The following is a 57,671-nucleotide window of genomic DNA, read 5'->3' as shown; positions in this document are numbered from 1 at the left end:
GAACTGTTTTGGTAACGTCGCCAAGGTGGCCAGTCATGCGCTTACCTGGAAAAACACGACCCGGATCTTGCGCCATACCAATAGAACCTGGTACGTTATGTGAGCGTGAGTTACCGTGAGATGCGCGACCAGAAGCGAAGTGATAGCGCTTGATGGTACCGGCATAACCTTTACCAATAGAAACGCCTTGCACATCGACTTTTTGGCCAGCAGCGAAAGCAGCTTCAGCAGGAATAACTTGTCCTGGTGTCATTTCTGCAATTTTTGCTGCATCTAGTTTGAATTCATTAAGACCGTTACCAGCCATCACTCCTGCTTTAGCGAAGTGACCAGCCATTGCTTTGGTAACACGAGTTGCTCTACGTGTGCCATGTGCCAACTGGATAGCATCATAGCCATCAGTTGCCTGGGTCTTGATTTGAGCGACTCTGTTATCGCTCACGTCAATTACGGTTACAGGGATTGAATCCCCTTCGTCCGTAAATAGACGGGTCATGCCGACCTTGCGGCCGATTAAGCCTAAGCTCATATTCATGCTCCACGCCGACTTCGATTGGTCGGCAAAATTAATTTAAGTGATTTACAAGTAAAAGTACTTCTAAATCAATAACTTACAACGTTTTTAATGCTGATAAAGCCTAAAAATTCACCCAATTAATTGAGCGAAGCCTTTGATTCTATCCCGAAAACCCTGTCTTGACAAGCAAAAAGACTGGGAACAACAAATTATTGCAACTTAATTTCGACATCCACACCTGCAGGGAGGTCTAATTTCATCAAAGCATCTACAGTTTTCTCTGTAGGATCAACAATATCCATCAAACGAAGATGGGTACGGATCTCTAATTGATCACGAGATGTCTTGTTCACGTGTGGTGAACGCAAGATATCAAAACGCTCAATACGCGTTGGCAAAGGTACTGGACCCTTAACAACCGCACCAGTACGCTTAGCTGTATCAACGATTTCAGCCGCAGATTGGTCGATCAAACGGTAATCAAATGCTTTGAGGCGAATACGAATTTTTTGGTTTTGCATATTAATTCCAAAGAGCGTTGTGGTGCTGCCACGTTATACATCTAAAGAGCACGGTGACATCAGCAGCACTGATGTCACCGGTTAGCAAACCGCTAAATATTATTTACTTCTACTTCCTTAAGCCAAAATCTTTGCAACCACACCGGCGCCAACTGTACGGCCACCTTCACGGATCGCAAAACGTAAACCTTCTTCCATCGCGATAGGGGCGATGAGTTTTACGGTAATGGTTACGTTATCACCAGGCATGACCATTTCTTTGTCTTTTGGCAACTCGATTGAACCTGTTACGTCCGTTGTGCGGAAGTAGAACTGGGGACGATAGTTGTTAAAGAATGGTGTATGACGACCACCTTCATCTTTACCCAAGATGTAAACCTCGGCAGTAAAGTGAGTATGTGGGGTGATTGAACCAGGCTTGGCCAATACTTGGCCGCGCTCAACTTCTTCACGTTTTGTACCGCGCAACAAAATACCAACGTTGTCGCCTGCTTGACCTTGGTCGAGCAATTTGCGGAACATTTCAACACCAGTACAAGTGGTTTTGAGTGTTGGCTTGATACCGATAATTTCGATCTCTTCACCAACCTTAACGATACCGCGCTCAATACGGCCTGTTACAACAGTACCGCGACCAGAGATCGAGAACACATCTTCTACTGGCATCAAGAACGCACCGTCAATAGCACGCTCTGGAGTTGGGATGTAGGTATCTAAAGCTTCAGCCAATTTCATAATGGCTTCTTTACCCAATGGGCCTTCGTCGCCTTCTAAAGCCAACTTAGCAGAACCTTGCACGATTGGTGTGTCATCGCCTGGGAAGTCATATTTAGAGAGAAGTTCACGAACTTCCATTTCAACGAGTTCTAACAATTCAGCATCATCAACCATGTCGCACTTGTTCAGAAACACCACGATGTAAGGAACACCAACTTGGCGTGCCAAGAGGATGTGCTCACGCGTTTGTGGCATTGGGCCATCGGCTGCAGAGCAAACCAAAATAGCGCCGTCCATCTGAGCAGCGCCAGTAATCATGTTCTTAACGTAGTCAGCATGTCCTGGGCAATCCACGTGAGCGTAGTGACGGTTTGCAGTCTCATACTCAACGTGCGCAGTATTAATCGTAATACCACGGGCTTTTTCTTCAGGAGCAGCATCGATCTGATCGTATGCTTTCGCTTCGCCACCAAATGCTTTTGAGAGCACGGTTGCAATTGCTGCTGTCAATGTAGTTTTACCATGGTCAACGTGACCGATGGTGCCTACGTTTACGTGCGGTTTTGTCCGCTCGAACTTTTCTTTTGCCATTTTTGTCTGCCTTCTTTAGCTAGTCAATATTCAAAATTAATGTGGATAAATTACTTCGCTTTAGCAGCCATAACTGCTTCAGCAACGTTCTTAGGTGCTTCGGAATAGTGCTTAAATTCCATGGTGTAGGTAGCGCGACCTTGGGTCAACGAGCGCAAGCCAGTTGAATAACCAAACATCTCTGCCAATGGCACTTCAGCACGAACGATCTTGCCGCCGCCTGGAATGTCATCCATACCCTGCAAAATACCACGACGTGATGAGAGGTCACCCATTACGTTGCCCATGAAATCTTCAGGTGTTTCTACTTCAACAGCCATCATTGGTTCAAGCAATACTGGCGCTGCTTTGCGCATGCCGTCTTTAAATGCCATTGAACCCGCCATCTTAAATGCGTTTTCATTGGAGTCGACATCATGGTATGAACCGAAGAACAAAGTTGCTTTGATATCTACAACTGGATAACCAGCCAAAATACCAGAGTTCAATGTTTCACGAATTCCCTTTTCTACCGCAGGGATGTATTCGCGAGGCACAACACCGCCTTTGATAGCATCAATGAATTCAAAACCTTTGCCTGGCTCTTGTGGCTCAAGCTTCAATACAACGTGACCGTATTGACCGCGACCACCAGATTGCTTAACAAATTTACCTTCGATTTCTTCGCAAACCTTACGAATCGTTTCGCGATAGGCAACTTGTGGCTTACCAACAGTTGCCTCAACACCAAACTCACGACGCATACGATCAACCAAAATTTCTAAGTGGAGCTCGCCCATTCCAGAAATAATGGTTTGGCCTGATTCTTCATCGGTCTTTACGCGGAATGATGGATCTTCTTGAGCCAAACGATTCAATGCAAGACCCATTTTTTCTTGGTCAGGCTTGGTCTTTGGTTCAACAGCCTGTGAGATCACCGGCTCTGGGAATACCATACGCTCTAAGATAACAATGCTATCTGGATCACATAATGTTTCGCCAGTAGTTGCGTCCTTTAAACCAACTGCTGCAGCAATATCACCTGCGTACACTTCTTTAATTTCTTCACGTTGGTTTGCATGCATTTGCAACAAACGACCAACACGCTCTTTCTTGCCCTTGATTGGGTTGTAGATCGTATCGCCAGACTTCATCACACCAGAATAAACACGGAAGAAAATAAGTTGCCCAACAAACGGATCAGTCATGATCTTAAATGCCAATGCAGAGAATTTCTCCGCATCATCAGCTTTACGTGTTGTAGGTGTGCCGTCTTCCAATTCACAGGGAACTGGTGGAACATCCAATGGAGATGGCAACAACTCAACCACCGCGTCCAACATCGCCTGAACACCTTTGTTTTTGAAAGCAGTTCCACACATCATAGGAATGATTTCGTTGGCAATCGTACGCTGACGCAATGCTGCTTTAATTTCTTCTTCAGTCAGCGCTTCGCCACCAAGATACTTTTCCATTAGCTCTTCTGAGCTTTCAGCGGCTGCTTCCACCAACTTCTCGCGCCACTCTTCAGCAGATGCTTGTAATTCAGCAGGAATTTCATCGTAGTTAAATTTAGTGCCTTGCGAAGCCTCATCCCAATAGATGGCCTTCATTTTGACCAAATCCACAACGCCTTTAAAGTTTTCTTCAGCGCCAATAGGAATTTGGATCAATATAGGATTTGCCTTCAAACGCAACTTCATCTGGTCATAGACCTTGAAGAAGTTCGCGCCAGTACGGTCCATTTTGTTTACGAAAGCTAAACGGGGAACTTGATACTTATTTGCTTGACGCCATACAGTTTCTGATTGTGGCTGAACGCCGCCAACTGCACAGTAAACCATGCAAGCACCATCCAAAACGCGCATTGAACGCTCAACTTCAATGGTGAAGTCTACGTGTCCTGGGGTATCAATAATGTTGATGCGGTGCTCAGCAAAATTACCGGCCATACCCTTCCAAAAGGTGGTGGTAGCTGCAGAAGTAATCGTGATGCCACGCTCTTGCTCTTGCTCCATCCAGTCCATGGTAGCTGCGCCATCATGGACTTCACCAATTTTGTGATTAACACCGGTGTAGAACAAAACGCGTTCTGTAGTTGTTGTCTTACCTGCGTCAATATGCGCAGAGATACCAATATTGCGATATCTGTCGATGGGGGTTTTACGTGCCACTGTTGGTGCCTTTTCTTGACTATTTGATTAGAAGCGGAAATGTGAGAAAGCTTTGTTAGCTTCTGCCATACGGTGAACTTCTTCACGCTTCTTCATTGCTCCGCCGCGACCTTCTGCAGCTTCTAGTAATTCGTTGGCCAAACGTTGTGCCATGGATTTCTCGCCACGTTTTTTAGCAGCTTCACGCACCCAGCGCATTGCCAAGGCAGAACGACGAGATGGGCGAACTTCAACAGGAACTTGATAGTTGGCACCACCAACACGACGGCTTTTGACTTCAACCATTGGCTTAACATTGCCCATAGCTGTTGAGAAAATTTCGAGTGGTTCTTTGTTTGCTTTTTTCTCGATGTGATCAAAGGCACCGTAAACGATACGCTCTGCAACCGATTTCTTGCCGTCCAACATCAGGACGTTCATGAATTTAGCTACTTCTACATTGCCGAATTTTGGATCCGGCAAAATTTCCCGTTTGGGAACTTCACGACGACGTGGCATAACTACTCCTTCAGTTCAGTTAGGGATGATTCATGTGAATCATCCGCTCCGGTTGCCCTACTATCTAAGAAGATTCCTAGACGGAACAACCACTTACTTGTCTTTTAAGTCCGACAAACGATGACTTACTACAAATACTTCAGCAAAAATCTATTGAAAGATTAAGCAGATTTCTTGGCGCGTTTAGCACCGTACTTGGAACGCGATTGCTTACGGTCTTTAACGCCCTGCAAGTCAAGTGAGCCACGAACGATGTGGTAACGAACACCTGGCAAATCCTTTACACGACCGCCACGAATCAACACTACTGAGTGTTCCTGGAGGTTATGGCCTTCACCACCAATGTATGAAATCACTTCAAAACCATTGGTTAAGCGAACTTTGGCTACCTTACGCAGCGCAGAGTTAGGCTTTTTAGGAGTAGTGGTGTACACACGTGTACAAACACCACGGCGCTGCGGACTGTTTTCCAGTGCAGGGCTCTTGCTTTTAACGATAAGCCTGGATCTTGGCTTGCGTATTAATTGATTAATTGTTGGCATAAAATAGCTCGGTTAGTACTTCTTTGTTGCTTTCTTCAAGAAAATCAATGACTTAGAGAATTTCTAGGTCAAAAAGACCCTCTTCTGAATCAGTAGAACTCAGCATTCTAGCTTGGCCAGCTCTTTCCGTCAACCAAATGGGGAAAAAACTGGCCATTTTTAGCCAGAATTACCAAATTAGCTTGGATCAGCCTCCCCGCTAGGAGCAACGACTTCAGCCTCAATTTCTACAGGCATATTGGCCATTGCTTCCTCTTCGGCGGCAATCATTTGAGCGCGATCACGCTCAAATTGCTCCCTGACCTTGCGTGCACGGCGATAAGACAAGCCGGTACCAGCAGGGATCAGACGACCAATAATGACGTTTTCCTTAAGTCCACGGAGTGTATCGGTCTTGCCCATAATGGCGGCTTCGGTCAATACACGGGTAGTTTCTTGGAAAGAAGCCGCTGAAATGAAGCTATCGGTCGACAAGGACGCTTTAGTAATACCCAACAGCACGTTTTCGAACTGAGCCGGGCGCTTACCTGCAGCAATCACTAAATCGTTAGCGTCATACAGTTTTGAACGCTCAACTTGCTCACCAGTGATGTAGGCAGTATCGCCACCATCAGTGATTTGCACGCGACGCAACATTTGACGCACGATCACTTCAATGTGCTTGTCATTGATCTTCACGCCTTGCAAACGGTAAACGTCTTGAACTTCATCAACAATGTAGATCGCTAACTCTTCAATACCGCGGAGAGTCAAGATGTCATGTGGATCAGCAGGGCCTTCCACAATCATCTCGCCCTTGTTCACAACTTGACCGTCATGAACGAGAACTTGCTTTTCTTTAGGAATCAAGAATTCATTGGCTTCGCCGTCCATATCGGTAATGACCAGACGTTGTTTACCTTTGGTTTCTTTACCGAAGGAAACTGTTCCAGTCACTTTCGCCAAGACAGCTGCATCTTTTGGTGAGCGTGCCTCGAATAATTCTGCAACACGTGGCAAACCACCAGTAATATCGCGAGTCTTCTGTGATTCGATTGGAATACGCGCCAATACTTCACCGACTTCAACTTTCTGACCATCTTTAACAGTAATCAAAGCGCCTACTTGGAGGCCAATGTTTACTGGGTGATCAGTACCGGCGATCATGACTTCATTACCCTTGTCATCAACTAAGTTGATCATTGGGCGAACGCCTTTGCTTGCAGCGGAACGACGCTTACCGTCAATCACCACCAAAGTAGAGAGGCCAGTCACTTCGTCAACCTGTTTAGCAACAGTGACGCCTTCTTCAACGTTGTCGAAGCGAGCGATACCAGCGTACTCAGAAATAATCGGACGCGTTAATGGATCCCATGTTGCTAAGCTTGCACCAGCCTTCACTGCTGCATCTTCTTTCAACAAGAGCGTTGCACCGTAAGGTACTTTATGACGCTCACGCTCACGACCATTCTCATCAACGATCAAGGCTTCGCCAGAGCGTGAAATCACGATCTGCTCACCCTTCGCGTTCTTCACAACACGCATCGTGCCGGAGAACTTCAAAGCACCGTTAGATTTGGCTTCAATGTTGCTCGCAACCAAAGCACGAGACGCTGCACCACCGATGTGGAAGGTACGCATAGTCAACTGTGTGCCTGGCTCACCGATGGACTGAGCAGCGATCACGCCGACTGCTTCACCAACGTTTACCAAACCACCGCGACCTAAATCACGTCCGTAGCACTTAGCGCACAAGCCGAAGCGAGTTAAGCAAGACAATACTGTGCGAACTTTCACTTCATCGATACCCAATGCAACAATTTGATCAACGTGATCTTCATCAAGCAATGTGTCGTTAGGAACGATGACTTCTTGTGTGTCAGGATGAACGATGTCACCGATGCATACACGGCCCAAAATACGGTCACGCAATGCTTCGATAATTTCGCCGCCTTCAACAAGCGCCTTCATGGTTACGCCATTGGTTGCGCCGCAATCATCTTCGATCACCACGAGATCTTGAGTAACGTCGCATAAACGACGCGTCAAGTAACCTGAGTTCGCTGTCTTCAACGCGGTATCAGCCAAACCTTTACGAGCACCGTGGGTTGAAATGAAGTACTGCAATACATTCAAGCCTTCGCGGAAGTTCGCAGTAATTGGGGTTTCAATGATGGAGCCATCAGGCTTAGCCATCAAACCACGCATACCAGCCAACTGACGAATCTGCGCTGCAGATCCACGCGCACCAGAATCCGCCATCATGTAGATGGAGTTGAAAGATTCTTGACGAACAGTCTTGCCGTTACGGTCGAGTACGTCAACGTGTGACAACTCATCCATCATCGCCTTACCAACTTGGTCGCCTGCGGCACCCCAAATATCAACCACGTTGTTATAACGCTCTTGATTGGTTACAAGGCCTGACATGAACTGCTTGTCATACTCCTTAACCTTGGCAGAAGCCTCGGTGATGATGCGCTCTTTAGAGCTTGGAATCAACATATCGTCGATTGCAACAGAGATACCAGCATTCGTTGCCAAACGGAAACCAGACTGCAATAGGCGGTCAGCAAAAATCACTGTTTCACGAAGACCGCACTTGCGGAATGAAGTGTTGATCAAACGAGAGATTTCTTTTTTCTTCAAAGGCTTGTTAATTTCCTCGAAAGACATGCCTTTAGGCAAAATCTCAGACAAGATTGCACGGCCAACTGATGTTTGATAGATCTTGGTCTTTTCAGCAAAACGGGCGTCGCCCTCTGCCTTTTTGTCCACAATCTCAAACTCAGTAATACGCACAGCAACACGAGAAGCCAATTCAACTTGACCTGCTTCGTATGCACGTACTACTTCAGTAATGTTGGCGAAGACCATGCCTTCGCCCTTACCGTTGATCTTGTCACGTGTAGCGTAGTACAGACCCAACACTACGTCCTGTGAAGGAACGATCGATGGTTCGCCGTTAGCTGGGAACAATACGTTGTTCGAAGCCAACATCAATGTACGTGCTTCCATTTGCGCTTCGAGCGACAAAGGAACGTGAACCGCCATTTGGTCACCGTCAAAGTCCGCGTTAAATGCCGCGCAAACTAATGGGTGCAATTGGATCGCTTTACCTTCAATCAGCATTGGCTCGAAAGCCTGAATACCAAGACGGTGCAATGTAGGCGCACGGTTCAACATGATTGGATGTTCACGAATCACTTCTTCGAGAATGTCCCAAACGATTGGAGTCTGGCTCTCAACTTCTTTCTTCGCAGCCTTAATCGTGGTTGCAATTCCTAAAGTTTCAAGCTTGTTAAAAATGAATGGCTTGAACAATTCCAAAGCCATCAATTTTGGTAAGCCGCACTGATGCAATTTCAATGTAGGGCCAACCACGATGACTGAACGACCAGAGTAGTCAACGCGTTTACCCAACAAGTTTTGACGGAAACGACCGCTCTTACCTTTAATCATCTCAGCCAAGGATTTGAGAGGACGCTTATTAGCGCCAGTCATAGCCTTGCCGCGACGACCGTTGTCGAGCAGTGAGTCAACCGCTTCTTGCAACATCCGTTTTTCGTTACGAACAATGATTTCTGGTGCGCGCAACTCTAACAAACGCTTTAAACGGTTGTTACGGTTGATCACACGACGATAGAGGTCGTTCAAATCAGAAGTAGCAAAGCGGCCGCCATCCAATGGCACCAATGGGCGCAATTCAGGTGGCAACACTGGCAATACTTCCATGATCATCCAGTCAGGCTTAATACCTGAAGTCTGGAACGCCTCGAGCACTTTTAAGCGCTTAGCGTATTTCTTGATCTTGGCATCGCTACCAGTAGCTTTTAAATCAGCACGAATCGTTTCTACTTCACGATCGATATCAATCGAACGCAAGAGATCACGAATACCTTCCGCGCCCATGATGGCAGTAAACGCACCGTCACCATACTCTTCAGTTTTAGCAATATATTCGTCTTCAGACATAATCTGACCACGCTTCATCGCACCTTCAGGAGTCATGCCAGCGTCAACCACTACATATGCTTCAAAGTAGAGAACGCGCTCGATATCACGCAATGTCATATCGAGAACCATGCCCAAACGGGATGGCAATGACTTCAAGAACCAAATGTGCGCTACAGGGGCTGCCAACTCAATGTGGCCCATACGCTCACGACGTACCTTAGCGAGAGTAACTTCAACGCCGCACTTCTCGCAGATTACGCCACGGAACTTTAAACGCTTGTACTTACCGCATAAGCACTCGTAGTCTTTGGTTGGTCCAAAAATCTTGGCGCAGAACAACCCATCACGCTCGGGCTTAAAAGTCCGGTAGTTGATGGTTTCTGGTTTGCGTACTTCACCAAAAGACCATGAGCGAATTTTCTCAGGAGATGCGAGACCAATTTTGATGACATCAAACTGCTCTTCGCCCTGCGTTTGCTTAAATAAATCGAGCAATGCTTTCATATCAGTTGCGCTCCATGTCAATGTCAATACCCAACGAACGGATTTCTTTTACCAGCACGTTGAAGGATTCGGGCATGCCAGCATCAATCGTGTGCTCGCCCTTGACGATGTTTTCGTAAACCTTGGTACGGCCTGCGACGTCATCGGACTTCACTGTCAGCATTTCCTGCAAGACATATGAAGCACCGTATGCTTCGAGGGCCCAGACTTCCATCTCACCAAAGCGCTGACCACCGAACTGAGCTTTACCGCCCAATGGCTGTTGCGTTACCAAGGAGTAAGGTCCGGTTGAACGTGCGTGCATCTTGTCATCGACCAAATGGTGGAGTTTCAAGACGTGCATTACGCCAACAGTTACTGGACGCTCAAATTGATCGCCAGTACGGCCGTCGCACAAAATCATTTGCTGACGTGAAGGAGTCATCTTCAAAGATTTAGCAACCTCTTCTGGATACGCCAACTCGAGCATGCGTCCGATTTCAGCTTCAGTAGCACCGTCAAACACTGGAGTAGCAAATGGCAAGCCTTGACGGAGATTCTCAGCCAAAACATTGATCTGCTCATCAGTGAAGTTGTCGATGTCTTCAATGCGGCCTGTTTCGTTATAAAGCTGCTTGAAGAACTTACGCAATTCAGTTTGCTTAGCATGCTCACGAACCATCTCATCGATGCGCTTACCAATACCTTGAGCCGCCCAACCTAAGTGGGTTTCCAAGATCTGGCCAACGTTCATACGGGAAGGAACGCCCAATGGGTTCAAGACGATGTCTACAGGGCGTCCGTCAGCCATAAATGGCATGTCTTCTGCTGGGGCGATTTTAGAAACCACACCCTTGTTACCGTGACGACCAGCCATCTTGTCCCCAGGCTGTAAGCGACGCTTAACAGCTAAGTACACCTTAACCATCTTCGTTACGCCAGGCTGTAAATCATCGCCCTGGGTAAGCTTGGTGCGCTTCTCTTCAAAAGCTTCGTCAAACTGTTTACGCTTCGCTTCAATAGAAGACTTAATCGCTTCAACTTGTGAAGCAATATCATCATCTGCTGGACGCACATCGAACCAATGGTATTTATCCAAATCGGCAAGGTATTCCTTATCAATCTTGGTGCCTTTAGCTAATTTCTTAGGGCCGCCATTGGCAACTTTGCCAATCAACAGCTTTTCTAAACGCATGAAGGCATCGCCTTCAACAATACGCAACTGGTCGTTTAAGTCCAAACGATAGCGCTGCAATTCTTCTTGAATAATGGCTTGTGCACGTGCATCGCGCTCAATGCCCTCACGGGTGAAGACTTGAACATCGATAACAGTACCGATCATTCCTGATGGAACGCGCAAAGAAGTATCTTTAACGTCAGATGCTTTTTCACCGAAGATCGCACGGAGGAGCTTCTCTTCAGGGGTGAGAGTCGTCTCGCCCTTTGGAGTTACCTTACCAACCAATACGTCGCCAGCTTCAACTTCAGCACCGATGTAAACAATACCGCTCTCATCCAAACGGGAGAGTTGTGACTCTGCCAAATTGGAAATATCGCGAGTAATTTCTTCTGAACCAAGCTTAGTGTCACGCGCAACAACCGACAACTCTTCAATATGAATAGAGGTGTAACGGTCATCAGCAACAACCTTCTCAGAGATCAAGATTGAATCTTCGAAGTTGTAACCGTTCCATGGCATAAATGCCACGGTCATGTTTTGACCTAAAGCCAATTCACCCAAATCGGTAGATGCGCCATCAGCAACTACGTCGCCGCGGACAACACGATCACCAGCTTGAACGATTGGACGTTGGTTAATGTTGGTATTTTGGTTTGAACGGGTGTATTTGATGAGGTTATAAATATCCACACCAACCTCACCGGCAGCTGTCTCATCATCGTTTACACGAATCACAACACGGTTAGCGTCAACATAATCAACGATACCGCCGCGGGATGCCAAAATAACAGTACCGGAGTCGACCGCAACAATACGCTCTAAGCCTGTACCAACCAATGGTTTATCTGGACGCAAGCAAGGAACTGCTTGACGCTGCATGTTCGCACCCATCAACGCACGGTTTGCATCATCGTGCTCTAAGAATGGAACGAGTGAAGCAGCGGCAGAAACGATCTGGCTAGGAGCAACGTCGATGAAATCGATGCGCTCTGGGCTAACCATCATGGTCTCACCAGCTTGACGCGCTGAAACCAACTCGTCGGCCAACTTGCCGCTCTTGTCGATTGTTGCGTTCGCCTGAGCAATCACATACTTTGCTTCCTCAATCGCAGAGAGGTAAACCACTTCATCGCTTACCTTGCTATTGGAAACCTTACGGTATGGAGTTTCTAGGAAACCATGCTCATTCAAGCGCGCAAATAACGCGAGTGAGTTGATCAAACCAATGTTTGGTCCTTCTGGAGTTTCGATTGGGCAAACACGTCCGTAATGGGTTGGATGCACGTCACGCACTTCGAAGCCTGCGCGCTCACGTGTCAAACCACCAGGGCCTAATGCAGAAATACGACGCTTGTGCGTAATCTCTGAAAGTGGATTGGTTTGGTCCATAAACTGGGACAACTGTGAAGAACCGAAGAACTCACGAATCGCAGAAGAGATTGGCTTGCTGTTAATCAAGTCATGCGGCATGAGATTTTCTGTTTCGGCTTGGCCGAGACGCTCTTTAACCGCACGCTCAACACGTGACAAACCGGCACGGAATTGATTCTCCGCTAACTCGCCAACGCAACGTACACGACGATTACCTAAGTGATCGATATCGTCCACTTCGCCTTTGCCGTTACGTAAATCTACGAGAGACTTAATGGTGTCAAGAATGTCTTCGTTTGACAGAACCATTGCGCCTTCCATTTCTGGACGGTTCAAACGGCTATTGACCTTCATACGGCCAACGCGTGATAGGTCGTAGGTATCTTCGCTATAGAACAAGCGTTGGAATAGGGCTTCAACAGCATCTTCTGTTGGAGGCTCACCAGGACGCATCATGCGATAGATGGCAATACGAGCAGCCATCTGATCGGCAGTTTCATCCGTACGCAATGTTTGAGATATGTACGCACCAGAATCCAAATCATTCGTGTAGATGGTTTCCAATTGCTTGATGCCTGCATCGCGCAATGTAGCCAACAACTCTTCAGTGATTTCATCATTAGCGTATGCCAAGATTTCACCAGAATCTGGATCAACAATATTGCGTGCAACTACGCGACCGATTAAATAGTCATCTGGTACAGCAATCGTTTTTGTCTTAGCAGCTTCAAGTTCGCGGATATGCTTTGCATTGATACGCTTGTCTTTCTGAATTACGACAACGCCATTTTTATCAAGCACATCAAAATTAGCTAGCTGACCACGCAAGCGCTCTGGAACAAATTCCATTGAGCCGCCGTTAGCAGTCAATGAGAAATGGTCAAAGTTAAAGAAGTTAGCAAGAATCTGTTCGTTGTTTAAACCAATTGCTTTGAGCAAAATGGTGACGGGCATCTTACGACGACGGTCAACTCGGAAGTAGAGAATATCTTTTGGATCAAACTCGAAATCGAGCCATGAACCACGGTAAGGAATAATGCGTGCTGAGAACAGCAGCTTACCTGAGCTATGTGTCTTGCCCTTATCGTGCTCAAAGAACACGCCTGGGGAACGGTGCAACTGAGAAACGATCACGCGCTCGGTACCGTTAATTACAAAAGAACCGTTTTCTGTCATGAGTGGAATTTCACCCATGTAGACTTCGCTCTCTTTTACCTCTTTAACCTTAGTAGGCGCTTCGCGATCATAAATAATCAAGCGAACTTTTGCGCGTAAGGCAGAGTGGTATGTGTAACCACGTTGTTGACATTCTTTGACGTCAAATGGTGGCTGTGATAACTGGTAAGACACGTATTCCATACGTGCATAGCCGTTGTTAGACACAATTGGGAATGCTGAAGTAAAGGCAGCTTGAAGTCCCTCAGTAAGACGAGACATTGCTGGCTTTTCAGCCTGTAAAAATTTAGCGTAGGATTCCAGCTGCGTTGCGATCAGGTACGGAACCTGGTGGTTATTTACTCGCTTAGCAAAGCTTTTACGGACTCGCTTGCGTTCGGTGAAGCTGTAGTTCATTTCATCTCCGAATTCAGCGACTGTACAAAGATTTGGCGATTGGCCACTACCAATCACTGGCGGACAACACTAAACCGTTTCGATTTAGTGCCCGACCAAACTTGCATTCTGCAGTCGTATCAGAAGGCAAACCCGATTTCAATCAGAAATGAAATCGGGTTTGACCACTAATGGTCAAACCCAACATAGCTAACGCTCCTTTTTGAGAGGCGCTAGCGGAGTTTGTATTACTTGAGTTCTGCTTTGGCGCCAGCTTCTTCAAGCTTCTTCTTAGCTTCTTCAGCTGTCTTCTTATCAACAGCTTCTTTGATTGGCTTTGGTGCGCCATCAACTAAGTCTTTAGCTTCTTTCAAGCCAAGGCCAGTAATTTCGCGAACAGCCTTAATTACTGAAACCTTGTTTGCGCCAGCTTCGAGCAAGTTCACAGTGAATTCTGTTTGCTCTTCAGCAGCAGCACCGCCACCGCCTGCACCAGCAGGACCAGCAACAGCCATCGCTGCAGCTGAAACGCCAAACTTCTCTTCGAACGCTTTAACCAAATCGTTCAAATCCATAACGGACATGCTACCTACTGCTTCAATGATTTCTTCTTTAGTAATCGCCATTTTTAGCTCCTAATACTTAAATAGTTAATCTGTCGCTTATTCAGCGGCAGGGGTTTCGTTTGCTTCTGTTCCAGCTTCTGGGGCTGCGGCTGCAGGCTCAGCAACTGCTTCTGGAGCGGCGGCTTCAGCAACAACTTCTGCTGGGGCTGCTGCTTCAACTGCAGGGGCTGCCACTTCGGCTACCGGAGCGGGAGCTCCTTCTGCCTTTTGTGCTGCTACTGCGCCCAATACGCGAGCCATCGCAGAAACAGGTGCCAACATCACACCCAACAACTGAGATAACAACTCTTCGCGGCTTGGAATTGTTGCAAGCGCTTTTACACCTGCAACATCTAACAACTTGCCGTTATATAAGCCAGCTTTAATGACTAGCAAATCTTGAGTCTTAGCAAAGCCCTGCAATACTTTTGCCGAAGCAATCGGATCAGCAGAGATGCCATAAATCAAGGGGCCAACCATCGAATCAGCAAGGGGCTCAAACTGCGTGCCTTGTGCAGCACGGCGCGCCAATGTGTTCTTCAAAACGCGAAGATATACACCTTGGTCACGTGCGCTAGCACGTAGCTTTGTCAACTGCTCTACTGGAATACCACGGTATTCAGCGAGCACGACAGTTTGGGCTCCAGCCAATTGAGCGCCGACATCAGCAACAATCGCTTTTTTGTCTTGTACATTCAAAGGCACGGTTTAACTCCATAAAAACCAACTGTTTCCAGTTGGGGTTACACACCAGCGTCTGATCATTTGTTCACAAAGTTCTTGTGAAAATCTTTTCAGGGTCGCCATCTGCGCTGGCTATTACTTTCGTAACGATTAAGAATTAACTCTGTACAAGCAACCAATTCACCAACGGTCTTTGATGTTCGACTCTCGCTCAAAGAGCGGGAGTCGACCCAAAGTTCTTTTTTGTTACAAGCTACTTATTGAGCTGCTTGTAACGATGCTTGGTCTACACGTACGCCTGCACCCATGGTGCTGCTTACGGCAACCTTCTTTAAATAAATACCCTTAGATGCAGGTGGCTTTGCTTTATTCAAAGCCTCAAGCAATGCGAGCAAGTTAGATTTCAATGCAGTTGGCTCAAATGAACGACGGCCAATGCTTGCATGCACGATGCCGGCTTTGTCCACACGGAACTGCACTTGACCTGCTTTCGCGTTCTTCACTGCAGTAGCAACATCAGGGGTAACTGTTCCCACTTTTGGATTTGGCATCAAACCACGTGGGCCCAATACTTGACCTAAAGTGCCAACAATTTTCATTGTGTCTGGAGATGCAATCAAAATATCGAAATCAATTTTGCCGCCTTTAATTTGCTCAGCAAGCTCTTCCATGCCAACGATTTCCGCGCCAGCGGCTTTAGCTTGTTCAGCCTTCTCGCCTTGTGCAAAAACAGCCACGCGAACGTGCTTACCCGTACCAGCTGGGAGCACTACTGCGCCACGTACAACTTGGTCAGATTTCTTGGCATCAATGCCCAACTGAACAGCAACGTCGATAGACTCATCAAACTTAGCAGTTGCACACTCTTTAACGAGGTTCAATGCATCGTCTAATGAATAAAACTTATTGCGATCAACTTTAGATTGAATTACTTTTACGCGTTTAGATAACTTAGTCATGATTAGAGACCTTCCACAGTGATGCCCATGGAACGGGCGCTGCCAGCGATTGTTCTTACAGCTGCGTCCATATCGGCTGCTGTCAAGTCTGGCATTTTTGCTTTAGCGATTTCTTCCGCTTGAGCACGAGTAATTTTTCCCACCTTATCGGTATGAGGACGTGGGGATCCTTTTTCGATCTTCGCAGCCTTCTTAATCATGATGGTTGCCGGGGGAGTCTTCATGATGAATGTGAAGCTCTTATCAGCGAACGCTGTAATCACGACTGGAATTGGCAGGCCAGGTTCCATGCTCTGAGTTTGAGCATTAAACGCCTTACAGAATTCCATAATGTTGAGGCCACGTTGACCCAATGCTGGACCTACGGGTGGTGATGGATTTGCCTTACCTGCAGGGATCTGCAGTTTGATAAAGCCAATAATCTTCTTTGCCATGTGTGCTCCTTAAAGCGCGCCTAACCTCATTAGGAAAGACCGCCGTTGAGTAAACGCTTCGCTAGTTTTTGGCTTTCTAGCTCCGCTCCTCGGTTAATTACTAACCACCTAAAACTACTGCACTACAAACCAGGACTAAGTCCTAATTTTTACATCTTTTCTACCTGACCGAACTCCAGCTCAACTGGGGTACCGCGGCCAAATATTGTAACAGAAACACGCAATCTTGACTTCTCATAGTTAACTTCTTCGATGTTTCCGTTGAAATCAACAAATGGGCCTTCTTTAACGCGCACAATCTCACCCACCTCAAATAGGGTCTTAGGCTTCGGTTTATCCACCCCAGCTTGCATTTGATCCATGATTTTTGCTACTTCCGCAGTAGAAATCGGGCTTGGGCGGTTACGAACACCACCTACGAAACCGGTCACTTTTGGCGTATTTTTCACCAAATGCCAGCTTTCATCTGTCATTTCCATCTCAATCAGGACATATCCTGGGAAGAAACGACGCTCTGTTACTGATTTTGTGCCAGATTTGATCTCTACAACCTCTTCGGAGGGAACCAAAATGCGGCCAAATTTCTCAGGCATACCAGAACGTGCAATACGCTCTTCAAGGCCTTTTTTGACGCTCTTTTCCATCCCGGAATAGGCATGAATAACGTACCAGCGCATATTGCCAGTAGCTTGTGGATTTACGGCTACTTCAGAATCAATCATTTTTTGCTCACTTCCAGCCTAAAAAAGCTGAAAAAACTAGCCATTCAATCAATTTGTCTGCTACCCATAAAAACAGGGACATGATCAGAACAAAGCCAAATACGACTAGAGTCATTTGGGTAGTCTCTTTACGAGTTGGCCAAACAACCTTTTTTACTTCATACCAAGAATCTTTTGCATAGGCAATAAAACGACGCCCATCCGGTGAAATCGCCACAATCAAAACCGCAGCAGCGATGCCACCAAACAGAACACCCAAGCGCATCCATAAAGATTGGTCGATGAGCGTGTAATAAAGCACTAGCGCAGCAACGACGATTAAAGCAGCGAGTACGGAGACCCAGCTGCTCTTTTCTTCAGAGTGACTTACAGTTTGTTGAGACATATTGCTTTCAGTTCAAATCGTGGCAGGGGCGGAGGGCATCGAACCCCCAACCTTTGGTTTTGGAGACCAACGCTCTGCCAATTGAGCTACACCCCTTTATAAAAACTCATTACAGCTTTACCACTTAAGCCAAAATCTTTGCAACCACACCGGCGCCAACTGTACGGCCACCTTCACGGATCGCAAAACGTAAACCTTCTTCCATCGCGATAGGGGCGATGAGTTTTACGGTAATGGTTACGTTATCACCAGGCATGACCATTTCTTTGTCTTTTGGCAACTCGATTGAACCTGTTACGTCCGTTGTGCGGAAGTAGAACTGGGGACGATAGTTGTTAAAGAATGGTGTATGACGACCACCTTCATCTTTACCCAAGATGTAAACCTCGGCAGTAAAGTGAGTATGTGGGGTGATTGAACCAGGCTTGGCCAATACTTGGCCGCGCTCAACTTCTTCACGTTTTGTACCGCGCAACAAAATACCAACGTTGTCGCCTGCTTGACCTTGGTCGAGCAATTTGCGGAACATTTCAACACCAGTACAAGTGGTTTTGAGTGTTGGCTTGATACCGATAATTTCGATCTCTTCACCAACCTTAACGATACCGCGCTCAATACGGCCTGTTACAACAGTACCGCGACCAGAGATCGAGAACACATCTTCTACTGGCATCAAGAACGCACCGTCAATAGCACGCTCTGGAGTTGGGATGTAGGTATCTAAAGCTTCAGCCAATTTCATAATGGCTTCTTTACCCAATGGGCCTTCGTCGCCTTCTAAAGCCAACTTAGCAGAACCTTGCACGATTGGTGTGTCATCGCCTGGGAAGTCATATTTAGAGAGAAGTTCACGAACTTCCATTTCAACGAGTTCTAACAATTCAGCATCATCAACCATGTCGCACTTGTTCAGAAACACCACGATGTAAGGAACACCAACTTGGCGTGCCAAGAGGATGTGCTCACGCGTTTGTGGCATTGGGCCATCGGCTGCAGAGCAAACCAAAATAGCGCCGTCCATCTGAGCAGCGCCAGTAATCATGTTCTTAACGTAGTCAGCATGTCCTGGGCAATCCACGTGAGCGTAGTGACGGTTTGCAGTCTCATACTCAACGTGCGCAGTATTAATCGTAATACCACGGGCTTTTTCTTCAGGAGCAGCATCGATCTGATCGTATGCTTTCGCTTCGCCACCAAATGCTTTTGAGAGCACGGTTGCAATTGCTGCTGTCAATGTAGTTTTACCATGGTCAACGTGACCGATGGTGCCTACGTTTACGTGCGGTTTTGTCCGCTCGAACTTTTCTTTTGCCATTTTTAATCTGCCTTTAGTTAATTCTTAAACCAAACACGAAATACACAATTAATAAAATCAAACATGGTGCCCATGGGCAGGATCGAACTGCCGACCTCTCCCTTACCAAGGGAGTGCTCTACCACTGAGCCACATGGGCGAAATCTAATGCAACAAATCTGGAGCGGGATAAGAGAATCGAACTCTTGACCGAAGATTGGAAATCTGCTGTTTTACCATTAAACTAATCCCGCACATCTGGTGGAGGGGGTAGGATTCGAACCTACGTAGGCATAGCCAACAGATTTACAGTCTGCCTCCTTTAGCCGCTCGGACACCCCTCCGCGAACCCAATATTCTGACTCCAAACGGAGTATCTGTCAATCTCTCTAAACGCTTTGCACAAGTAAAAACGCCCAGACCTAAGAGGGTCTGGGCGTCGCATTGGTGCCCGGCAGTTACCTACTTTCACACGGGTAATCCGCACTATCATCGGCGTAGAATCGTTTCACTGTCCTGTTCGGGATGGGAAGGAGTGGTTCCAATTCGCTATGGTCACCGGGCGTAGAGGGTTGAGTTGCTGATAAATCAACAACTCGATTTGAGTAAGCATGTAATAAGGATGCAGATTAAATCTGGCAAACATCCAACACAATAGTGCTGGTTATAGGATCAAGCCTAACGGGCAATTAGTATCGGTTAGCTTAATGCATTACTGCACTTCCACACCCGACCTATCAACGTTGTGGTCTTCAACGACCCTTTATGTAGGTTAAACCTACGGGAGATCTCATCTTCAGGCAAGTTTCCCGCTTAGATGCTTTCAGCGGTTATCTCTTCCATTCATAGCTACCCTGCGATGCTTCTGGCGAAACAACAGGTACACCAGCGGAATGTCCACTCCGGTCCTCTCGTACTAGGAGCAGCCCCCGTCAAATCTCCAACGCCCATGGCAGATAGGGACCAAACTGTCTCACGACGTTTTAAACCCAGCTCACGTACCTCTTTAAATGGCGAACAGCCATACCCTTGGGACCGGCTACAGCCCCAGGATGAGATGAGCCGACATCGAGGTGCCAAACACCGCCGTCGATATGAACTCTTGGGCGGTATCAGCCTGTTATCCCCAGAGTACCTTTTATCCGTTGAGCGATGGCCCTTCCATACAGAACCACCGGATCACTATGACCTGCTTTCGCACCTGCTCGACTTGTCGGTCTCGCAGTTAAGCACGCTTTTGCCATTGCACTTTAGGTACGATGTCCGACCGTACCAAGCGTACCTTCGTACTCCTCCGTTACACTTTGGGAGGAGACCGCCCCAGTCAAACTGCCTACCATGCACTGTTCCCGACCCGGATAACGGGCCAAGGTTAGAACCTCAAATAAATCAGGGTGGTATTTCAAGGTTGGCTCCAACAGAACTAGCATCCTGTTATCAACGCCTCCCACCTATCCTACACAGACCGATTCAAAGTCCAATGCAAAGCTACAGTAAAGGTTCATGGGGTCTTTCCGTCTAGCCACGGGTAGATTGCATCATCACAAACATTTCAACTTCGCTGAGTCTCAGGAGGAGACAGTGTGGCCATCGTTACGCCATTCGTGCAGGTCGGAACTTACCCGACAAGGAATTTCGCTACCTTAGGACCGTTATAGTTACGGCCGCCGTTTACTGGGACTTCAATCAAGAGCTTGCACCCCATCATTTAATCTTCCAGCACCGGGCAGGCGTCACACCCTATACGTCCACTTTCGTGTTTGCAGAGTGCTGTGTTTTTATTAAACAGTCGCAGCCACCTTTTTATTGCAACCCTTTCGTCCTCCCCTTGTACAGGGTCAAACTACCAGGGCGTACCTTATCCCGAAGTTACGGTACAAATTTGCCGAGTTCCTTCTCCTGAGTTCTCTCAAGCGCCTTAGAATACTCATCTCGCCCACCTGTGTCGGTTTGCGGTACGGTCTTGTTAGACTGAAGCTTAGAGGCTTTTCTTGGAACCACTTCCAATTGCTTCGCGAATAAATTCGCTCGTCTCACGCCCTTGAATTACGCTACCGGATTTACCTAATAGCCATCTCCAACGCAAGAACCGGGACTTCCAACACCCGGACAACTTTCCGCGATCCGTCCCCCCATCGCATCTAACAATGGTCAAGGAATATTAACCTTGTTCCCATCAGCTACGCATCTCTGCCTCGCCTTAGGGGCCGACTCACCCTGTTCCGATGAACGTTGAACAGGAAACCTTGGGCTTACGGCGAGGGGGCTTTTCACCCCCTTTATCGCTACTCATGTCAGCATTCGCACTTCTGATACCTCCAGCATCCTTTACAAGACACCTTCACAGGCTTACAGAACGCTCTCCTACCATCACATTGCTGTGATCCGCAGCTTCGGTTATATGCTTAGCCCCGTTACATCTTCCGCGCAGGACGACTCGATCAGTGAGCTATTACGCTTTCTTTAAAGGATGGCTGCTTCTAAGCCAACCTCCTGACTGTTTTAGCCTTCCCACTTCGTTTCCCACTTAGCATATATTAGGGACCTTAGCTGGCGGTCTGGGTTGTTTCCCTCTTGACACCGGACGTTAGCACCCGATGTCTGTCTCCCGTGATTGCACTTGTAGGTATTCGGAGTTTGCTATGGCGCAGTAATCCGCAATGGACCCCACTACCATGACAGTGCTCTACCCCCTACAGTGATACACGAGGCACTACCTAAATAGTTTTCGGAGAGAACCAGCTATTTCCAGTTTTGTTTAGCCTTTCACCCCTATCCACAGCTCATCCCCTAACTTTTCAACGTTAGTGGGTTCGGTCCTCCAGTACGTGTTACCGCACCTTCAACCTGGCCATGGATAGATCAACTGGTTTCGGGTCTACACCCAGCAACTAGCGCCCTATTCGGACTCGCTTTCGCTACGCCTTCCCTATTCGGTTAAGCTTGCTACTGAATGTAAGTCGCTGACCCATTATACAAAAGGTACGCAGTCACCCCTTACGAGGCTCCTACTGTTTGTATGCACACAATTTCAGGATCTATTTCACTCCCCTCCCGGGGTTCTTTTCGCCTTTCCCTCACGGTACTTGTTCACTATCGGTCGATTACGAGTATTTAGCCTTGGAGGATGGTCCCCCCATATTCAGACAGGATTTCTCGTGTCCCGCCCTACTTGTCTCTAGCCTAGTACCACTCAATAATTTTCACATACGGGACTATCACCCTTTATTGTTGGACTTTCCATTCCATTCTGTTAATTACTGAGATATCACTAGAAGGCTCTTCCCATTTCGCTCGCCACTACTTTGGGAATCTCGGTTGATGTCTTTTCCTCTTGCTACTTAGATGTTTCAGTTCACAAGGTTCGCTTCTCATACCCTATGTATTCAGGTATGGATACCACAAAAGTGGTGGGTTTCCCCATTCAGAAATCCCCGGATCAAAGCTTATTTACCAGCTCCCCGGGGCTTATCGCAGGTTATAACGTCTTTCGTCGCCTGTAATCGCCAAGGCATCCATCATGTGCACTTATTCACTTGATCCTATAACGAGCACCATTGCTAGTACCTGTTACAGGTTTTACTTCTACTTCTGACATGTTTGCCGTAATCCAAACTGTAAGTACTTGTTAAAGAACTTGGTAAAACTCGTTTGTATTACTGATTGATGATTCAATCTTTACCCTTATTACATCGTCAAATGTCCTCTCAAAGAAACATTTGACACTTTGCTTACTCAAATTTTTAAAGAACAGCCATAAATGGCAAAACTAAACAATTAATGAATCGCTTAGTTTTGACATTTAGATGTTGGTGGAGGATGACGGGATCGAACCGACGACCCCCTGCTTGCAAAGCAGGTGCTCTCCCAGCTGAGCTAATCCCCCAACGTCCACTAAGTCCATATCAACGCTGATTGGTGGGTCTGGTAGGACTTGAACCTACGACCCCTGCGTTATCAACACAGTGCTCTAACCAGCTGAGCTACAGACCCGTGGCTTTTATTGTCAACCGATAAGTGTGGGCACTATAGCTCCAGCATCTTTTCTCTAGAAAGGAGGTGATCCAGCCGCACCTTCCGATACGGCTACCTTGTTACGACTTTACCCCAGTCATGAACCCTGCCGTGGCAGTCGCCCTCCTTGCGGTTAGGCTAACGGCTTCTGGCAAAACCCACTCCCATGGTATGACGGGCGGTGTGTACAAGACCCGGGAACGTATTCACCGCGACATTCTGATCCGCGATTACTAGCGATTCCAGCTTCACGTAGTCGAGTTGCAGACTACGATCCGGACTACGATGCATTTTCTGAGATTAGCTCCCCCTCGCGGGTTGGCAACCCTCTGTATGCACCATTGTATGACGTGTGAAGCCCTACCCATAAGGGCCATGAGGACTTGACGTCATCCCCACCTTCCTCCGGTTTGTCACCGGCAGTCTCTTTAGAGTGCTCTTGCGTAGCAACTAAAGACAAGGGTTGCGCTCGTTGCGGGACTTAACCCAACATCTCACGACACGAGCTGACGACAGCCATGCAGCACCTGTGTTCACTTTCTCTTACGAGCACCTAATGTATCTCTACTTCGTTAGTGACATGTCAAGGGTAGGTAAGGTTTTTCGCGTTGCATCGAATTAATCCACATCATCCACCGCTTGTGCGGGTCCCCGTCAATTCCTTTGAGTTTTAATCTTGCGACCGTACTCCCCAGGCGGCTGACTTCACGCGTTAGCTACGTTACTCAGGATGTAAATCCCGAACAACTAGTCAGCATCGTTTAGGGCGTGGACTACCAGGGTATCTAATCCTGTTTGCTCCCCACGCTTTCGTGCATGAGCGTCAGTGTTATCCCAGGGGGCTGCCTTCGCCATTGGTATTCCTCCACATATCTACGCATTTCACTGCTACACGTGGAATTCTACCCCCCTCTGACACACTCTAGCTATACAGTCACAGGCGCCATTCCCAGGTTAAGCCCGGGGATTTCACGCCTGTCTTGTATAACCGCCTGCGCACGCTTTACGCCCAGTAATTCCGATTAACGCTCGCACCCTACGTATTACCGCGGCTGCTGGCACGTAGTTAGCCGGTGCTTATTCTTCAGGTACCGTCATTCCCGGACTGTGTTAGAGCCGGTGTTTCTTCCCTGACAAAAGAGCTTTACAACCCGAAGGCCTTCTTCACTCACGCGGCATTGCTGGATCAGGGTTGCCCCCATTGTCCAAAATTCCCCACTGCTGCCTCCCGTAGGAGTCTGGGCCGTGTCTCAGTCCCAGTGTGGCTGATCGTCCTCTCAGACCAGCTACTGATCGTCGCCTTGGTGGGCTTTTACCCCACCAACAAGCTAATCAGGCATCGGCCGCTCTAATCGCGCGAGGTCTTTCGATCCCCCGCTTTCCCCCTCAGGGCGTATGCGGTATTAGCACAGCTTTCGCTGCGTTATCCCCCACGATAAGGTACGTTCCGATGTATTACTCACCCGTTCGCCACTCGCCACCAGGTGCAAGCACCCGTGCTGCCGTTCGACTTGCATGTGTAAGGCATGCCGCCAGCGTTCAATCTGAGCCAGGATCAAACTCTTCAGTTTAATTCCTGTGATCCTTGCGGATCGTCGCACTCATTCAAGAAATTGACTTGGTAATAAAACCAAATCTTTTTACTGTCTATGAGTACTATTTGTTTACATCTGTCCCGAAGGACTGGATGCTTTCGCCTAGTACCCACAATTATCGGTTGACTAATTTTTAAAGAGGGCTGACTTGTTTTGTATTTCAAAAAACATTCAGCAGAGAGGTGAGACTATAGCGCACTTATTTAGGGTCGTCAACACCTTTCGTACTATTTCTCCTAAAAAACGCGAAGATTTTTCCTATTTTCAAAATAAACTCAATAAAATCAGTTGGATAGATTTTTAAATAAATTTCAGTCTTTTTTGAAAAATTCCATTTTTAGCGGAATTTTCCGGCTTCTGCTGGAGGAAAATCGCGTTTTTGACGCCTTATTTGCGTGGCAACCACACCCTAGGGAAAACCCTGAAATTTTCTGGTAACCCTGTTAAAATATTGCTATGCACAATAAATTAGCGAGCAAACACTTACCCAGCAGGCCCTATGCAACAGGACTAGCAGTTCCTGTCCGGGAGCTCCATGCTGGGCACAGGGAAGAAATTCTTCAGCACTTGTTGCAGCTAAACGATGAAGATCGTCGTTTACGCTTTGGCACCCAAACACCCAATGAGGTCATTGAGCGCTACGTTGCACACCTAAATTTCAATAAAGACACTATCTTTGGGATCTTTGACTTGAATTTACGGCTTATTGGCATGGCTCATTTGGCCTATTTACCTGAAGTCAAGGATCAAGCTCGCGCAGCTGAATTTGGGGTCTCAGTCCTACAAGAAGGGCGCTCACAAGGTCTTGGAACTGCTTTATTGCAACGTTCAGCTGTGCATTCCCGCAATACCCGCATAGAAACTCTCTATGTTCATTGCCTATCAAACAACAAAGCAATGATGCATTTGGCGCAGAAGGCTGGCATGAGTGTTGAATTCGCTTACGGCGATGCCGATGCTTACCTTAAATTGCCGCCAGCAAGTCCTGCCACCATTGTTGAAGAAGCTGCTAATGAGCAGTGGGCTGATATGGATTACGCCTTAAAAGAAAACCTCAAGCGATCTAATCAAGCATGGTGGTGGTTTCTTGGAAGGCCTGGGCTCGCACCCTAATTTCAGTTTGAATTTTTATTTGGTGCGCCGCGCAATACCCAACTCGATAAGCGTGATAAATCTGCATCACTTAATTTAGGGTTGGCCGGCATAGGCACCACGCCCCATGAACCGGCTCCGCCTTTAGCAATTTTATTTTTCAAGAATGCTTGCGCGTTTGAATCGGCCTTATATTTTTGAGCGACTGATTCAAAACTCGGGCCAACAATTTTTTTATTAATCGCATGACAACCTAAACATGCATTTTGTTTTGCAATGGCAAACGCTTTTTCATCTTCACTATTCGCTTGTGCATTTTGAAGCTGCAAAGCAAGCAATGAGAACAATAAAAATATTTTTATCAACTTATGCAAGGCGTGTATACACTGCTTTATGCCAAAAGATTACTGATACTTTGGCGGGCTATCTGGTTGTGATTGCTCTGCCTTGCCTTGCTTCTCTAGGCGGGTTTTCTCAGCCTCAGAAATGATGTCGAAATAAACGTAAACATCTTTCACGCCATTTGTATTGCTGGCAATTTGCTTCGCCAATTCAGCCTCGCCTTGCGTGAGTATGCCAAGCAAATAAACACTGCTACCTTCGGCAACGATTACCATCGAATTCGATGGTAATTTTTCTGTAAAGATCATTTGTGTTTTGATCTTAGATTCCAGATATGAATCGTTTGCGCGAGATGTGTAACTGCTATTCGGGCCGATCACTAATTCGTTAAATACGGATCGCACATTCTTCATTGCTTTCACATACGAGCCAGCTTCGCCCTTAATGTCAGCGTCTTTTGCTTCGCCAGTCAATAATACTTTTTGATTAAATGAAGCGATGTTGATGTGAGCGTTGTCGCCAAATCTCTTGCTTAAAGCGTTACTAGCTTCCCACTCAATTCCTTTGTCTATGGCCTGCACGCCAGGGCTGCGTCGATCAGCCATGACAGCTGCAGTTGCAGCAACGCCGCCAACAGCGACAACCGCACAAGATGCGAGTTGAGACACCGCCATCGCCGCGACAACTAGCTTAACAAGAGAAGAAATTTGCATTTAATTATTTTCTGAAATGGATTGCGTCAAAAAAGTCTAGTCGTATAAAACATGATCAACACCATCGCATAATCCGTGCAACAGAACCAAATGGGTTTCTTGAATACGAGCAGTGCGCGTAGAGGGTACACACAGATGTATGTCATCTTCGTCTAACAAAGTAGCAATCTTTCCACCACCATTGCCAGTAAAAGCAATAATCTTGATACCCATTTTCTTTGCCGCTTCGATTGCTTTCACTACATTCTTGGAGTTACCAGAAGTTGAAATTCCCAAGAGGATGTCGCCCTTTTTCCCAAGTCCACGAACTTGTTTACTAAAGATATCGTCATAGCTGTAATCATTTCCAACGGCAGTCAGAATCGATGAATCCGTGGTCAATGCAATTGCTGCTAGTTCTTCGCGCTCTCGCTCAAATCGGCCAATTAATTCTGCGGCAAAGTGTTGAGCATCAGCAGCAGAGCCGCCATTGCCGCAAGCCATCACCTTGCCACCAGATTTCAAACAATCAACCATTGCCAGCACTCCACGAGCAACGGCTTCTGGAAGTACTTTTTCAGCCTCTTGCTTTACAGCAATGCTGTCTAAAAAATGTTGTGATGCACGCTTTCGCAGAACTTCAATAATATTTTTATCCATGCCAATATTATGCGCCAAACTGGGGGTAATTTCTAAAGCAACGTATCCTCTTACTTATGACTAATCTTACGCAGAACCTGCCCTTATGGAAATAGGCTCATTTGATTTTTTAAAACAACAGGATCTACCTGCTGGAGCCCTCTACATGGTGGCTACGCCGATTGGCAATATGGGCGATATCACCTTGCGAGCACTTCATGTGTTGAACGCAGTAGACGGTATTGCCTGCGAAGACACGAGACATAGCGCAGCGCTATTGCAGCAATTTGGAATCCACAAAAAATGTCTTGCGCTTCATGAGCACAACGAGCTAGGGGGTGCACAAACCGTTATTCAAAGCCTCACCAAAGGCGAGCGCTGGGCCTATATATCGGATGCAGGCACTCCGGGAGTTTCCGACCCCGGAGCAAGATTAGTAAATGAAGTGCAAAAAGCTAGTCTTCGAGTGATCCCCATTCCTGGCGCAAGCTCTGTGTCTTGCGCAATCTCTGCATCAGGTTCGGTGATGCTCAATTCGGAAGGACGCTTTCAGTTTTTAGGTTTTTGGCCGAACAAAACCAAAGAGCGTGACGCTCTGCTACAAGATATTTTCAGCAGTAAAAAAACAAGCATCTTTTTTGAATCACCACATCGCATTCGTGAAACATTGCTTTTACTTGTAAACGCTTTGGAGCCTGAGCGCCAAGTATTGATTTGTCGTGAATTAACTAAAAAGTTTGAGCAGCTCGTTTCAATTCAGGCGACTGAAATCGCCTCTTGGCTAGAAAATGCGACGAGCTTAAAGGGTGAATTTATTATTTTGGTAGCGGGCCGCCAAGGCAGGGCTGATGAGGCTCCTGAACATGCCTCACTTCTACTTTGGGCAAATACACTTAACCCTTATCTGGGTAGCAAAGAAATTGCTGCAGTTCTTTCACAAGCCTTGGGCCTAACAAAAAAAGAGGCCTATCAAATTGCTCTAGATGCAAAAGATGAGGTGATGAAAAATAAAAAAGCTGGCATATAGCCAGCTTTTTAAATGCCAAAAATTTTTATTTAGCGCTCGGATCTTTAGCGGCCACGGCTGTGCTCGCATCTTGAAAATTTAACTGGGCTACTGGCTTAATCAATTGCTCAGTAGTGGTCGAAGATTCGCCACGTTTGCCATTGTTCACAAACACCATCAATAACAAAATAACGATCAGGGGCACAAAAAAGCTTGCAAACACCATGATGATGAGTTGTTTTGGGGACTTAATTAGATTTCCGTGCTCGTTGCTCATAAGAATTAGTTTTTTAACGGGTTTAGGGTTGTTTTGCGGTAATTATAACTAGAGAGTGGGGTTACAGGCACTTACAATATAGGGGCAACCAAAGTTTTCCGTTGGCGCCCGTAGCTCAGTGGATAGAGTATTGGCCTCCGAAGCCAAGGGTCGCAGGTTCGATTCCTGCCGGGCGCACCAGAACTAGAGGGGTTTTTGACCTACATCATGCATAGAAAAACAAAAACCACTATCATTTGGGTCTAACTTATTGATTCTTATCGTGTCTACACATCTAAATTCTGCCCTTTCAGAGCCATCCCTGATAAACCCCTTGCCTCCTGAGGCGCCATTACCGCACCGCAAAATTATTCGGAGCTGGTTAATTCCAATGGCCCAAGGGGAAACAGGGCGCGCCATCATGCTCCTCTTTATTGATGCCTTGCTGTGGCTTGGCTGTATCGCTGGAACAGTATTTGTAGAAAGCGTTCTATTCAAAATCATTTTTGGTCTTATTGCTGGCTTTGTAACTGGCCGCATTTTTATCTTGGGTCACGATGCCTGCCATCAGAGCTTCACGCCAAATCGCGAACTTAATAAAATTTTAGGGCGCATTGCATTTTTGCCTTCGCTAACACCCTATAGCTTATGGGATGTTGGTCACAACGTAGTTCACCATGGCCAAACCAATCTTAAGGGCTTTGACTTTGTATGGGCGCCCCTATCTAAATCTGAGTATGACGCGCTACCCCCATGGCGTAAGGCCTTAGAGCGCCTCTACCGCAGTGGCTGGGGCCCAGTTTTCTACTACCTCATCGAGATTTGGTGGAGACGCGAATACTTTCCGAACGCAAAAAACAAACCTGGCGATCGACCAATTTTCTTAAAAGATAATTTACTGGTTACTGGTTTTGCCATTATTTGGATTACTTGCTTAATTGCAGGTGCAATCGTTACCGGTCAATCTATCTGGCTTGGCCTCACTACCGGTTTTGCAATTCCATTCTTATTCTGGAATGGCATGATTGGGTTTGTGGTCTATGTACACCACACTCACCCATCAGTTTCTTGGTACGACAAAAAATCTGAATGGTTACGCGCCCAACCCTTTGTTTCAACCACGGTTCACCTCACGTTTAATTGGATTTGGGGCTCTTTAATGCACCACATCATGGAGCACACTGCCCATCACGTGGATATGAGCGTACCCCTATATCGCCTCCAAGAGGCTCAAACTACCTTGGAAACTATCCTGCCAGACCGTATTTTTGTGCAAAAGTTCACTTGGGGCTGGTATTTCGATACTGCACGCAAGTGCAAGCTATATGACTTTGAGAACAAGGCATGGCTGGACTTTGATGGCAATAAAACGGCGGATTCAGTGCGAGTTGTCCTGAGCCCAGCCCCAGTGGGACAAAACGGGTAAAATAGATCCTCTGTATAAAGATTTGCCTTACCCGGATTGTGCCCATGACTACCTCAACTCCTGCTGCTGCCCAAGACACCTCTCAAAGCCTCAAGTTTTGCTCTTCTTGCAGTCGCGAAAAACGACTTGAAGGCGGAACCTGGATTCCAACGAGTAATCGCAAGCAACGCTGGATCTGCGCCAGCTGCCTATACAACCGTACACACCGCACCGGCTCTGCAAAAGCTTAACAAGTATTAGTAGGTCCTGTCGTCATTCGCTTGAAGGCGGCTTTGTATCCCCTTCCAAAATATTAATAATGAATACCCAAGATACTTTCAAGTTTGCTGAAACGCATGAGTGGGCTGACCTTGGAAGCGATGGCCTAGTATGGGTTGGCATTAGCAACCATGCCCAAGAGGCTTTAGGTGATGTTATGTTTTTTCAGGCGCCCAAACTTGGTCAGCAAGTAAAGCAGGGCGAGGCAATTGCCGTGATTGAATCAGTAAAGGCGGCGAGCGATATTCATGCGCCAGTGAGTGGCGAAATTGTTGCAATCAATGATGCAATGGCTGACACTCCCGAACTTGTAAATGAAAAGCCATATGGAACTTGGTTATTCAAAATCAAATCCAGCACTGAGATAAGTCTCGCTGCTGAGCTTGACCTTCTGATGAGCATGGAAGAATACAGCGCCTCTGCTGGCGCCTAAGCAATCTATTAAAGTGCGATTGGGTCGCGCTCAATTAACCAACGTATACGTGAAGTCTTGCTAATTCTCCCCTGAGAGTTTTCACGCAACTCTCTATCAACGGCCTCTAAAACTGCCTGCAATTGTTTGCGGTCATCTGATTCAATGACCAGTTGGGCACGCTCTGTGCCGGCAACTCTCATCACCGTCTTTGGCACAGGATCATAAACACGCAGCCCATTACATATTTGCCCCTGTAACCTTAGATGGTCTTTTAGGGCGCCCAAAAATTGGATTGCCTTATCTAAACTTTTTGCCTCAGCATGTACTAAGGCTTGATATGAAAAAGGTGGCAATCCAGCCTCCTGCCTTTCATTGGCGGTGTGGGATAAAAATCCATCTACATCATGGCGCAGTAAGTATTGAAATACTGCTGACTCGGGGTATTGAGTCTCGATGTAAATATCCCCTCCGCCCTCGCCATCCCCCTTAGAACGTCCTGCACGACCAGCCACTTGCACAAGTTGGGTAAACAGCCTTTCTGCGGCCCTAAAATCTTGCGAGAATAATCTACCATCCGCATCCAATACAGCCACCATTCCAATATTCTGATAATCATGTCCCTTGGCAATCATTTGCGTACCAACAACAATATCTACCTTGCCCTGGTGGATTTCTTGAAATAACTCTTCTGCGCCTTTACTGCTCCTACTAGAGTCCGTATCGATCCGCAACACCTTGGCCTTTGACCACATTTCTTCAATGAAATCTTCAATCTTTTGCGTACCCTGACCCAGGGTTTTTAGATCTGCATTCCCGCAATCAGGGCAATGGCTTGGAATTGTTTTTGACAAGCCACAATGGTGACAGCTCAATACTGATTTTTTAGTCAACACCCCTGCTTTATGTAACACCATACAGGAGCTGCACTGTTGGCATTTTGATAGCCATGCACAAGCACCACAACTTAGTACTGGAGCATACCCTCTGCGATTAATTAAGACCAAACTTTGTTTTTTATCTTCTAAATTTTTACTAATTGCATTAGCAAGTGTTTTGCTGATTAAGCTCTTCACCTTCGGTCTGCCAATATCGCCAGGGCTATACTGATTTTGCGGATCGCGCATATTGATCAGATGAACGTTGGGCAATTTTGCTCCGTGCGCTCTCTGATCTATCCGGATATTTTCATAGCGTCCAGCCTTTGCTGCTATCCACGTTTCTAATGATGGGGTTGCAGATGAAAGCACAATTGGGATCTTCAGATCATGTGCCCGCCATATAGCGAGATCACGTGCCGAGTACCTTATCCCGTCTTGTTGTTTATAGGACGGATCATGCTCTTCATCGACAACAATGGCCCGCAAATTTGGAAGCGGGGTTAGTGCCGCCAACCTTGTTCCTAAAATGATTTGCGTCCGTCCGGTCATTGCCTCATACCAAGCAATGCCTCTTTCTTTTTCGCTCACTCCACTGTGAAGCACAGCCATTCTCTTTTCAGGAAAGTATGCCCGCACCCTCCGCTCTAGTTGTGGCGTCAAATTAATTTCCGGAACAAGTAACAGCACTTGTGCGCTTTCATCTTCCAAAACCTTTGTCAACCAGTTTAAAAATACTGCTGTTTTACCGCTGCCGGTTTGGCCTTGCAATAAGATAGTTTTGAATTCATTTTTCTTGATGCACGTACGTATTTTTTCTAATGCCTGCTTTTGTCCGTCATTTAAGGAGGCCTCACTAATAAAGCCTTCGCTTTGCTCTTCCTGAGTTCTTTTCTTTCTCTTTTCTTCCGCAACAATGAGTTTTTTTAGGATCTTGTCCCAAGCCTCGGGCTTTTTCCACATTTGTGGAATTGTTGGGATGATGGTTTCACCAAGGGCATGAATGTAGTACTGGCTTGCAAAGCTAACTAACCTGAGGGCCGCTCGATCCAACGGGGGCAGGGGGGCAAGTCTGGATATGGACTTAAGTTTATTAATGTCAAATTCAGAGTGTGCGCTTACTTTTATAACTATACCGACCAGGCTTGAGCGCCCAAACGGTACTTCCACCATATGTCCTATCTCTGGTGACCGGCCCAACTTTTGAGCATCCCACAAGTAATCAAAGCCTTGAGCTAAAGGCTTATCAACAACTACCTGTACCACTATTGGTGGGGCCATTATTTACTTCAATCTTTCTTTTGCCTGTGGATAAGTCTGTGGATATCATTCAATGATTTTGATTTATAAGCCAATTTAACAGCAATCCACTTGTGCACAGTTTTTAAGCGCTTTTAATAAATATTAATATAAATCAATTACTTACAATGAACTTCGCAAGTTAATGTTTATCTTTATTCGGAATCTTCATGAATTTTGAATTTTGCACTTATCTGTGCATAACTTTCATCAAAATTTCAAACCTAAGTTAGCAGCCACTCAGGATTAATGCTTGGATCTGAGAGCCCTTGACCGTTGTATCACTGTTTCTGTCAGCGCGGTAACGCTTTCCGGGGGGGTAAATTGGGAGATTCCGTGGCCCAAATTGAAAATATGCCCGTCAAGAGGGTGAAGGCCCATCTTAAGGGCTGGGGCGCTGGCTAAATCTTCTAAAAGTAAGTTAGCCTGCTCAGCAATCTGTTTAGGCCCCGAGAACAGAATAAGCGGATCTAAATTGCCTTGTATTGCCAAAGGCTTGTTTAGTGCAAGCAGTTGTTTACGAGCACGACTGAGCGATATCGTCCAATCAATTGCAATAACATCGGCGCCAACCTGTGCCATATCGTTTAACCAAATTGCACCGCCTTTGGTAAACATAATCACTGGAATTTTTCTGCCCTCGTGTTCACGTGGCAATAGAGCAATGACTTTTTGCATGGAAGCCAAAGACATTTTTTGATACCAGCCGTCTGGCAACATACCGCCCCAGGTATCAAAAATCATCAACGCTTGTGCACCCGCTTTTACTTGCTCAGTTAAGTATGTAGCGACTGATTGAGCATTAATATCGAGAATATGTTGTAACAAATCAGGGCGGCTAAACATCATGGTTTTAGCATGACGAAAATCGTCAGAACTAGAACCATCAATCATGTAGCAGGCCAAGGTCCACGGGCTTCCAGAAAAACCGATCAAGGGCACGCGTTGCTTGCCGTCCTGAATAAGTGCCTTGCGGATTTCTGAAACAGCATCAAACACATATTGCAATTCACCCATATCCGCAACGCGCAATTTTTTGACAGCCTCTTCAGTGCGCAAAGGATTGTCAAAGCTGGGGCCTTCGCCAGTAGTAAATTTGAGGCCCAATCCCATTGCATCGGGAATCGTCAAAATATCGGAGAACAAAATTGCCGCATCCAATGGATAGCGATCTAAGGGCTGAAGTGTTACTTCCGTAGCATATGCGGGATTTTTTGCAAGCCCCAGAAAACTTCCTGCTTTCGCGCGCGTAGCGTTGTATTCAGGGAGGTATCGGCCGGCTTGTCGCATGAGCCAAAGCGGTGTTTGATCAACCGCTTCGCCCAGGCAGGCCTTTAAAAACCGATCGTTTAACAACAAGGAGATGACCGGTAATTACTTTTTACGTCGGAAACGGGCGATGGCAGCGAGTTGGGCAGCTGCCATGGCAAACTCGGATTGAGCCAAAGCTAAATCGAAGTCGCTGCCACGATTTTGCATTGCTTCTTCTGCGCGTTTCTTGGCTTCAGTAGCTTTTGCTTCATCAAGATCATGACCGCGAATAGCAGTGTCTGCTAATACGGTAACGTGGTCTGGCTGGACCTCTAAATAGCCACCCGCTACGAAAACAAACTCTTCGTCACCATCAGCTTTTTCAATACGAACTGAGCCTGGACGAATACGTGTAATCAAAGGAGTGTGGCCGCGCAAAATGCCAAGCTCACCACTTTCGCCAGGAAGCGCAACAAAATTAGCTTCCCCGCTAAAAATAGACTGCTCAGCACTTACTACATCGACGCGTATGGTTGACATGATTTCCCTAGATGAGTTCGATTAAAGCTTCTTCGCCTTCTCAATGGCTTCATCAATTGAACCCACCATGTAGAACGCTTGCTCAGGCAAGTGATCCAACTCACCGCTGCAGATCATTTTGAAACCACGGATGGTTTCTTTCAGTGGAACGTATTTGCCTGGTGAACCAGTAAACACTTCAGCAACGTGGAAAGGCTGGGACAAGAAACGTTGAATCTTACGAGCGCGTGATACAGCCAATTTGTCTTCTGGTGACAATTCGTCCATACCCAAAATCGCAATAATGTCGCGCAACTCTTTGTAACGTTGCAATGTCATCTGTACATCACGAGCCACTTCATAGTGCTCTTGACCAACCACTTGTGGGTCAAGCTGACGGCTAGTAGAGTCGAGTGGGTCAACTGCTGGGTAGATACCCAATGCAGCAATGTCACGTGACAACACAACAGTGGAGTCTAAGTGCAAGAAGGTTGTTGCTGGCGACGGATCAGTCAAGTCATCCGCAGGAACGTAAACGGCCTGAATAGAAGTAACAGAACCAGTCTTGGTAGAAGTAATACGCTCTTGCAATTTACCCATCTCTTCAGCCAATGTAGGCTGGTAACCCACAGCAGAAGGCATACGACCAAGCAGCGCAGAAACTTCAGTACCGGCCAATGTGTAGCGGTAAATGTTGTCAACGAAGAACAAAATATCACGGCCTTCGTCGCGGAATGCTTCAGCCATTGTCAAGCCAGTCAAAGCAACGCGCAAACGGTTGCCAGGAGGCTCGTTCATCTGACCAAACACCATCGCCACTTTGTCGATAACGTTAGATTCTTTCATCTCGTGATAGAAGTCATTACCTTCACGAGTACGCTCACCAACACCGGCAAACACTGATAAACCAGAGTGTTGCTTAGCGATGTTGTTAATCAATTCCATCATGTTCACGGTCTTACCAACACCCGCACCACCGAACAAGCCAACCTTACCGCCTTTAGCGAACGGGCAAACCAAGTCAATAACCTTAATGCCCGTTTCGAGCAAGTCAACAGAAGGTGAAAGTTCATCAAACTTCGGTGCTGGCTGGTGAATAGCGCGACGCTCTTCAGTAGCGATCGGACCTGCGTCATCAATTGGGCGACCCAATACGTCCATGATGCGACCCAAAGTTGCCGGACCAACCGGAACAGAAATTGGCTTACCTGTAGATTTCACTTCCATGCCACGACGCAAACCATCGCTGGCGCCCATAGCAATCGCGCGAACTACGCCGTCACCGATTTGTTGCTGAACTTCAAAGGTCAAACCTTTTTCAGCAAATGATTTTTCGCCGCTTTCAACTAATGTCAACGCATCATAAATGTTTGGCATTTTGTCGCGTGGGAACTGAATGTCCACCACTGGACCGATACATTGCACGATATTTCCGTTACTCATCGCTTTCTCCGCTTTTAATTCCTGAATTCTTTCGTATTCCTAAATGCTGACCGCTTAAACCGCAGCCGCTCCGCCAACAATTTCTGACAACTCTTTGGTAATAGCAGCTTGTCGTGTTTTGTTGTAATCCAATTGCAATTCACCGATCACATTCTTCGCGTTATCTGACGCGGCCTTCATTGAGACCATGCGAGCAGACTGCTCAGAAGCCATGTTTTCAGCAACCGCCTGATAAATCATTGCTTCAACGTAACGCTTTAGTAAGCCATTCAAGATGGATTCAGCATCAGGTTCGTAAATGTAGTCCCAAGATGGGCCTGATTTTTCCTCTGGGGTTAAAGCTGCTGGCTCCAAAGGCAAGAGCTTCTCTAAGACAGGCTCTTGTTTCATCGCATTTACAAAGCGGGTGTATGCCAAATACACAGCATCAATCTCGCCACGCTCAAACGCTTCTAACTGAGCAGTAATAGCACCAATCAAGACATCCAAATGCGGCGTATCACCAATTTGAATCGTCTGAGAAATTAGTTTTGCTTTTGAGCGATTCAAAAACTGCAGGCCTTTTGAACCAATTGCGGTGTACACAATCTCTACATTTTTTTCTTGTAAATCGCGTACTTGGTTGGCAATCAAACGCAAAACGTTGGTATTTAAACCGCCGCACAAGCCTTTGTCTGTTGTAACCAAAATCGTGCCAGCCTTCTTGACATCACGAGTTGCCATATAAGCAGGGCGGAACTCAGGATTGGCTTTAGAAAGATTAGCAACAATCTCACGAATTTTTTCAGCATAGGGGCGCGCATTACGCATGCGCTCCTGGGCTCGACGCATCTTCGATGCGGCGACCATTTCCATCGCTTTCGTGATCTTGCGCGTATTTTGCACGCTCTTGATCTTAGATCGTATCTCTTTTGTACTTGCCATGATTTATGCGAGCCCTCTTAGAAAGAGGCGGAACGCTTGTAATCCTCAATGGCAGCGCGCAAAGCAACTTCGTCATCTTTGCTGAGATCTTTTGTTTCTTCAATACGTCCAACCAAGTCGGCGTACTTAGATTTCAAATGATCTTGCAGACCTTTTTCGAATGCCAATACGTTCTTGACATCGATGTCATCGAAGAAGCCGTTATTGACAGCGTAGAGTGAAGCAGCCATTTCCCAAACTTGGAGTGGCTTGTATTGCGCTTGCTTACATAATTCGGTAACGCGGCGTCCGCGCTCAAGCTGCTTGCGGGTTGCTTCGTCAAGGTCAGAAGCGAACTGAGCAAACGCTGCCAATTCACGATACTGCGCTAAGTCAGTACGAATACCGCCAGACAACTTCTTAATCACTTTAGTTTGTGCAGCACCACCAACACGGGAAACAGAAATACCGGCGTTAATCGCAGGACGTACACCAGCGTTGAACAAGTCAGTTTCCAAGAAGATCTGACCGTCAGTAATCGAAATCACGTTGGTTGGAACGAATGCAGAAACGTCACCAGCTTGAGTTTCAATAATTGGCAATGCAGTCAAAGAACCAGTCTTGCCTTTTACTGCACCATTAGTGAACTTCTCAACGTACTCAGCATTTACACGAGCAGCGCGCTCGAGTAAGCGTGAGTGGAGGTAGAACACGTCGCCAGGATAAGCTTCGCGGCCTGGTGGGCGACGGAGCAACAAGGAGATTTGACGATAAGCAACTGCTTGCTTAGTTAAGTCGTCATAAACAATCAAAGCGTCTTCGCCGCGATCACGGAAGTATTCGCCCATGGTGCAACCTGCATAAGCAGAGAGGTACTGCATCGCCGCAGACTCAGAAGCACTCGCTGCAACAACAACGGTGTACTCCATCGCGCCCAATTCTGTGAGCTTGCGAACCACGTTAGCAATAGTAGAAGCTTTTTGACCAATCGCCACGTAAACGCAATAAACGCCTTTGCCTTTTTGGTTAATGATCGCGTCAACCGCAACAGCTGTCTTACCAGTTTGGCGGTCGCCAATGATCAACTCACGCTGACCACGGCCAATTGGAACCATCGCGTCAATCGCCTTCAAACCCGTTTGTACTGGCTGGCTAACGGATTGACGTGCGATAACGCCTGGAGCAACTTTTTCAATAAAGTCAGTTAACTTGGTATTGATTGGGCCCTTGCCATCAATTGGTTGACCTAGTGCATTTACGACACGACCAAGCAACTCTGGGCCAACTGGAACTTCCAAAATGCGGCCCGTACATTTCACTGGGTCGCCTTCTTTAATGTGGGTGTATTCACCCAACACTACGGCACCAACAGAATCACGCTCAAGGTTTAATGCGAGGCCGATAGTGTTGTTAGGAAATTCCAACATTTCGCCCTGCATAACACCTGACAAGCCATGTACGCGGCAAATACCGTCGGTCACTGAAATTACAGTGCCTTCGTTGCGAACTTGGGAGTCAACGCCCATTTCGCTAATTCGGCTTTTGATCAGTTCGCTGATCTCGGAAGGGTTGAGTTGCATTACTTACTCCTGGGTCTTATTTCGTATGTTCTTAATAGGGATAACTTATGCGCCAAGACTTGCTTGCATTTGAGCTAACTGTGCCTTCACAGAACTATCCATCACTTCATCGCCAACTTGAATGCGAACACCGCCAATCAATGCTGGATCAACTTGAATAGTTGGGCGCAATTCTTTACCCCCAAAGCGCTTCTTCAAACTTGACAACAAATCATTTAGCGCAGAACCCTCTAAAGGGAACGCGCTGGTAATCATTACTTCTGCTGCACCTTCGCTCTTGTCCTTCATTGCCTCAAATTGATGTGCAATTTCAGGAACAGCAGCCAAGCGGTGGTTTTGATTCACAAGATTCAAAAAGCTAGCAACCTTAGGATCGAGCTTAGTCTTCACCATGCCGGAAAGCAGTTTGCTCAGGTCATCGGCAGAAACCTTTGGATTGTTTGACAATGCAGCAACCTCTGGCAAAGCAGCAAGCTGTGCCAATTCGCTTAATTGCTCTAAACAACCCGCAAGCTCAGCTGACTTTGCGCTTTGAAAAAGCGCCTCAGCGTAAGGGCGTGCAATAGTGGCTAAATCAGCCATATCAAAGTTCTGCCTTTAGTTGATCAAGTAATTGGCCATGTGCTTTTGCATCAACTTCACGACGCAAAATTTGCTCAGCACCCTTAACGGCGAGAACCGCCACTTCAGCGCGCAAAACTTCGCGAGCGCGAGTAACTTGTTGGTCTGCATCTTGCTTGGCTTGAGAAATGATACGAGCAGCTTCAGCCTGTGCATTAGTGCGGATTTCTTCTGCTGACATTTGTGCGCGCTTTTCGGCTTCGGCAACACGCTGCACACCTTCTTGACGTGCTTTTGTTAATTCTTGCTCTGCTTCATTACTTGCCAATGCGAGCGCTTCTTTACCGCGCTCGGCAGCAGCCAAACCATCAGCAATTTTGCTTGAACGCTCATCTAACGCCTTAACTAGCGGCGGCCACACAAAGCGTGCAACAACCCACCATAAGACGAAGAAAACGATCATTTGCGCGAATAGGGTCGCGTTCAGATTCACGATATTCCTTTCAGTATTGTTGAGAACATTTGGATGACCATGTGGTCATCCACGCCAAAACAATTACTTAATAACTGCGAGCAGTGGGTTTGCGAAAGCAAACAACATTGCCACACCAACGCCGATCAAGAAAGCCGCGTCGATCAAACCAGCCAAAAGGAACATCTTAGTTTGGAGTGGCTCCATCAATTCTGGTTGACGTGCACAAGCTTCGATGTATTTTCCACCCATCAATGCGATACCCAAACAAGCGCCGATCGCGCCGAGGCCGATGATGATGCCGATACAAATAGCTGTTGAACCTTGAATAGTTGCGAGAAATGCTTGCATGTTGCTGACTCCTGAAGTTAAAGAGGTAAGTTAAAAATAAAATCTTAGTGATGACTATGAGCCTGCCCGATGTAAACCAAAGTCAACATCATGAAAATAAAGGCCTGCAACAAAATAACCAAAATGTGGAAGATGGCCCAAGCTGATCCAGCAATAACATGGCCCACCAAGCCGAACAGGGATAAATCTAAATTAAATGTCCATACGCTACCAAGCAATGCGATCAACAAAAAGACCAGCTCACCAGCGTACATGTTTCCGAAAAGTCGCATCCCTAAAGACACGCCTTTTGCTAAATATTCAATGATGTTCAATGCAAGGTTAAAGGGTGCCAAGTACCACTTCGCACCAAATGGGGCAGAAATGAGCTCGTGCAGGAAGCCACCAACACCTTTTACCTTGAAGCTATAGAAGAATACCAAAAGCAATACTGAAAGTGACATGCCCATGGTGGCATTTAAATCCGTTGTCGGAACCAATCTGTGATGCGGCACATGAACACCGAAACCTTCGATGAAATGATTTACGCCCAATACCCAGTCGACTGGAATTAAGTCGAGCGTATTTAAGAGAATGATCCAGAAAAATACAAATAGTGCGAGAGGCGCAATAAAAGTGCGGTTGCCATGAACAATGCTCTTGGCCTGCGTATCCACCATCTCAACAATCATTTCCACAAAACACTGGAAGCGGCCAGGAACTCCTGGGGTTGCACGGCGAGCTGCGATTAACAAAATAAATACCGCTAACAAGCCCATCAAAGAGGCCCAAAAAATCGTATCTAAGTTAATAACGCTGAAATCAATAATGGAGGCTTGATGCTCACCAGTGCTGGTGAGATTTTGTAAATGCTCAGATATGTACGCCGTTGGCGTCATTTGCTCTGCTGCCTCGTGGGTCTGGTGTACTTCGCTAGACATCTCTTAACTAGTCCTTTGTTTCAATCTCAATTGTCACTACTTAGCGCCACAACCACGCTAGCCATACGCACTTCAAAGCAAGCAGGTAAGTCGCCAATAAAGGGACCCAGAGCACGCCAGGGACAAAGTAAGCAGTCCCCACAAACAACACCAAGGTCAGGACAATTTTTAAAAATTCACCCGACACAAGTGCCGCCAAAAATCTTCCTGGATTCAATCTTTGCGATTTTTTTGCCAACTCCAGTCTTAACAAAAACAGTGCTGTAGGCAAGACGCTAATTAAACCACCTAAAAAGGCCGACTGAGTATAAAGGCTTACCCGTACCGGCTCCCCAAAAATTGCCCAAAACGCCATGCTGACCGCTGTAATCAACACTTGAGCCAAAACTATTTTCCAAGGCGATATGGCCGGGCTCTTGGTTGCATTGCTTTGCTGCAGCGCAACCATTTCTTCTTTGCTGTAAACCCGATACACCTCTTCGGAGGGCTCGTCCCAATCATTTGCCTTAGAAAATTGATTTTTTTGAGGAATCAATTTAGCCCCGAAAGTTTAGTGTGTGCAGTGCAATATGTCAAAGGGTTTGGGCACATTTTTCTGGCAATTTTAGGATTCGATACCCAACTTTTTTAATAAGGAATCAAGTTCATCAAATTGGCTAAATCCGATTCGGATCTCGCCACCTTTGCCTTTGAACTTAAATTCGACATTTAAACCAATTAAATCAGCAATTTCTTGTGAAAGACGACGCGTATCAGGATCGCGACTTGGAACAGAAGAGTCTGCCTTGGTTTTGGACTTTTTGTCTCCAATCTGGCCGCCGGCAATTGCTAGGGCTGCTGACATTTTTTCTGCCTCACGAACAGATAGGCCTTGCGCAGAAATTCTTTGGGCCAAAGCTACTTGGCTAGCCCCAGGCAATGGCAATAGGGCGCGGGCGTGGCCCATATCAATATCGCCAGCTAAAAGCATTGCTTGCACTGGCTTTGCCAACTGGGCTAAGCGCAACAAATTGGTAATTGCGCTGCGGGACTTTCCTACAGCTTTTGCGGCCTGCTCGTGGGTAAAGCCAAACTCTTCAATCAGTCGAGCCAAGCCTTGAGACTCCTCCAGGGGATTTAAGTCCTCACGCTGCATGTTCTCAACCAAAGCCATTGCCGCCGCTGCCTGATCATCAGCGTCAGAGACCAGTACTGGAACTTCTTTTAAGCCAGCAATTGTGGCCGCGCGAAATCGGCGTTCACCAGCAATAATTTCGTATTTACCAGGGGCCACAAGTCTTACTAATAGCGGCTGCATCACACCCTGCTCACGAATACTCTCAGCCAACTCTTGTAAGGCGCCTGTCTCCATTTTTTGACGCGGTTGATATTTGCCAGCTTGCAATGCGTTCAATGGCAAACGATTAATTTCTGTAGTTGCATTTGCCTCCTGAGTTTTCTCGCCCAATAGCGCCTCTAAACCTCTACCTAAACCTTTTTTCTTGATTGCAACCATGATCTCTTTTAGTCTTCCAAAAAATTACATTTGTTTGATGCGCTCAATCATCTCGGCACCAAACTCTAAATAGGCTTTCGCTCCACGCGATGATTTATCAAAGGCAACCCCAGGAAGACCATAAGATGGGGCTTCAGCAAGGCGCACGTTGCGCGGAATAATGGCCTTGAATACTTTGTCGCCAAAGTGCTTAAGCAGCTGATCGGATACTTGTTGCTGTAAGGTCATGCGCGCATCAAACATCACTCGCAGCAAACCAATAATCACCAAATCGGGGTTTAAATTGGCATGTACTTGTTTGATGGTATTTACTAAATCAGATAACCCTTCAAGTGCAAAATATTCGCACTGCATTGGAACAATGACGCCATTCGCTGCACACAATCCGTTGAGCGTTAATAAAGACAATGCAGGTGGGCAGTCAATCAAAATAAAATCGTAATCATTTGCCACCTTAGCCAGGGCATCTTTCAAACGAGACTCGCGCGCATCGATATCCACCAATTCAATTTCTGCGCCAGCCAAATCGCGATTCGCAGGCAACACGTCATATCCTGAACTTTCACAACGCTGCGCACAATCTTTTACAGCAGCCAAACCAATTAACACTTGGTAAACACTGTTATTCAAAGTTGCTTTTTCAATTCCAGACCCCATGGTTGCATTGCCCTGAGGATCTAAATCCACCAGTAGAACGCGCTGCTTAAGCCCAGCCAAACCCGCTGCTAAATTTACAGCTGTAGTCGTTTTTCCAACGCCGCCTTTTTGATTTGCAATACAGAATATTTTTGCCATAGCTACTTTGTGACTTTGCTTAAGAAGTGAGGGATGATTTTCTCATGGGGCTCAAGACCAAAAGGCGTCTTTCCACAGATAGATTTGGTATATGTAAGGGTTCGTCTGCCAACAAACACCAGTCGTTCATGCATACATCTTGCATTTCTTCATCTGCCCGCTTGCCTTTCATTGCAAACACTAGGCCATCTGGCTTCAAAAAAGGCAAAGATAAATCTAAGAAGCGTGAGAGATTCGTAAAGGCCCTAGAAATAACCGCATCAAACTGACCTGGTTGCTGCACCGCAACATCTTCGACGCGCTCACTTAGCACCTCTATATTTTTTAGCTTTAGTTTTCCGCGCACATGCTGCAAAAAGGCCGTCTTCTTTCTCACAGCTTCAATTAAGGATAAGCGCCATTCTGGCTCAACAATAGCAATCGGGATGGCAGGCAAGCCGCCGCCAGACCCCAGGTCGGCAATTTTAGGGTTGGGGCCCTTAAGTAGCCGCCTTAAAATAGGTAAAACTGCAATAGAATCAATGAGGTGCAATCTAACAGAATCCTTTTCGCCCTCGATTGCAGTCAAGTTATGAACCTGATTCCAGCGGCCCATTTCTTGCAAAAAAAGCTCTAAATCAGCTATGTTCGCTTTGCTTAAATTTAAATCAAGCTCTTGAATTCCGAGAGCGAGCAAGCTCTCGCTCATGTCATTTCTTGGGTGCGGCCCAAACCTTTTTTGAGATGAACCAAAAGTAAAGAAAGGGCGGCGGGGGTTACACCAGAAATCCTGCCGGCCTGCCCCAATGTTTCTGGTTTATGCAAGTTGAGTTTTTGCTGAACCTCTTTAGACAAACCCAATACATTCGAATAGTCGAGATTTTCCGGGAGAGGAAAGGTCTCGTTATGCTCCTGACGGGCTATTTCAACTGCCTGGCGATCAATATAGCCCTGGTATTTCACCGAAATCTCAACCTGATCACTAATTTGAGCGGCAAGCCCAATATCGGCATCCAAGATTCCCGGAGACCATAAACCATCGCCCAAACTAGTAATTGCATCATAAGTAATTCCTGGGCGGCGCAAAAGCTCAGTTAAATTGCACTCGTGGGACAAATCTTGGCCCAAAACTCCAGAAACAAGCGGGGCGATCTCATGCTTTGGCCCAACCCAAATGTTTTGCAGACGAGATGTTTCACGTGAAACAGCCTCTTGTTTTCTACAAAACACCTCCCAGCGATAGTCGTCCACTAGGCCAAGCTCGCGACCAATGCCCGTTAAACGCATATCTGCATTGTCTTCACGAAGGCTAAGGCGATACTCGGCCCGGCTGGTGAACATCCGATAAGGCTCTTGAACCCCGCGAGTAATTAGATCGTCGACCAAAACCCCGATATAGGACTCGCTGCGCTTCGGCAGCCAAGGCTCCTTACCTTTTGCGGCAAGACCAGCATTAATACCAGCAAGCATTCCTTGGGCTGCAGCCTCTTCGTAACCTGTTGTGCCGTTAATCTGGCCGGCAAAGTACAGACCGCCAATAGCCCTGGTTTCTAGGCTATGGCGCAGTTGGCGTGGGTCAAAGAAGTCATATTCAATGGCATAGCCTGGGCGCACAATGACTGCAGACTCTAGGCCGCGAATACTGCGGACCAAGTCCCGCTGGATATCAAAAGGTAAGCTGGTTGAGATTCCATTAGGATAAAACTCGTTTGTGGTTAAGCCCTCTGGCTCCAAAAAGATCTGATGGCTATTCCTTGAGGCAAAACGGTGAATTTTGTCCTCAATAGAGGGACAGTAGCGCGGACCCACCCCCTCAATAACGCCCGTATACATCGGGGAGCGATCTAAGCCAGTCCGAATAATGTCGTGGGTCTTCTCATTTGTATGAGAAATCCAACAGGGGACCTGCTTTGGGTGTTGCTCTGGACGGCCCAAATAAGAAAATACCGGCACCGGATCAAGATCCCCCGGCTGCTCCAGCATGACTGAAAAATCAATAGTTCGCCCATCAATACGAGGAGGGGTGCCCGTTTTCAGCCTTCCCTGTGGAAGCTTTAATTCTTTCAGGCGAGCCGATAAAGAAACTGCCGCTGGATCACCAGCGCGACCTCCAGCAAAATTATTTAAGCCGACGTGGATTTTTCCATCCAAAAAAGTCCCAGCGGTCAAAACAACCTTTTTAGCCACAAACTCCAGGCCCATTTGGGTTAGAACGCCCTGGACCTCGTCGCCATTTACCAAAAGATCATCTACAGCAGCCTGAAACAGGCTTAAATTAGGTTGGTTTTCAAGACGCCGGCGGATTGCAGCCTTATATAAAATACGATCGCCCTGGGCTCGGGTCGCACGGACGGCGGGGCCCTTACTGGAATTCAGAATGCGGAACTGGATGCCGGCCTCGTCGGTGGCGGCTGCCATAGCCCCGCCCATAGCGTCGATTTCTTTAACCAGGTGCCCCTTACCAATCCCGCCAATAGAAGGATTGCAGCTCATTGCGCCCAAATTTTCAATGCTATGGGTAATTAATAGGGTATCGCACCCCATGCGAGCCGATGCAAGCGCGGCCTCAGTCCCAGCATGACCGCCGCCAACTACGATGACATCGAAACTCTTGGAATAACGCATGATTTGCCTCAGATAGGGCGATGATCATAGCATTTTGTTTGTTTCACGTGAAACAAAACTGGTGAAAAAATCTAGGAAAATAAGTGGTATTTTATAAGTGACTGATTTAATTCAAGAAATAAGCATTCCATGCAGACTTCAGAATCAGCAAACTCACAATTACCAGGAAAGCCTTTCTAACAAAAGCACTGCCATGCTGAATTGCCAATCGGCTGCCAAACTGGCTTCCGGCAATATTGGCAACCATCATGGCGATACCCAGAGGCCAATTAATTTGGCCTAGACTAGCCAACATCAGAATGGCAGCCAAATTTGTAGCCACATTTACCAGTTTTGTTGCGGCAGAGGCGTGCAAAAAATCAAATGAAAAAAATCTGACAAACCCAAAAAGTAAAAAGCTTCCAGTGCCCGGCCCAAAGAAACCATCATAAAAACCAATCGTTAGCCCAAGAAGCGCAGCCTTAAGTTGTTGAAAACGATTTTCACCCTTGGGCGCATGCTCTTCACCAAGCGATGGTTGAAACCAGGTATAGATTAGAAGAAAAAGGAGAACAAAGGGGAGGGCTTTACGTAAAGGCTCTGCGGGAAAAGTGCTCACAGCATTGGCGCCCAAAAGAGATCCAATAAACCCCGCCACTATTGCAGGCAACACAACTGCCCAAGGCAAAGAAACATGGCGCAAGTATCTGCGTGCAGCATTTAAAGTTCCGCCCACAGCAGAAACTTTATTGGTTGATAGCAGTGTTGCGGGGGGAGCATCCGGGTAAGCGGCAAATAAGGCTGGAACCTGAATCAACCCACCGCCGCCAGCAACTGCATCCACCAGTCCAGCAAAAAAAGCCATCGCCAAAAGCAATGGCCAAATCAAAATTGAAAATTCGATGAGCGTCTCTTTTAATTAAATGAGTGCGGCGTCTTCGCCGCACTAAAACCAAATAATAAAAGGAAAAACAAAAACTCAGTTTTTGTTTTTAAACTGCGCGGTAATTTCCCCAACTACACCGCGACGGAATGCCAAAACACAAATCACAAAAATAAAGCCGGTTGCAATCGTGCTCCAAGATCCAATATTTGCTAAGTAGTTTTGTAGGCCCACCACAATGCCTGCGCCAACCACAGGGCCAAGAATGGTTCCCATACCACCAAGCAAAGTCATCAACACGACTTCGCCAGACATGTGCCAATGAACATCGGTCAATGTTGCCAGTTGAAATACTAAAGACTTCATGGAACCAGCCAAACCAGAGAGAGCGGCTGAAATTACAAACGACATTAACTTAAAGCGATCGACGTCGTAACCCAAAGAAATGGCACGCGGCTCATTCTCACGAATAGCTTTCAAAACCTGACCAAACGGGGAGTTGACAGCACGCATGATGAGCGCAAAACCGAACAAGAAAATCGCCAACACAAAATAGTACATAGCAACATCGTCTTTTAAATCGATGAGACCAAACAACACTCCCCGCGGCACACCCTGAATACCATCTTCGCCACCAGTGTAAGGAAGTTGTACCGCCAAAAAGTAGACCATTTGGGAGAGAGCCAATGTGACCATTGCAAAGTAAATACCCTGACGACGAATGGCCAGGGATCCAATCATTAATCCTAGTGCGCCAGAGCCAATTACGCCCAAAATGATTCCGAGCTCGGGAGAAAATCCAGCCTCCTTACAAAGATAGGCCGTGATATAGGCGGAGGTTCCAAAAAAAGCTGCGTGACCAAAGGAGAGTAGCCCGGTAAACCCAAGTAATAGATTGAAGGCACAAGCAAAGAGGGCGAAACACAAAACCTTCATTGCAAAGACTAAATAAATGAAGTCCTGAAATGGCAACAACATAGCAATTAAAAATAAGATGCTAAAGAGAGGTTTTGTTTTTGGATTCATGATTATTTTTCTCGCCCAAAAAGTCCCGCCGGGCGAATCAACAGAACAATTGCCATGATCACAAAAATCACAACGCCAGAAGCCTCTGGGTAGAACACTTTTGTTAGGCCTTCAATCAAACCCAGCCCTAGGCCAGTCAAAATGGCGCCCATAATTGAACCCATTCCACCAATCACCACCACTGCAAAAACTACGATGATGAGGTTCGAACCCATTAATGGGTTTACTTGAAAAATTGGTGCGGCCAATACACCAGCAAAACCCGCAAGCCCAACGCCATACGCGTAAGCCAAAGAAATCATCAAGGGGACGTTAATGCCAAACGCTTGGAGTAATTTTGGATTTTCTGTCCCAGCTCGCAAATAGGCGCCCAACTTTGTTCTCTCAATAACATACCAAGTAGAGAAGCAAACCACCAAAGAAATAAACACTACCCAAACACGGTACTTGGGCAAAATAATACCAATAGCGTCTAATGGAATGGCGCCTTGCAAGAGCTCTGGAGCCGGGTAGCTCTCACCAGAAATTCCATACCAATGACGAAACATGCCCTCAATAATCAAAGCAAGGCCAAAGGTCAGTAGCAGACCATATAAATGATCGAGGTGATACAAGCGGCGCAACATAGTGCGCTCCAGAATCAAACCGAATCCCCCCAAGACTAAGGGCACAACAATTAGAGCAAACCAATAGTTAATCGACAGCTCAGGAAAACCAAGCCACTGACTGATTTGCGTCAAACCAATCCAAGCAATAAAGGCACCCATGGTGTACTGAGCACCATGTGCAAAATTAATGATGTTGAGAAGGCCAAAAATAATAGCCAAACCCAAGCTCAATATGGCATAAAACGAACCATTAATAAGCCCCACCAAGAGCTGGGCTACCAGCCCTTGGGGGGTAATTCCGAGAAGTTCAAACATGCTTAAGAGGTGAATTACTTGTTAGTAAGCAACTTGCATCGTGACAATGAAAGTGGTTGTGTTGCCTCGGCAGCAGGAATCACTGCACGCACGTTGTAGTAATCCCATGGACTTGTAGACTCAGAAGGTTTTTTCACTTCGAGCAAATACATATCATGCTCAAACTTACCATCAGCACGAATCTTGCCCTTAAAGAGGCCATCATCAATGTTGGTGGACTTGAGCGCCTTCATCACAGCCTGAGTATCGTCAGTGCCCGCCTTCTGAACCGCATTTAAGTAAGCAAGAACTGAGGAATAAACGCCTGCCTGAACGCTAGTAGGCATACGCTTATGTTGCAAAATGAAGCGCTTAGAAAAGGCGCGAGTTTTGTCATCTTTATCCCAATAGAAGCCTTCTGTGAGGTACATACCCTGGGCAGAGTTGAGGCCTAAAGAGTGAACGTCAGAAATAAACATTAACAAAGGGACAACGGTTTGTTTTTTATTAATGCCAAACTCGGAGGCTTGTTTAACGCTATTAATGGTGTCTTGACCAGCGTTCGCAAGAGCAACAACGTCTGCACCACTAGCCTGAGCCTTTAAGAGGTACGAAGAAAAGTCACTGTTCGGAAACGGGTGCTTGCTGGTTCCCAAAACCTTGCCGCCGTTAGCCGTAACAACGTTGGTTGAATCCTTCTCCAAGGCTGCGCCAAAAGCATAGTCAGCAGTAAGAAAGTACCAATTCTTTTTCCCCTGCTTTACAACCGCCTTGGCTGTGCCATTTGAAAGTGCATAAGTGTCATAGGTCCAATGCACGTTATTGGCAGTACATTTTTCATTGGTAATTGGCAAAGAGGCTGCTCCAGACACCAATGTAATTTTGTTCTTTTGCTCCGCCACTTCCATTACAGCCAAAGCAACATTGGTTGAAACCAACTCAACAATCACATCAACACCATCTTTGTCGTACCACTCGCGCGCCTTGTTGGCGGCAATGTCAGCTTTGTTCTGGTGGTCGGCACTAATCAACTCAATCTTTTTACCAATGACTGTGCCGTCTTTAGAAAAATCGGCGATTGCCATTTTTGCTGCAATGACTGCGCCTGGGCCGGCCAAATCAGAATAAGTTGAAGAAAGGTCGGTCAATACACCAATCTTGACAACATCACCACTTACTTTGGATCCGCTTTGTGCAAAAACTGGGTTTGAACCAAACATGGTTGCCGCAACCAGGCATGCGGTTATTTGCTTTAACTTCATTTTTATCTCCTATAGATAAGTACTAAACACCAAGATACTCATTCAATAAACTTGCTTTTGCCGCAAGCTCGCTTTGCTGCACAACCTGAACCACGTTTCCATGCTCAACCACATAATGACGATCAGCCAAGGGGGCAGCGAAACGAAAGTTTTGCTCAACCAACACAATCGTGAATCCCTTGTTGCGCAAACTAGTAACAACCTCGCCTAGTTTCTGCACAATCACGGGTGCCAAACCCTCCGTGATTTCATCAAGCAATAATAATTTGGCGCCCGTTCTTAAAATACGAGCCATTGCCAGCATTTGTTGTTCGCCACCAGACAGCCTTGTTCCAGGGCTGTTTCGTCTTTCGTAAAGATTTGGGAACATTTCATAAATCTCATCCAAACCCATTCCGCCCGAAGCAATTTCTGGTAGCAACAAAAGATTCTCTTCTGCGCTTAAGCTTGCAAAAATACCCCTTTCTTCCGGACAAAAACCAACGCCCAAACGAGCAATTTTGTAGGTTGGCATGTAGATGGTCTCTGTGCCATAAATCTCCACAGAACCAGACCTTTTGCTAGTTAAACCCAAAATAGTCTTAAGAATAGTGCTGCGGCCTGCGCCATTTCTACCAAGAAGCGTAACCACCTCTCCATCACGCACAGCAAAATTCACGCCATGCAGAATGTGTGATTCCCCATACCAAGACTCTAGGTTTTTAACCTCTAAGGCTGTGGTGCTCATATCGCATCGCCCCCGTGGTTGCCCATATAGGCCTCCACCACCAATGGGTTGTTTGAAACCTCGTGATAGGAACCTTCAGCCAAAACCGAACCTCGCTGTAATACGGTAATTCGATCGGCTATAGAAGAAACCACCTTCATGTTGTGCTCAACCATGAGGATGGTGCGACCTTTGGCAACGCGATCAATTAACTCTGTTACACGCTCGACATCCTCGTGCCCCATACCCTGTGTTGGCTCATCCAACAACATCAACTCTGGCTCCATAGCCAAGGTGGTGGCAATCTCCAGCGCTCTTTTACGACCATAGGCTAAATTTAAAGTTTCTTCATTGGCAAAGCCCTCCAAACCAACTTCATGCAAAAGCTCTAAAGCGCGCTCATTCAGAACGTTTAAAGAATCGCTTGATTTCCAAAAATGGAATTCTGTTCCCAATCCACGCTGCAGTGCAACACGAACATTTTCAAGCACGGTCAAGTGTGGAAAAACGGCGGAAATCTGAAAGGAGCGAATAATGCCGCGTCGTGCAATCTGCGCCGGGGCCTCGCGCGTAATGTCAATTCCATTAAATAAAATTTGGCCGCTACTAGGCTCTAGGAATTTTGTTAATAAGTTAAAGCAGGTTGTTTTTCCAGCCCCATTTGGGCCAATTAAAGCGTGAATGGTGCCCCTAGTCACATCTAGGTTTACAGCACTCACCGCTGTAAATCCTTTAAAGGATTTACCAAGATCAATTGTTTTTAATATTGTTTCTTGCAATCTCATGCCCTCTACCCCTCACTGGGGCAAGACATTGAGGATAACTCAAGATAGTTAGGCTTTATATAGCAATAACCCTAAAACCCATAGTCCTTCATGCCCAAGGGTTTTGTTTGATTTTTATAAACTTTTGGATTGCAACTCGGGCCAACTCATCTAGAACGTCAACCGGCACGCGTTGTGAGCCCTGAACAATCATGAGTGCGTAGGGTTTTGCAAGGGCGGAGGCCTCAGGGCAAAGACGCAACTCTTCGCCCTCTGCTGGAGATTGACTGCGCCAATAATTAATTGCAGCCTCAAGCTCTTGAATACTTATATACAACATGGAGTTGTGATGACTTACTTCTCTTGAATAGCCAACATTGTGCCGCGACACTTTTTAGCACCGCAGCGACACTCGTAGTCTTTTTTCATTTGTTTAGTAACCCGCCCATCAACATCAAGAGAGTAGTCATAAAACAACTCCTCGCCAACTTTCAAGGCACGCTTTGCGTAAATAAAAACGCGTGGCTCTCCGTTATAAATACCCTCTTTTGTTTCGCAACTTGGCTTGCATGAGTGATTGATCCAACGCGCGGCATTTCCACCATACTTTGCATCAATAACGCGACCATCATCTAAAGAAAAGTAAAACGTATGGTTTGGATCCTTCTTGTCGTGTGGATGGCGCTTGATAGCCAACTTCCAACTAATGCGCTCTCCCTTGTACTCAATAATGGCTTGACCTTTTTTAATTGGCTTAAGTACAAAAACACCTTTACCGTGAATAGGCGAAGATTTAACAACAATAGAGGATCGATCCACCTTGGGGGGTGTTATTTTTTTTGATTTCATATTTAAACGTCTAGGTTGCGAGCAATGAGTGCATTTTTTTCAATAAATGCGCGGCGAGGCTCAACCTCATCCCCCATTAATGTTGTGAATACTTGGTCGGCCGCAATAGCATCCTCAATCTTTACCTGCAACAGGGTGCGTGAGCTAGCGTCCATTGTGGTTTCCCAAAGCTGCGATGGATTCATCTCGCCCAAGCCTTTGTATCGTTGACGACTCAATACACGCTCAGCCTCCGACAACAACCAAGAGAAAGCAGCCCTAAAATCTCCAATCGTTTGCTCTTTCTGATTTTTATCGGGATCGCCACGGCGCACTTTTGAGCCAGGCAAAACTTTGCCAGACAAAACTGCTGCTGCATTTGCGAGGCTTTGATAGTCGTCGCCATGAACAAAATCAGAGTTAATTGAAGACAGCTTGAGGTTGCCATGGATGCGGCGTGATAGCAACAATCTAAAGCGCTCAGTGCGATCCTCTTTTTGAATAATGATTTCTGGCGCTAAAGCCAATGGATTGGTTGATTCAGCCAAGGCTTTTCTTAAACGCTCAGCAGATTCATTGGCAGACTTCTCAGTATCGAGATTTAGTTGTGTGCCAGAAGCTATTGCCCGCAAGGCGTCTTCGTCGATCGTGCGAGATAAGCGATCAACAATGGATTGAATTACCTGATAGTGTTTGGCCAACTCATTTAACGCCGCGCCCTCAATAATTTCTCCCCCAGGCGTTTGTAGAGAGGCTGTTTCTAGCGCAATCTTTAGCAACAACTGGTTGAGCTCTGCGTCATCTTTAATGTACTGCTCACTTTTTCCAAACTTCACCTTATAAAGCGGTGGTTGTGCGATGTAAATGTGCCCACGTTCAATAAGCTCTGGCATCTGTCTGTAGAAAAATGTTAATAACAAAGTGCGAATATGGCTACCATCGACGTCCGCATCAGTCATGATGATGATGCGGTGATAGCGCAACTTGTCGGCCTTATATTCCTCAATGCCAATACCCGTACCAAGAACGGTAATTAAAGTAACCACCTCCTGGCTGGCTAACATTTTATCAAAGCGCGCTTTTTCTACGTTCAGAATTTTTCCTTTTAAAGGAAGAATTGCTTGGAAGCGGCGATCGCGCCCCTGCTTCGCAGAACCTCCTGCAGAGTCACCCTCAACAATAAATAGTTCGGATTTTGCTGGGTCTTTTTCTTGGCAATCCGCCAACTTTCCAGGAAGCCCAAGACCGTCGAGCGCGCCCTTACGCCTTGTCATGTCGCGTGCTTTGCGTGCAGCCTCGCGAGCTCGAGCAGCATCGACAATTTTTCCACAAAGAATTTTTGCATCTGCTGGGCGCTCTTGCAAATACGCACTAAGCGCCTCTGCAACAATCTCTTCTACCGGACCGCGCACCTCACTAGAAACCAGCTTGTCTTTGGTTTGGCTTGAGAATTTTGGCTCTGGGACCTTTACTGATAATACGCAGGCTAAGCCTTCGCGCATATCGTCTCCAGAAATTTCTACCTTAGCTCTCTTTGCAACCTCGTTTTCATCAATGTATTTATTGATGACGCGCGTCATTGCTGCGCGCAGACCCGTTAAATGCGTTCCGCCATCACGCTGAGGAATGTTGTTTGTAAAACAAAGCACTTGTTCACTAAAGCTGTCATTCCACTGCATTGAAACTTCTGCGGTAATCTGCCCACCCAAATCGGACGGGCGAACCCCTTCAGCATAAAAAATGTTTGGATGTAAAACGTTTTTAGTTTGGTTGATATATTCAACAAAACCTTTGACGCCACCAGAGTATGCGAAGTCTTCTTCTTGTCCCGTGCGTTGATCAATTAATTTAATGTGAACGCCATTATTTAAAAATGAAAGTTCGCGAATGCGTTTTACAAGAATTTCATAATGAAACTCCACATTTCCGAAAATGGTTTCATCTGCTAAGAAGTGAACTTCAGTTCCTGAAAGCTCTGTATTCCCCGTAACAGTAATTGGAGAAACTGCAACACCATTCTCTTCTTGAATATTGCGATTCTTGATAACGCCGCGCTCAAACTCCATGTAATGCGCTTTACCGTCACGACGAATGGTTAACTTCAGCCATTTTGATAGGGCGTTCACACAACTTACCCCCACCCCATGCAAACCACCAGAAACTTTATAGCTATTTTGGTCAAACTTACCGCCAGCATGCAACTCAGTCATTACAATCTCAGCAGCACTCCTTTTTGGCTCATGCTTGTCGTCATACTTAATTCCCGTTGGGACACCGCGCCCATTATCAACAATTGATATGGAGTTATCGGTTTGAATAACAACTGTAATTTCTGAGCAATACCCAGCCAAAGCCTCGTCAATAGAGTTATCTAAAACCTCAAAAACCAAATGATGTAAACCCGTTCCATCGGAGGTGTCTCCAATGTACATACCAGGACGTTTACGAACAGCTTCGAGACCCTCTAAGATTTGAATCGATGCAGCGCCGTACTGCTCTACTACTTTTTTTTCTTCAGTCATTTTTTTCTAAGTTAAATACGCATTGGCATCACAACATACTTAAAGCTCTCTGAGCCAGGCAGAGTAATCACAGCACTACTGTTTGCATCACCTAAACTAATTTGGATTTTCTCGTTCTTTAGGTTGGATAAAACATCTAACAAATAGCTCACATTAAACCCAATTTCTACGGTGTCGCCACCGTATTCAGTCTCAATTTCTTCTTGAGCCTCTTCTTGCTCAGCATTAGTAGATTGAACCGTAATGCGATTGGGTGATAAAGAAAAACGAACACCTTTAAATTTGTCTGTCGTCAAAATAGCGGCGCGTTGCAGAGCTGCCTGCAAAACATCTCGACCAACAACTAATGTGTTTTTGTGTCCTTTTGGAATAACTCTTTGGAAGTCGGGAAATTTTCCTTCGACCAATTTAGAAATTAACTCAATATCACCAAAAGCAAATTTCACCTGATTTGCTGTTAGACTAATTTCCAACAACTCATCAGAGTCTTCCAAAAGGTGCTGGCACTCCAAAATGGTTTTGCGGGGAATGATAATTTCTTGCCTTTGACCAGAGCCTGATGGCACCTCAGACAATTCAACCTGAGAATATGCGAGGCGATGCCCATCGGTTGCAACTGCCACAACCTCTTTACCCTCGACAACCAACAACATTCCATTGAGGTAATAACGAATATCTTGTTGAGCCATTGAAAAGTGCACTTGGCTTATTAACTGACGGAAACTTTTTTGTGACATCTTCCATGTAGCAGTTACCTCACCAACGCTTTGCATTACAGGAAACTCAGCCGCAGATAAGGTTTGTAAGGAGAAGCGACTTTTACCGCTTTGCACAACCATGCGGTTATCTTTTAAGTTTAAAGAGACGGGGCCTTCCGGAAGTGCGCGCAAGATATCTAGTAGCTTTCTCGCAGCAACCGTGGTTGTTACGTCTTCCGAACCAACCCCAAAATTGGCATTAGTCGTAATTTGAATTTCAATGTCTGTCGAGACGAAAGAAACCTTTTCACCATTTTTCTTAAACAAGAGGTTTGCCAAAATTGGCAGTGTGTGCCTACGTTCAACAATCCCACTAACAACCTGAAGGGGTTTTAGTAAGTTATCGCGAGAAGTGTTAACGAGTTGCATTGCTTTTAAATCCTTGTATATATCTTAGTAGTAATAGTAATAAGGGCGCTTATTTCTGTGGGTAAGTCATAAACCTTTTGTAAATCAACATCTTGTAAGACAAAAAACCTGTGGAAAACTACTGTATAAGCCTTGCATAAAATGGGGATAGCTTTTTTTCAATACCCTATTTTTGCATGAAGCTGTGTCTTTCCACAATTTATCCACACCCAATCCCCAAACTTATCCCTAGGGTTGTCCACACACTTATCCACGGCAGGGTTTAAGCCTTTAGGGTCTGTTCAATAACATGAATTTCATGGTTTAACTGGCCATCATGAGCTCGCTCATCTGCTATTTTGCGAACCGCATGTAAGACGGTTGTGTGGTCTCTACCACCAAAAAGCTCCCCAATTTCAGGAAGACTTTTTTGCGTTAATTCTTTGGCCATGAACATCGCAATTTGGCGCGGTCGCGCAATGTTCGCTGGCCGCTTCTTGGAGTACATATCAGCCACTTTGATGCTATAAAAATCAGCAACCGCCTTTTGAATGTTTTCCACTGAAATTTGGCGGTTTTGTATAGATAGAAGGTCTTTAAGTGCAACCCTAGCGACCTCAATCGTTACCTCGCGGCCATGAAAGCGAACAAAAGCCAAAATCTTCCTTAGAGCACCCTCAAGCTCGCGGACGTTCGAGCGTAGGTGTTTGGCCACAAAGAAGGCCACATCCTCGCTCATTGGTATCCCCTCGCTAATCGCCTTTTTCATTAAGATGGCGACTCGCATTTCCAGTTCCGGCGGCTCAATGGCCACAGTTAGGCCGGAGTCAAAGCGCGAAATGAGGCGGTCATCAATTCCTGCCATCTCCTTGGGGTACGTGTCGCTGGTGATAATCACCTGGGCTTTGTTGCTTAAAAGGGCCTCAAAAGCATAAAAAAACTCTTCTTGTGTCCTGGACTTACCACTAAAAAACTGAATATCGTCTATCAGTAAAAGGTCTAGAGAGTGGTAATAGCGCTTAAATCGGTCAAAAGCTTTTTGTTGATATGCGCGCACCACATCGGAGACATACTGCTCCGCGTGTATATAGCGGATGCGAGCATTGGGCTTTTCTTTTAAAAGATGGTTGCCGATCGCGTGGATTAGGTGGGTTTTGCCAAGCCCTACCCCTCCATACAAAAACATTGGGTTATATGAACTGCCGGGGTTGTATGCAACCTGAATGGATGCCGCTCTAGCAAGTTGATTTGCTTTACCAGTAACAAAGGTTTCAAAGGTCAAGTTGGGGTTTAATTTTGAGTGATCCTCAAGCTCAAACGCACTTTCCTCTAGGGAGGTGGCCGCTGGCTCGGGCGCGTTGGTTTGCTGGGGCTCTGGGGCGATACTCTTTAAGGGCGCTGGGGTTGCAGCCAAGGGTGCGCCAGCCTCGATATCGAGGACAAAATTAACATTTATGGGGAGCCCGAAGTACTGCGACGCTAGCTCTTGAAAGCGATCTGCAAACGTTTTCTTAATCCAGTCGAGCTTAAATCGATTTGGAGCGCCAACAGTTAGTGAGTGGGCACTCTCGTCAAAAGATACGAGGGTTAGGGGTTGAATCCAGGTTTTAAATTGCTGGGGCGACAGCTCGCGGGAAAGGGCGCTAACGGCACCATCCCAAAAACCCAGGGGGCTAATAGAATTCAAGGCGGGGGGATTTTGTAGGTTGCTCATATTTTTGGAGGGTCCATTGTAGCGATGCTACAA

At 46.4% G+C, this 57,671-nt stretch carries 49 protein-coding genes, 7 tRNA genes, 3 rRNA genes and 1 pseudogene (1 of these 60 running past the window's edge); 6 read left to right on the top strand and 54 right to left on the bottom strand.

All coding sequences use genetic code 11. From position 1 onward, the window contains the following. The 24 genes and pseudogenes from rplC to AOC07_RS00185 all read right to left on the bottom strand — a co-directional run. A protein-coding gene (gene rplC / locus AOC07_RS00300; RefSeq protein WP_215294244.1) for a 50S ribosomal protein L3 crosses the window boundary here: on the bottom strand, positions 1–529 show its 5' portion. 128 nt of this gene lie to the left of the window's left edge; 529 of the gene's 657 nt are visible here — the first part of the coding sequence; its start codon is at positions 527–529; the stop codon falls past the left edge of the window. A 197-nt stretch (positions 530–726) separates the two neighbouring features. After that, positions 727–1,038 carry a 30S ribosomal protein S10 gene (rpsJ, locus tag AOC07_RS00295; RefSeq protein WP_011901899.1) on the bottom strand — a complete coding sequence of 104 codons (312 nt, stop codon included), beginning with the start codon at positions 1,036–1,038 and terminating at the stop codon, positions 727–729. A gap of 117 nt (positions 1,039–1,155) precedes the next feature. Further along, entirely contained in the window at positions 1,156–2,346 is a 1,191-nt protein-coding gene (tuf, locus tag AOC07_RS00290; RefSeq protein ID WP_071464438.1) for an elongation factor Tu, read from the bottom strand. Between the two features lie 50 nt (positions 2,347–2,396). Next, complete coding sequence (gene fusA, locus AOC07_RS00285) at positions 2,397–4,499, bottom strand: elongation factor G (RefSeq protein ID WP_215293446.1); 2,103 nt, start codon at positions 4,497–4,499, stop codon at positions 2,397–2,399. A 27-nt stretch (positions 4,500–4,526) separates the two neighbouring features. Then, complete coding sequence (gene rpsG / locus AOC07_RS00280; protein WP_011901897.1) at positions 4,527–4,997, bottom strand: 30S ribosomal protein S7; 471 nt, start codon at positions 4,995–4,997, stop codon at positions 4,527–4,529. A 161-nt stretch (positions 4,998–5,158) separates the two neighbouring features. Beyond that, positions 5,159–5,539, bottom strand: a complete 381-nt coding sequence (gene rpsL, locus AOC07_RS00275) for a 30S ribosomal protein S12 (protein ID WP_072582063.1) — start codon at positions 5,537–5,539, stop codon at positions 5,159–5,161. 177 nt (positions 5,540–5,716) lie between these two features. After that, positions 5,717–9,979 carry a DNA-directed RNA polymerase subunit beta' gene (rpoC, locus tag AOC07_RS00270; RefSeq protein ID WP_215357674.1) on the bottom strand — a complete coding sequence of 1,421 codons (4,263 nt, stop codon included), beginning with the start codon at positions 9,977–9,979 and terminating at the stop codon, positions 5,717–5,719. Between the two features lies 1 nt (position 9,980). Beyond that, positions 9,981–14,081 (bottom strand): DNA-directed RNA polymerase subunit beta, encoded by a 4,101-nt coding sequence (gene rpoB / locus AOC07_RS00265; protein ID WP_215293445.1) that lies wholly within the window; start codon positions 14,079–14,081, stop codon positions 9,981–9,983. 227 nt (positions 14,082–14,308) lie between these two features. Then, positions 14,309–14,686 (bottom strand): 50S ribosomal protein L7/L12, encoded by a 378-nt coding sequence (gene rplL / locus AOC07_RS00260; RefSeq protein WP_215293444.1) that lies wholly within the window; start codon positions 14,684–14,686, stop codon positions 14,309–14,311. Between the two features lie 159 nt (positions 14,687–14,845). Further along, positions 14,846–15,370, bottom strand: a pseudogene (gene rplJ / locus AOC07_RS00255) (50S ribosomal protein L10); the annotation flags it as partial. Between the two features lie 236 nt (positions 15,371–15,606). Beyond that, the gene (gene rplA / locus AOC07_RS00250) at positions 15,607–16,308 is read right to left on the bottom strand and encodes a 50S ribosomal protein L1 (RefSeq protein ID WP_215293442.1); all 702 of its coding nucleotides are present in this window, start codon (positions 16,306–16,308) and stop codon (positions 15,607–15,609) included. Positions 16,309–16,310: 2 nt separating this feature from the next. Then, a complete protein-coding gene (rplK, locus tag AOC07_RS00245) occupies positions 16,311–16,742 on the bottom strand; it encodes a 50S ribosomal protein L11 (protein WP_011901890.1) in 432 nt (143 codons plus the stop codon). Between the two features lie 149 nt (positions 16,743–16,891). Then, a complete protein-coding gene (gene nusG, locus AOC07_RS00240; protein WP_215293441.1) occupies positions 16,892–17,464 on the bottom strand; it encodes a transcription termination/antitermination protein NusG in 573 nt (190 codons plus the stop codon). A 7-nt stretch (positions 17,465–17,471) separates the two neighbouring features. Further along, on the bottom strand, positions 17,472–17,849 hold the full coding sequence (gene secE, locus AOC07_RS00235; protein WP_215293440.1) for a preprotein translocase subunit SecE: 378 nt from the start codon (positions 17,847–17,849) through the stop codon (positions 17,472–17,474). A 20-nt stretch (positions 17,850–17,869) separates the two neighbouring features. Further along, positions 17,870–17,945, bottom strand: a tRNA-Trp gene (locus AOC07_RS00230). A gap of 28 nt (positions 17,946–17,973) precedes the next feature. Continuing rightward, positions 17,974–19,164 carry an elongation factor Tu gene (gene tuf, locus AOC07_RS00225; protein ID WP_071464438.1) on the bottom strand — a complete coding sequence of 397 codons (1,191 nt, stop codon included), beginning with the start codon at positions 19,162–19,164 and terminating at the stop codon, positions 17,974–17,976. Positions 19,165–19,228: 64 nt separating this feature from the next. Next, positions 19,229–19,303, bottom strand: a tRNA-Thr gene (locus tag AOC07_RS00220). Between the two features lie 20 nt (positions 19,304–19,323). Then, positions 19,324–19,397: transfer RNA gene (locus AOC07_RS00215), tRNA-Gly, on the bottom strand. A gap of 5 nt (positions 19,398–19,402) precedes the next feature. Then, positions 19,403–19,487: transfer RNA gene (locus tag AOC07_RS00210), tRNA-Tyr, on the bottom strand. 105 nt (positions 19,488–19,592) lie between these two features. Continuing rightward, positions 19,593–19,706, bottom strand: a 5S ribosomal RNA gene (rrf, locus tag AOC07_RS00205). A 105-nt stretch (positions 19,707–19,811) separates the two neighbouring features. Beyond that, positions 19,812–22,685 (bottom strand): 23S ribosomal RNA (locus tag AOC07_RS00200). A gap of 268 nt (positions 22,686–22,953) precedes the next feature. Next, a tRNA-Ala gene (locus AOC07_RS00195) sits at positions 22,954–23,029 on the bottom strand. Between the two features lie 30 nt (positions 23,030–23,059). After that, a tRNA-Ile gene (locus AOC07_RS00190) sits at positions 23,060–23,136 on the bottom strand. A 59-nt stretch (positions 23,137–23,195) separates the two neighbouring features. Further along, a 16S ribosomal RNA gene (locus AOC07_RS00185) occupies positions 23,196–24,728 on the bottom strand. Together the 16S, 23S and 5S rRNA genes with 5 tRNA genes alongside form the textbook arrangement of a ribosomal RNA operon. A gap of 480 nt (positions 24,729–25,208) precedes the next feature. Here AOC07_RS00185 and AOC07_RS00180 point away from each other — a divergent pair. Further along, positions 25,209–25,865 (top strand): GNAT family N-acetyltransferase, encoded by a 657-nt coding sequence (locus AOC07_RS00180; protein ID WP_215293439.1) that lies wholly within the window; start codon positions 25,209–25,211, stop codon positions 25,863–25,865. A 2-nt stretch (positions 25,866–25,867) separates the two neighbouring features. On the opposite strand, the gene AOC07_RS00175 is transcribed toward AOC07_RS00180, so the two are convergent. The 3 genes from AOC07_RS00175 to AOC07_RS00165 form a co-directional block, all read right to left on the bottom strand. Continuing rightward, the gene (locus AOC07_RS00175) at positions 25,868–26,182 is read right to left on the bottom strand and encodes a c-type cytochrome (protein WP_251371678.1); all 315 of its coding nucleotides are present in this window, start codon (positions 26,180–26,182) and stop codon (positions 25,868–25,870) included. Between the two features lie 66 nt (positions 26,183–26,248). After that, positions 26,249–26,899: a BON domain-containing protein gene (locus tag AOC07_RS00170; protein WP_215357672.1), complete on the bottom strand. Its 651-nt coding sequence runs from the start codon at positions 26,897–26,899 to the stop codon at positions 26,249–26,251. 36 nt (positions 26,900–26,935) lie between these two features. Beyond that, positions 26,936–27,538, bottom strand: a complete 603-nt coding sequence (locus AOC07_RS00165; protein WP_215293437.1) for a phosphoheptose isomerase — start codon at positions 27,536–27,538, stop codon at positions 26,936–26,938. Between the two features lie 85 nt (positions 27,539–27,623). Between AOC07_RS00165 and rsmI the strand changes: the two genes are divergently transcribed. Next, on the top strand, positions 27,624–28,544 hold the full coding sequence (rsmI, locus tag AOC07_RS00160; RefSeq protein WP_215357671.1) for a 16S rRNA (cytidine(1402)-2'-O)-methyltransferase: 921 nt from the start codon (positions 27,624–27,626) through the stop codon (positions 28,542–28,544). A gap of 25 nt (positions 28,545–28,569) precedes the next feature. Here rsmI and AOC07_RS00155 read toward each other — a convergent pair whose 3' ends face one another. Next, positions 28,570–28,800: a hypothetical protein gene (locus tag AOC07_RS00155; RefSeq protein WP_251371677.1), complete on the bottom strand. Its 231-nt coding sequence runs from the start codon at positions 28,798–28,800 to the stop codon at positions 28,570–28,572. Between the two features lie 104 nt (positions 28,801–28,904). On the opposite strand from AOC07_RS00155, the gene AOC07_RS00150 reads away from it, so the two are divergent. The 4 genes from AOC07_RS00150 (at position 28,905) to gcvH (ending at position 30,896) form a co-directional block, all read left to right on the top strand. After that, a tRNA-Arg gene (locus tag AOC07_RS00150) sits at positions 28,905–28,980 on the top strand. Positions 28,981–29,062: 82 nt separating this feature from the next. Next, positions 29,063–30,205 carry a fatty acid desaturase gene (locus tag AOC07_RS00145; RefSeq protein ID WP_251371676.1) on the top strand — a complete coding sequence of 381 codons (1,143 nt, stop codon included), beginning with the start codon at positions 29,063–29,065 and terminating at the stop codon, positions 30,203–30,205. Positions 30,206–30,249: 44 nt separating this feature from the next. Next, on the top strand, positions 30,250–30,435 hold the full coding sequence (locus tag AOC07_RS00140; RefSeq protein ID WP_215293435.1) for a hypothetical protein: 186 nt from the start codon (positions 30,250–30,252) through the stop codon (positions 30,433–30,435). A gap of 68 nt (positions 30,436–30,503) precedes the next feature. Continuing rightward, entirely contained in the window at positions 30,504–30,896 is a 393-nt protein-coding gene (gene gcvH / locus AOC07_RS00135) for a glycine cleavage system protein GcvH (protein ID WP_215357670.1), read from the top strand. 8 nt (positions 30,897–30,904) lie between these two features. On the opposite strand, the gene priA is transcribed toward gcvH, so the two are convergent. The 26 genes from priA to dnaA form a co-directional block, all read right to left on the bottom strand. Further along, a complete protein-coding gene (gene priA / locus AOC07_RS00130; RefSeq protein WP_215357669.1) occupies positions 30,905–33,034 on the bottom strand; it encodes a primosomal protein N' in 2,130 nt (709 codons plus the stop codon). A 264-nt stretch (positions 33,035–33,298) separates the two neighbouring features. Further along, entirely contained in the window at positions 33,299–34,417 is a 1,119-nt protein-coding gene (hemE, locus tag AOC07_RS00125; protein WP_215358370.1) for a uroporphyrinogen decarboxylase, read from the bottom strand. A 9-nt stretch (positions 34,418–34,426) separates the two neighbouring features. Continuing rightward, positions 34,427–34,843, bottom strand: a complete 417-nt coding sequence (locus AOC07_RS00120) for a F0F1 ATP synthase subunit epsilon (RefSeq protein ID WP_215357668.1) — start codon at positions 34,841–34,843, stop codon at positions 34,427–34,429. 21 nt (positions 34,844–34,864) lie between these two features. Beyond that, entirely contained in the window at positions 34,865–36,265 is a 1,401-nt protein-coding gene (gene atpD / locus AOC07_RS00115) for a F0F1 ATP synthase subunit beta (protein WP_011901874.1), read from the bottom strand. A 54-nt stretch (positions 36,266–36,319) separates the two neighbouring features. Beyond that, positions 36,320–37,189, bottom strand: a complete 870-nt coding sequence (atpG, locus tag AOC07_RS00110) for a F0F1 ATP synthase subunit gamma (protein ID WP_215357667.1) — start codon at positions 37,187–37,189, stop codon at positions 36,320–36,322. A gap of 17 nt (positions 37,190–37,206) precedes the next feature. Next, on the bottom strand, positions 37,207–38,748 hold the full coding sequence (atpA, locus tag AOC07_RS00105) for a F0F1 ATP synthase subunit alpha (protein WP_215293430.1): 1,542 nt from the start codon (positions 38,746–38,748) through the stop codon (positions 37,207–37,209). Between the two features lie 45 nt (positions 38,749–38,793). After that, complete coding sequence (locus AOC07_RS00100; RefSeq protein WP_215357666.1) at positions 38,794–39,330, bottom strand: F0F1 ATP synthase subunit delta; 537 nt, start codon at positions 39,328–39,330, stop codon at positions 38,794–38,796. 1 nt (position 39,331) lies between these two features. Further along, the gene (locus tag AOC07_RS00095) at positions 39,332–39,802 is read right to left on the bottom strand and encodes a F0F1 ATP synthase subunit B (protein WP_215357665.1); all 471 of its coding nucleotides are present in this window, start codon (positions 39,800–39,802) and stop codon (positions 39,332–39,334) included. Positions 39,803–39,865: 63 nt separating this feature from the next. Further along, positions 39,866–40,132, bottom strand: a complete 267-nt coding sequence (gene atpE, locus AOC07_RS00090) for a F0F1 ATP synthase subunit C (RefSeq protein WP_011901869.1) — start codon at positions 40,130–40,132, stop codon at positions 39,866–39,868. A 44-nt stretch (positions 40,133–40,176) separates the two neighbouring features. Then, positions 40,177–41,052 carry a F0F1 ATP synthase subunit A gene (gene atpB, locus AOC07_RS00085; protein ID WP_215357664.1) on the bottom strand — a complete coding sequence of 292 codons (876 nt, stop codon included), beginning with the start codon at positions 41,050–41,052 and terminating at the stop codon, positions 40,177–40,179. A 40-nt stretch (positions 41,053–41,092) separates the two neighbouring features. After that, positions 41,093–41,587 carry an ATP synthase subunit I gene (locus tag AOC07_RS00080; RefSeq protein WP_215357663.1) on the bottom strand — a complete coding sequence of 165 codons (495 nt, stop codon included), beginning with the start codon at positions 41,585–41,587 and terminating at the stop codon, positions 41,093–41,095. A gap of 69 nt (positions 41,588–41,656) precedes the next feature. Further along, positions 41,657–42,547 carry a ParB/RepB/Spo0J family partition protein gene (locus tag AOC07_RS00075; protein ID WP_215357661.1) on the bottom strand — a complete coding sequence of 297 codons (891 nt, stop codon included), beginning with the start codon at positions 42,545–42,547 and terminating at the stop codon, positions 41,657–41,659. Between the two features lie 24 nt (positions 42,548–42,571). Beyond that, positions 42,572–43,342: a ParA family protein gene (locus tag AOC07_RS00070; RefSeq protein ID WP_215357658.1), complete on the bottom strand. Its 771-nt coding sequence runs from the start codon at positions 43,340–43,342 to the stop codon at positions 42,572–42,574. Positions 43,343–43,361: 19 nt separating this feature from the next. Continuing rightward, positions 43,362–44,030, bottom strand: a complete 669-nt coding sequence (gene rsmG, locus AOC07_RS00065) for a 16S rRNA (guanine(527)-N(7))-methyltransferase RsmG (RefSeq protein WP_215293423.1) — start codon at positions 44,028–44,030, stop codon at positions 43,362–43,364. Beyond that, positions 44,027–45,946 (bottom strand): tRNA uridine-5-carboxymethylaminomethyl(34) synthesis enzyme MnmG, encoded by a 1,920-nt coding sequence (mnmG, locus tag AOC07_RS00060; RefSeq protein ID WP_215357655.1) that lies wholly within the window; start codon positions 45,944–45,946, stop codon positions 44,027–44,029. Before mnmG ends, rsmG begins: the two co-directional genes overlap by 4 nt. A gap of 106 nt (positions 45,947–46,052) precedes the next feature. Next, positions 46,053–46,790, bottom strand: coding sequence for a TSUP family transporter (locus tag AOC07_RS00055; RefSeq protein ID WP_215357654.1), 738 nt, complete (start codon positions 46,788–46,790; stop codon positions 46,053–46,055). Between the two features lie 114 nt (positions 46,791–46,904). Further along, the gene (locus AOC07_RS00050) at positions 46,905–47,834 is read right to left on the bottom strand and encodes a branched-chain amino acid ABC transporter permease (RefSeq protein ID WP_215357653.1); all 930 of its coding nucleotides are present in this window, start codon (positions 47,832–47,834) and stop codon (positions 46,905–46,907) included. 2 nt (positions 47,835–47,836) lie between these two features. Beyond that, positions 47,837–48,757: a branched-chain amino acid ABC transporter permease gene (locus AOC07_RS00045; RefSeq protein WP_215357652.1), complete on the bottom strand. Its 921-nt coding sequence runs from the start codon at positions 48,755–48,757 to the stop codon at positions 47,837–47,839. A 14-nt stretch (positions 48,758–48,771) separates the two neighbouring features. Continuing rightward, positions 48,772–49,998, bottom strand: a complete 1,227-nt coding sequence (locus AOC07_RS00040; protein ID WP_215293418.1) for an ABC transporter substrate-binding protein — start codon at positions 49,996–49,998, stop codon at positions 48,772–48,774. A 22-nt stretch (positions 49,999–50,020) separates the two neighbouring features. Beyond that, positions 50,021–50,725 (bottom strand): ABC transporter ATP-binding protein, encoded by a 705-nt coding sequence (locus AOC07_RS00035; RefSeq protein ID WP_215293417.1) that lies wholly within the window; start codon positions 50,723–50,725, stop codon positions 50,021–50,023. Next, entirely contained in the window at positions 50,722–51,489 is a 768-nt protein-coding gene (locus tag AOC07_RS00030) for an ABC transporter ATP-binding protein (protein WP_215357651.1), read from the bottom strand. Before AOC07_RS00030 ends, AOC07_RS00035 begins: the two co-directional genes overlap by 4 nt. 88 nt (positions 51,490–51,577) lie before the next feature. After that, positions 51,578–51,808: a DUF3717 domain-containing protein gene (locus AOC07_RS00025; RefSeq protein ID WP_215357650.1), complete on the bottom strand. Its 231-nt coding sequence runs from the start codon at positions 51,806–51,808 to the stop codon at positions 51,578–51,580. A 14-nt stretch (positions 51,809–51,822) separates the two neighbouring features. Then, entirely contained in the window at positions 51,823–52,317 is a 495-nt protein-coding gene (locus AOC07_RS00020; protein ID WP_215293414.1) for an SET domain-containing protein, read from the bottom strand. 2 nt (positions 52,318–52,319) lie between these two features. Next, positions 52,320–54,818 (bottom strand): DNA topoisomerase (ATP-hydrolyzing) subunit B, encoded by a 2,499-nt coding sequence (gene gyrB / locus AOC07_RS00015; RefSeq protein ID WP_215357648.1) that lies wholly within the window; start codon positions 54,816–54,818, stop codon positions 52,320–52,322. An 11-nt stretch (positions 54,819–54,829) separates the two neighbouring features. Then, positions 54,830–55,945, bottom strand: a complete 1,116-nt coding sequence (gene dnaN, locus AOC07_RS00010) for a DNA polymerase III subunit beta (protein ID WP_215293412.1) — start codon at positions 55,943–55,945, stop codon at positions 54,830–54,832. 262 nt (positions 55,946–56,207) lie between these two features. After that, positions 56,208–57,638, bottom strand: coding sequence for a chromosomal replication initiator protein DnaA (gene dnaA / locus AOC07_RS00005; protein ID WP_251371675.1), 1,431 nt, complete (start codon positions 57,636–57,638; stop codon positions 56,208–56,210). Positions 57,639–57,671 lie beyond the last annotated feature (33 nt).

The organism is Polynucleobacter sp. UB-Raua-W9 (assembly GCF_018687435.1).
In the GTDB taxonomy this organism is placed as follows: domain Bacteria; phylum Pseudomonadota; class Gammaproteobacteria; order Burkholderiales; family Burkholderiaceae; genus Polynucleobacter.
Note: the sequence above shows the minus strand (reverse complement) of the source record. Positions and strands in the feature narration are given on the sequence as shown.

Coding starts and splice junctions, on each gene's coding strand:
- rpsJ (WP_011901899.1), bottom strand. CDS start 1,038: ATGCAAAACCAAAAAATTCGTATTCGCCTCAAAGCATTTGATTACCGT.
- tuf (WP_071464438.1), bottom strand. CDS start 2,346: ATGGCAAAAGAAAAGTTCGAGCGGACAAAACCGCACGTAAACGTAGGC.
- rpsG (WP_011901897.1), bottom strand. CDS start 4,997: ATGCCACGTCGTCGTGAAGTTCCCAAACGGGAAATTTTGCCGGATCCA.
- rpsL (WP_072582063.1), bottom strand. CDS start 5,539: ATGCCAACAATTAATCAATTAATACGCAAGCCAAGATCCAGGCTTATC.
- rpoC (WP_215357674.1), bottom strand. CDS start 9,979: ATGAAAGCATTGCTCGATTTATTTAAGCAAACGCAGGGCGAAGAGCAG.
- rpoB (WP_215293445.1), bottom strand. CDS start 14,081: ATGAACTACAGCTTCACCGAACGCAAGCGAGTCCGTAAAAGCTTTGCT.
- rplL (WP_215293444.1), bottom strand. CDS start 14,686: ATGGCGATTACTAAAGAAGAAATCATTGAAGCAGTAGGTAGCATGTCC.
- rplA (WP_215293442.1), bottom strand. CDS start 16,308: ATGACTAAGTTATCTAAACGCGTAAAAGTAATTCAATCTAAAGTTGAT.
- rplK (WP_011901890.1), bottom strand. CDS start 16,742: ATGGCAAAGAAGATTATTGGCTTTATCAAACTGCAGATCCCTGCAGGT.
- nusG (WP_215293441.1), bottom strand. CDS start 17,464: ATGATTGATTCTGAAGTAGCCGTAAATCCACAAGCTACTGGCAATATG.
- secE (WP_215293440.1), bottom strand. CDS start 17,849: ATGTCTCAACAAACTGTAAGTCACTCTGAAGAAAAGAGCAGCTGGGTC.
- tuf (WP_071464438.1), bottom strand. CDS start 19,164: ATGGCAAAAGAAAAGTTCGAGCGGACAAAACCGCACGTAAACGTAGGC.
- AOC07_RS00180 (WP_215293439.1), top strand. CDS start 25,209: ATGCACAATAAATTAGCGAGCAAACACTTACCCAGCAGGCCCTATGCA.
- AOC07_RS00170 (WP_215357672.1), bottom strand. CDS start 26,899: ATGCAAATTTCTTCTCTTGTTAAGCTAGTTGTCGCGGCGATGGCGGTG.
- AOC07_RS00165 (WP_215293437.1), bottom strand. CDS start 27,538: ATGGATAAAAATATTATTGAAGTTCTGCGAAAGCGTGCATCACAACAT.
- rsmI (WP_215357671.1), top strand. CDS start 27,624: ATGGAAATAGGCTCATTTGATTTTTTAAAACAACAGGATCTACCTGCT.
- AOC07_RS00155 (WP_251371677.1), bottom strand. CDS start 28,800: ATGAGCAACGAGCACGGAAATCTAATTAAGTCCCCAAAACAACTCATC.
- AOC07_RS00140 (WP_215293435.1), top strand. CDS start 30,250: ATGACTACCTCAACTCCTGCTGCTGCCCAAGACACCTCTCAAAGCCTC.
- gcvH (WP_215357670.1), top strand. CDS start 30,504: ATGAATACCCAAGATACTTTCAAGTTTGCTGAAACGCATGAGTGGGCT.
- priA (WP_215357669.1), bottom strand. CDS start 33,034: ATGGCCCCACCAATAGTGGTACAGGTAGTTGTTGATAAGCCTTTAGCT.
- AOC07_RS00120 (WP_215357668.1), bottom strand. CDS start 34,843: ATGTCAACCATACGCGTCGATGTAGTAAGTGCTGAGCAGTCTATTTTT.
- atpD (WP_011901874.1), bottom strand. CDS start 36,265: ATGAGTAACGGAAATATCGTGCAATGTATCGGTCCAGTGGTGGACATT.
- atpG (WP_215357667.1), bottom strand. CDS start 37,189: ATGGCAAGTACAAAAGAGATACGATCTAAGATCAAGAGCGTGCAAAAT.
- atpA (WP_215293430.1), bottom strand. CDS start 38,748: ATGCAACTCAACCCTTCCGAGATCAGCGAACTGATCAAAAGCCGAATT.
- AOC07_RS00100 (WP_215357666.1), bottom strand. CDS start 39,330: ATGGCTGATTTAGCCACTATTGCACGCCCTTACGCTGAGGCGCTTTTT.
- atpE (WP_011901869.1), bottom strand. CDS start 40,132: ATGCAAGCATTTCTCGCAACTATTCAAGGTTCAACAGCTATTTGTATC.
- atpB (WP_215357664.1), bottom strand. CDS start 41,052: ATGTCTAGCGAAGTACACCAGACCCACGAGGCAGCAGAGCAAATGACG.
- AOC07_RS00075 (WP_215357661.1), bottom strand. CDS start 42,547: ATGGTTGCAATCAAGAAAAAAGGTTTAGGTAGAGGTTTAGAGGCGCTA.
- AOC07_RS00070 (WP_215357658.1), bottom strand. CDS start 43,342: ATGGCAAAAATATTCTGTATTGCAAATCAAAAAGGCGGCGTTGGAAAA.
- rsmG (WP_215293423.1), bottom strand. CDS start 44,030: ATGAGCGAGAGCTTGCTCGCTCTCGGAATTCAAGAGCTTGATTTAAAT.
- mnmG (WP_215357655.1), bottom strand. CDS start 45,946: ATGCGTTATTCCAAGAGTTTCGATGTCATCGTAGTTGGCGGCGGTCAT.
- AOC07_RS00055 (WP_215357654.1), bottom strand. CDS start 46,790: ATGGCTTTTTTTGCTGGACTGGTGGATGCAGTTGCTGGCGGCGGTGGG.
- AOC07_RS00050 (WP_215357653.1), bottom strand. CDS start 47,834: ATGAATCCAAAAACAAAACCTCTCTTTAGCATCTTATTTTTAATTGCT.
- AOC07_RS00045 (WP_215357652.1), bottom strand. CDS start 48,757: ATGTTTGAACTTCTCGGAATTACCCCCCAAGGGCTGGTAGCCCAGCTC.
- AOC07_RS00040 (WP_215293418.1), bottom strand. CDS start 49,998: ATGAAGTTAAAGCAAATAACCGCATGCCTGGTTGCGGCAACCATGTTT.
- AOC07_RS00035 (WP_215293417.1), bottom strand. CDS start 50,725: ATGAGCACCACAGCCTTAGAGGTTAAAAACCTAGAGTCTTGGTATGGG.
- AOC07_RS00030 (WP_215357651.1), bottom strand. CDS start 51,489: ATGAGATTGCAAGAAACAATATTAAAAACAATTGATCTTGGTAAATCC.
- AOC07_RS00025 (WP_215357650.1), bottom strand. CDS start 51,808: ATGTTGTATATAAGTATTCAAGAGCTTGAGGCTGCAATTAATTATTGG.
- AOC07_RS00020 (WP_215293414.1), bottom strand. CDS start 52,317: ATGAAATCAAAAAAAATAACACCCCCCAAGGTGGATCGATCCTCTATT.
- gyrB (WP_215357648.1), bottom strand. CDS start 54,818: ATGACTGAAGAAAAAAAAGTAGTAGAGCAGTACGGCGCTGCATCGATT.
- dnaN (WP_215293412.1), bottom strand. CDS start 55,945: ATGCAACTCGTTAACACTTCTCGCGATAACTTACTAAAACCCCTTCAG.
- dnaA (WP_251371675.1), bottom strand. CDS start 57,638: ATGAGCAACCTACAAAATCCCCCCGCCTTGAATTCTATTAGCCCCCTG.